The following is a 57671-nucleotide window of genomic DNA, read 5'->3' as shown; positions in this document are numbered from 1 at the left end:
CCGGTCCGCCTCGGTGATCTGGACGGTGTTCGCGTGCTGGTAGCTGTCGATGACGAACACCACGACGGTGCTCGTGTTCTCGAACACCTTCTGGGCCTGGGTGATGAGCTCCTTGGCGGGCACGCCCTCGTACCGGATGCCGAAGCCGGCGTTGCGGCCGGCGAACGTCGTCGCGGTGAATTCCGCGATCTCCTGCAGGTCGTATTCGTTCATGGGGTTGGCCGGGCCCCTTTCGCTCAGCGTGCTGAAATGCGTGCGCAGCGCGGGCGGGATGTCGATGCCGTTGGCGTTCATCTTGTTGCGCAACGAGAGCAGGGTGGAGCACAGCACCGCGTAGGCGTCGTGCGTCATGTCACCGCGTTCCGCGCGATGCGTCACGAAGGTGAAGCCGGGCGGCAGGAGCGATGCGGCGGCCTGCTGGTACAGGTACATCGCGTGATTGGCCAGCGACGTCCGCCCGCTGTTGCCCACCCCCGTGATCAGGAAGAAGGCCGGTCCCCCCTTGCTGATCGCCTCTTTCACGGCCGTCTCGATGACCGCGAGCCGGATGAAGCCGGCCAGTTCGAGGACGAGTTCGCGATCGGCCGGCAGCGCGAGGGGGTCCAGCGGGCGAGCGGCGTAGGGATTTCCGGCGGGCAGTCCGTACAAGTCGTAGCGCAGGTCGTCGGACATGTCTCACCCGCCGATCATCGTCAGGTAGACGGGCAGGTCGTCCGCGGCGGCCTCGAAGGCGGAGTCGGCGAAGATCGGCGCCAGGAAGTCGTGCCTGCCGCGAAAGGCCAGGGTCAGTTTCTGCAGCGCCTCCGCCCGCGTCTTGAACCGCGTCTGGAAGCCCTGGAGTACGTCGGCCGCCAGCTTGTCCTGGTGGACGAGCTCCAGCGCCACCAGCAACGCCGGCTGCCGGAGCACGTTCGCGAACAGCTCCGGGCTCTGCACCCGCAGCACCACCAGGCGGACGACCAGGTCGGTACGCAGAGCGGCCAGGCCGGGGGTGCCCTCGATGATGGCCTCCGTCACCCGCAGCAGGTTGAGCACGCGTTTGATCTTCCGGGGATTGGGCGTGAGGATCCGCTCCAGCGTGCCGACGTGCTTCCTGGCCAGCTCTCCCGGACGGGATTCGCGGATGAACCGGCCCACCTCCGCGGGGCCGAGCGGGTAGAGGTGCAGCGGGAGCTGGATCATCTTGTCCAGGTAGTCGTCGCCGATGGCCGCCTGATCGGGGAAGCCGAACGGCTGGTACTTCACCAGGACCCCGCGGTCGACCACGTCCTTGGCCAGGGCGATCAGCACGAAGACGTGCTTCAGGTCGAGGAAGAGCTTGATCGACTCCAGCAGGTCGATGATCTGGTCGGGCTCGCACCTGTCGAGGTCGTCGACGAAGAAGACGATCTTCTTGCCCTGCGCGGCCAGGCGGTCGGCCTCCTGCTGCAGCAGCCCGCGCAGGCGGCCGGCCTGGCTGTCGACCTGGCCGCGCAGCGCGGCGTACTGCTGGGCGAGCTTGTCGATCTTCTCCACGCTCATGGAGCTCAGGGTGAGCCTTTTCAGCATCTCGTCGGCGGCCAGCTTCGCCATGATCGTGCCCAGCCTGCGGACCGTGCCGGCGAAGCGGTGCTCGGGGTCCTGGTCGAGCTCGGCGTGGAGCGCGTTCAGCAGGGGGAGCAGCATCTCCGGCTCGCGGCGGTGCACCCAGGGGTTGAAACGCACGCGGACGATCTCCTCGCCATGCCGATCGAGTAAGCGCCTGTCGACCATTTGGAGCAGGGTCGATTTCCCACTTCCCCACGCGCCGTAAATGCCGATGGTGAAAGGCGTCTCGGTGTCGGGATTGGTGATGATCGAAACGAGGGGATCGACGTAGCGGCGAAACTGGAGTAGATCTCCGCGCCAATTGGCCGGGGCATCCGAGAGCATCGCGATATCGGGCATAGTCCCTCCAAGGAGAGGATGCATCCTTGGTGCTGCCTGATACTTCAGGTTATCGAACTGTGATGTGCGCCCCTCTGTCCCTTGTGTCGTGGTCTACCTGGCCTTCGACCGCCCGGGGTGGTTAGCTCAGACAGATTGGGGCAGGGCCTGCATTGTGTCCGGTAAGGGGTGGTTCTCCCGGTGGCCGGTGATCCGGCAGCTCAAGGGAGAGGACGGTCGGAGCGACGCCGTGCGCTCCGCCCGTACGGACGCGCTCACCCCGCGCACCGAGGAGGCCGACACGGTCGCGCGGTCGATCTGCCCCTACTGCGCGGTCGGCTGCGGCCAGCTCGTCTACGTCAAGGACGGCCGGGTCACGCAGATCGAGGGTGACCCGGACTCGCCCATCTCGCGTGGGCGGCTGTGCCCCAAGGGCTCGGCGAGCAAGCAGCTCGTCACCCATCCCGGCCGCCAGACCCAGGTGCTGTACCGGAGACCGCACGGCACCGAATGGGAGCGGCTCGACCTCGACACCGCGATGGAGATGATCGCCGACCGGGTGATACGGACCCGGCGGGAGACCTGGCAGCAGACCTATGAGGGCAAGGTCGTGCGCCGGACCATGGGCATCGCCGGACTGGGCGGGGCGACGCTCGACGACGAAGAGAACTACCTGATGAAGAAGCTCTACACCGCCCTCGGCGCGATCCAGGTGGAGAACCAGGCCCGTATTTGACACTCCTCCACCGTCCCCGGTCTGGGGACCAGCTTCGGACGCGGTGGCGCGACCACCTTCCAGCAGGACCTGGCGGGTGCGGACTGCATCGTCATCCAGGGCTCCAACATGGCCGAATGCCACCCGGTGGGCTTCCAGTGGGTGGTCGAGGCCAAGGCGCGGGGCGCGAAGGTGTTCCACGTGGATCCGCGCTTCACCCGGACCAGCGCGCTGGCAGACCGGCACCTGCCGATCCGCGCGGGCAGCGACATCGTGCTGCTCGGGGCGCTGATCAACCACGTGCTCGCCAACGAGCTGGACTTCCGTGAGTACGTGCTGGCCTACACCAACGCCGCCGTGATCGTTTCGGCGGACTTCCGGGACACCGAGGATCTTGACGGGCTGTTCTCCGGGTTCGATGCGGAGACGGGCTCGTACGATCCGGGGAGCTGGGCGTACGAGGCGACGGGCGAGGGGACGGACAAGGAGACGCCGAGCGCGCGGGCGCCGGGCGAGGCGGTGGAGGGCGGACGGGTCCACGCCGAGGCCGCGGGGGCGGATACCTACGGCTCCGGGGGCGCCGCCGCGCATCCCACCCCGGCGACGGATCCGACGCTGAGCCACCCGCGCTGCGTCTACCAGATCCTCCGGCGGCACTTCGCCCGCTACACCCCGGAGCTGGTCGAGCAGCTGTGCGGCATCTCGCGGGCGCACTTCGCCGAGCTCGCCGACGCGATCACCGCCAACTCCGGCCGGGAACGCACCACCGCCTGGGTGTACTCCGTCGGCTGGACCCAGCACACCGTCGGCGCGCAGTACATTCGCACCGCCTCGATCCTCCAGCTGCTGCTGGGCAACATGGGCCGCCCCGGTGGCGGCATCCTGGCGCTGCGCGGGCACGCGAGCATCCAGGGCTCCACCGACATCCCGACGCTGTTCAGCCTCCTGCCCGGCTACCTGACCATGCCCCACGCCCACCGGCACGAGGGGCTGGAGGACTATCTCGCCCGGGAGGGCGGCGACGTCGGCTTCTGGGGCCACCGGCGCGCCTACCTGGTGAGCCTGCTCAAGGCATGGTGGGGGAACGCGGCCACCGAGCAGAACGACTTCTGCTTCGACCACCTGCCGCGCCTGACCGGCGATCACGGCCACTACACCACCGTGATGGGCCAGATCGACGGGACGGTGAAGGGCTACTTCGTTGCGGGCGAGAACCCCGCGGTCGGCTCCTCCGGCGGCCGGGCGCAGCGCCTCGGCCTGGCCAACCTCGACTGGTTGGTGGTACGCGACCTGACGCTGGTGGAGACGGCCACGTTCTGGAAGGACGGCCCGGAGCTCGAGACCGGGGAGATGCGTACCGAGGACATCGCCACCGAGGTGTTCTTCCTGCCCGCCGCGAGCCACGTGGAGAAGGAGGGTACGTTCACCAACACCCAGCGGCTGCTCCAGTGGCGGGAGAAGGCGCTCGACCCGCCCGGCGACTGCCGCAGCGACCTGTGGTTCTACTACCACCTGGGCAAGCTGGTCAGGCGACGGCTGACCGACGACGAGATCGACCGGCCGCTGCGCGAGCTGACCTGGGACTACCCCGAGCTGGGAGAGCACCGGGACCCGTCGGCGTCGGCCGTGCTCCGCGAGATCAACGGGGTCGGCCCGGACGGACGGGCGTTGTCGGCCTACACCCAGCTCAAGCCGGACGGATCCACCAGTTGCGGCTGCTGGATCTACTGCGGCGTGTACGCCGACGAGGTCAACCAGGCGGCTCGGCGCAGGCCGGGGCAGGAGCAGTCGCCCGTGGCGCCCGAATGGGGCTGGGCCTGGCCCGCGAACAGGCGCATCCTCTACAACCGGGCCTCCGCCGACCCCGAGGGCCGTCCGTGGAGCGAGCGCAAGGCGTACGTCTGGTGGGACGCCGAGCAGGGGAAGTGGACCGGGCGGGACGTGCCCGACTTCGAGCCGAACAAGCCGCCGGACTACCTGCCGCCCGAAGGCGCCCGGGCCGAGGATGCGCTCTCCGGGACCGACGCGTTCATCATGCAGTCCGACGGGAAGGGCTGGCTGTACGTGCCCGCCGGCCTGGCCGACGGCCCGCTGCCCGCGCACTACGAGCCGCACGAGTCGCCGGTCGGCAACCCGTTGTACGCCCAGCAGGCCAACCCCGCCCGCAAGATCTACCCGCGACCGGAGAGCCCCTACAACCCGCCGGAGTCGCCGCGCTACCCGTACGTGCTGACCACGTACCGGCTCACCGAGCACCACACGGCGGGTGGCATGAGCCGGCCGCTGGCCTACCTCGCCGAGCTGCAGCCGGAGCTGTTCTGCGAGGTGTCGCCGCAGCTGGCCGCCGAGGTGGGGCTGGCCAATGGCGGTTGGGCCACGATCGTGACCAGTCGAACCGTGATCGAGGCTCGGGTGCTGGTCACCGGCCGGGTTCGGCCGCTGCGGATCCAGGGCAGGGTGATCCATCAGATCGGCCTGCCGTACCACTGGGGGTGGGGCGGCGGCGGCCTGGTGACCGGCGACGTCGCCAACGACCTGCTCCCGCTGGTGCTCGACCCGAATGTCTACATTCAGGAGAGCAAGGCCGTGACCTGCGACGTACGGCCCGGCAGACGGCCGAGGGGGCAGGCGATGCTCGACCTGCTGGAGGTGTACCGCGATGGCTGAGCGGATGGGCTTCTTCACCGACACTAGCATGGTGTACCCATAGGCTCCATATACTGAGGAGCATGAGCGACAGCGACCTGCTCCCCGAGGGTGCTCGCACCTTATCTGGCCTGCGCGTTGGCCTTTATATCCGTATCTCTGACGACCGCGAGGAATTGGGCCGAGGAGTGGCCCGTCAACTTGAAGACGCAACGGCCCACGCCCTGCGTCGGGGCGCATCCCATACGCAGGTGTACGAGGAGAACGACACCAGCGCCTACAAAAAGCGGCGGCGGGTGGTCCGAGGTGAGGACGGGGACCCGTACTTCGTCTGGCGGGTGATCCGCCCGGTATGGCAGCAGATGCTGGCCGATCTCCGCCGTGGCGCGATCGACGCGGTCGTGGTCTACGACATCGACCGACTGGCACGTGATCCGCGTGACCTCGAAGACGCGATCGAGATCGCCCAGTACTGGGGTAAGCGCTTCGAGGGCGTGACCGGCTCGCTCGACCTCAACACGGACTCCGGCGTAGCGATGGCGCGCGTCATGGTAGCCATGGCGTCCAAGTCGTCCGCCGACACGGCTCGACGGGTGAAGCGGATGCACCGGGAGTTGGCCGAAAAGGGGATCTCGAAGGGCCCGTGGCGTCCGTTCGGCTGGAACGAGGACAGGACGACCGTTCACCCCGTCGAGGCGGAGCTGGTCCGTGAGGCCGTGCGGAAGATCCTGGCGGGCGTCCGTGTCGGCGGCATCGTGGCGGACTGGAATGAGCGCGGGGTCAGGACGACTCGCGGCAACAAGTGGGTGTGGACCAACCTGCTCCTGATGCTGCGGAATCCACGCCTCTGCGGCTATCGGGGACGGGTGAATCAGTGGCTCAACGACAAGGGCACGTACGTCAGCGAGTTGGAGATCGTCACCAGGCCGGACGGCACGGAAGTGCTCGGGCAGTGGGAGCCGATCATTACCCGGGATGAGTGGGACAGGCTGATCAAGAGGATCGGCAAGCACGCGAAGCCGACCGGGCTCCCCGGAGGGGCCAGCGCCCGGAAGTACCTGCTGACCGGTTTCGCCCGGTGCGGTGCCTGCGAGGGCCATCTGAAGATGTCAGGCAACGCCATCCGCCCCTCGAAGCGGTACAAGGAGAACTTTTTCTACTACTGCCCCGGCGTGGAGCGTGGCGAGTGTCAGGGCAACAGCCGGACAGGGCCGCCCGTCGACGAGCTGATCCGTGACCTGATCTTCATGGTTCACGACCAGCAGATGAGCGGCGGCGTGGTCGAGGAACCGGGCGACACGCCGGAGGAGCTTGCCGTGCAAGCTCGGCTCGCCGAGATCGACGAGTTGATGAAGGACCTGTACGAGCGGTGGAAGGCGAAGAAGCTGCCGTCCGACCGGTACTTCGCCATGTCCGATGACCTGGAGGCCGAGAAGGGGGAGCTGATGGCGAACCGGGCCGCCACGACCCAGGTTGTTGCCGACGCCGACTTCGCCGACGCGGTCAGGAAGGGCTGGGACGACGCCACGCTGGACGAGAAGCAGGCGTTTTTCGGGAAGTACCTGAAGGCCGTGATCATCCACCCGATCCCGCTCATGAAGAGCAAGACCAGTGACAAGCTGGTGCCGTCCCCGAAGTTCAACCCTGACCTGATCGAGCCGGTGTGGATCCACGGCTCGCCGTTGCAATAGGAACCGGTCTCAGGCGGCCTGCTGCCTCGGGCGGGCGGACGCACGACTTCCGCTTACGCGGATGCCGAGGCAGGCATTGGCCGCCGCCCATTCCTCCGGGGAAAGCCGGGGGGCGAGTGCTGCGTGGCGCTCCAGCCACGCCTCACGCTTGCGTTCGTCATCGCTCACGGACGCCTGGTCATTCATCGCACGCACAGGGGTGTTATTCACCGCTTCCGCATTCGTCCGGTTGATCACGGGCACGAGGCTACGGAGGGGTTAGTTGGGATGGGCAAGCCCTGCGAGAGTCGGAAAATTCACAGCTCGACTAGTTAGGATGTTGTTTGCCAGCCCACGGCCGTATCTGATAACGGCTCCGAAAGCTCCGCACTCCCGAAGTCGCCAGAGTGTCACAGCGCTGCCTTGCAGCCGCTGACGAGTCATTCCCAGGGCGGCATTGATGGGGCCGGAGAATGGCGCTCAGGGCCGCACAAGGGGTAATGAGGCCGGAGGCGAAGGACGGGGCCGGTGGTTCCGGGTATCCCGCTCATAAATCGGCCGGAGGCCGTGCCATTGGCCGTGGGTATCCATCCCCCGATTTCCAGCTCTCCCACATCCCCGGCCTACGGCCTACGGCATCGGGTGTGTACCTCCCCGTCGAGCGCGGAGCGCGCGACGCCTTCTAGGTGCTTCTCCCTCTAACCCTTCTCCTTCTACGCGGCACTGTGTGAGCTAACCCAGCGGTGCTCTCTGAGCCATCCCAGCGGTGCTGTGTGAGCTATGTGGCACTGACCTGGGGTTTCTCGGCGGACAAACTTTCAGTCCTGGTGAGTTGGGATTTGTTGTGGGGGTCCTACAAATGCCCCAACTCGAAAGCCCTTTCAAGACCTTGGAGCCGGTCAACGTCTCCGGTGGCATTAACTCCGGTAATTCGATGCCTGCTACCGTGATCATGAGCGCGAAAAGTGTTCCCGCTGGAAATAAAAAAGGCCCGCAAGCTCTGGCAAGCTCCGGGCCGTGAGACGAAGGAATCGGCTTCATCTATGGATAGGGTAGCAGGTCAGAGCCCCGAAGCGTACTTCGGAATGCTCCCTGAAACGTTCATCTGGTCGGACTGGATTTCACATAATGGCATTCGAGTCCTGGCAGTTCTCTACGGTCGTTGGACTGGCAAATTCTGGCCGGTCCTGACGAATGACGAGCTGTCCGAGCTGACCACCCTGAGCGCTGCGACGATCAAGCGCGAGGTGTCGGCCCTCAAGAAGCTCGGCCTGATCAAGGTCACCAGGACCAAGGACGGGAACCGGTACGAGCTGATCAAGGTTGAATTCGCTGGCGACACCTACCGTGGCCGGATCAACCCGCGTCGGGACGGCTGGTCGAAGGTGTTCCTCTCCATGACGGCCAGCTCGATTTCGTCCGGCGCTCTCCGGCTCTGGCTGATGCTCGACCGGATCGGCGGGAATAACCCGTGGGCCTGGTCCTCTCAGAGCGCTCTGGCCAAGTACATGGGCGTGAAGGAGCGCCAGATCCGGGTCTACCTCGACGAGTTGAAGGAGGCCGGTCTCCTGGAGTCGCGTCGACCGGATCCCCTCGGGAAGAACGAGTACCGCCTGATCCGCACGCCGGTCATGGTCAAGGTCGCCGAGGAGACCGAGGCCGAGCAGGAGCAGGAGCAGCAAAAGGCTACGCGACGAGTTGCCCGTACCTGGCTGGGCGCCGTGCTGGACGACGCCGAGGCGTGGGTCAACGACAAGACCAACGCGGGCCTCTTCTGGGAGGTCTGGCACGCCCTGAACGATGCAATCCAGCTCACGGGCGAGGAGGCCACGGCCGAGATCGTGGACGAGACGCTGAAGACCTACGGCACCGACTATCCGGCCGATTTCATCGTCAAGATCCTGGACGAATGGCTGACCGATCTCGGCTTCGAGTACGCGGAGCCGGAGCAGGATGACGACGAGACGACTGCAGGGACATAGGAGCCAGATATGACCCGCGACATGCCAGCCTTCCCGGCCGCGCCGTACTCGGCGGTGACGTTCCCCGACGACGGCTACCTGATCGTGCCCATGAGCCTCGTGGAGGGCTACGTACCGCCCGCCGCCGTCTGCCTCTACCTGCTGCTGGCCAGGCTCGCCGAGGGGCGCCGGGAGGTAGAGGTCTCCACAGCGCAGCTTGAGCGGCACACCGGCTGGACCGGCGCCGAAATCGGGGAGTACGCGGAGGCCCTGGCCGATGACGGCTGGGTGACGATCAGTAAGGGCCGCATGCCCGGCTCGTATGCCTATCGGCTCCTGCGCATGCCGGACGTGGCCAGGATCAGGGAGTGGGCCGAGGACCTCAACGAGCCGAGCCGACCGCCGACCGCTCCCGGCCCCAGCGCACGACCCGCTGGCGCGCAGCACAACGCGGCGTTCTGGCTCGGGCGGGTGGCCGACCCGCAACCCCCGCAATAATCGGAGGAGCGACGAATCCCCGATGCCGGCTCCCCGCGTTGTACGACGTGACCAGCTCCGGCGTCGGTACCGGTGGAGTCATTGGCGCTAGGCAGGATCCCGCTCCCCCATGATGCCGGCTCGGCGATCACGCCTAGTTCATTTGTCGCCCACGGCCTCGCACGGTCGGGCCAGGCGGAGGGTCAGATTATGCAGTAGGCCGTAGTCGCTGAGGTTGAGCATGTCGATGAGCGGGGCCAGGCCCATGACCCGGGTGGACAGCTCTCTGTCGGGGAGCACGCCGTACCAGTCAGCCGCGATCATCGCGTTCACCTGTTCTGGGGTGGTGGCGAACAGCTTGGCAATGCCGATGACTGCTTCGGGGTCGGGTGGGCCAACGCGTCCGGCACCGGGTCCGTTCCATGCGCCGTACTCGACCATGTTCCGCCACCAACTGTGGGAGCGGACGCGGTCACATCCGACGGACATGGCGATGTAGTCCATGCGGTCGGCGATGGCTCGGGCCGTATCACGAAATGGCGTTCTGCTCATGACTCCTTGTCTACAGGATGTGACAGATCCGCACTCTAGGAATGTCAAAAGAATATGAGCGATTCGTCTTCTCAAGATGCGTGACCAAGAGCTGTACGGGGCGGCCGACAGTCGGATCCGCGTCGGATTTTCTGAGCTATTCCGCCGGCCTCACGCCGAAAATCGGCGAGGGTCCAGGCCCATCTCCTCCTCCACCCCCTACAGCGACACCGTCACGTCATGTGCCGCCTGGTGCCCACCGTGGCCGTCGACACCATGCCGCCAGCTCCGGGCCGGGGCCGAGCGCCAGCGACTTCCCATAGATCAGGCGTCGGAGCCAGGCGAGTCCTCGGCGAACAGGGCTCCTACTCGCTCGGGAAATCGGGTGGCCCGAAGGCGCCGGGCATGCGGCTTATGTACACCCTCCTCTTCAGCGATGCGGGTGATGGCCAGGATCAGGGCGCGCGCATAGAGACGGCGTGTACCGCGTGCATCGTGGCTGACGGTGCGGTCCTGGTTGGGAGGCAGGATGCCGTCCTCCTCCCACTGGCGGATGGTGTCAGGCTTGCGGCCCAGAGCTGCAGCTAGCGCCCCGATCGGGAAGAGGTCGAAGTCCCTGCCGCGCTCCGAGACGCAGGGCCTGTAGCCTCGCAGCGGATCCGCTGGAGGCTTCTGACCAGGCGGAACGGCGCCCGCGGAGTTGTCGTCAGTGTGCTCTTGCCGCTGAAAATCCGGCTGGCTGAGGGGGGCACGACTGTTACGCAGGGCAAAGCGGGTGACATCGCTCTGGCGCGCCCGGAGATAGCCCCCACCAATGTCGAAAAGATCGAGGCCCTGATCCCGGGCGAAGCCGAGGACCCAGTCGCTGTCGACGTCCAGGTGGTCAGCGATCTTTTTGACGCCCCACAGGGGATCTCCTTCAGACGGAAACACGTCCGCCACCTTGCCGCGCCAGTCAGAGACGGACGCCGCCTTTTATCAACAGCACAACCAACTGCACCGGACTCCCGGCCTTCTGCAGCCGACCAACTAGGCCAGGACCCCGCCACCTGGTTTCTCAGGCCTTCGGCGCAGATGAGCACCAGCGGGCCCGGCACAGTGGCCTCGTCCGGCCCGAATCGCCTGGTTCATGAGACGCGGTGGAACGTGAACTCGCTGCCCTTTTTGTCTGCGGGGATCAACTGGTACTCCGTCTCGCCGCAGGCATCGCATGGAGCCGGATCCCAGCCAACCAGGGCGGTGAGGGCCCCACATTCGGAGCATCGAACGGCTGGGGTGACGCATCGGCTACAAGTGCCGCCCGTTATGGGGGAGCCGTCACCTTCCACATCAGGCCACTCTGTTAGGTCGACTGAGCCGTAGTCGCAGTTGTCGGCTGGGCAGCTGTGCCACGGTGGTTCGTCTAGTTCCTCGTCCATGACTCATGGCTATCAGGCCTGAGCGGGTCGTGAAAGCCGGTTTCAAAATCGTCCCCCGTCGGCAACCCTGCGGCCGACGGGCTCGGCCGGGAAGTCGACGGCACCGCGTACGTCACCCGTACGTGAACCGGATGACTACAGCCTCGTGTGCGGTGTGGTCCCCGCCCTGGGAAATCGGCCCTCCGGGGCAGAGGCGGGGACCAACACCTACCCCGGTAGTGACGTACCGAGGATTCTGGCCCGGCTTCCGTCGGCGGTGAGTGGTGAGCTGCAGCAACGGAAGCCGGGGGATCATGGCACGGATCTCAGTCCGCGTAGCTCCACTACCTGAGACGTGGCGAGCGCATGGCGGTGGTATTGGGAGGCGTCCCAGGCCACGAACACGTTGTGCGCGGTCGGCATCAACGTGCCAGGCAGTAAGCCGGGCCGGTACATGTCGGCGAGTACTCCAGCGGGCTCGACTCCGACCGCCGTGACGAGGCCGAAGCTCTTGCCCAGCATGGGGCACTCCTCCATGGCTCTGGGGATGCAACTCCAGCACGTTGGCGGCGCGTTGGTACGTCCGCTCTCCGCGCCGGTGCGCTCGAACACGGTCGCCGTCAGCAGCCACGGGATGAGCCCCGTCTCAGAGTCGGTGGCGGGTTCACCGCACACCTGGCACAGCCGTTTGTCCATGCACCGCCATTGGCGGCGCACGTTGAGCTTGCGCATGCGTTCAAGGCCGCGCTCGTTGGGCTTGCCCCGGAGGTCGCGCACACGGGCGCGGAGTATGCCCGGATCCCACGACCGAGGTGACGGGCTCTTGACCCAGTCGCCAGGCCTGGACGAGGGCAGATAGCTCAGGCGCTGTCGGCCCGCGTACGGGACAAATCCGATCGGGTCTGACACCAGCTCGTTGGCGTACGCGATCACGAACGGGATGACCGTGTAACCAGCCGTGCGCTGACTGTGCGGAGCCATAGGCCCGACTGTACGGACTACTTGTTCATCCTGTACAGCCTCGGCAATCCGGACCGGCCGCAATGACCTGGGCAGACGTCCTTAACGTGTTATGCGTGACAGTTGACCAGCTCGACCCCACGCCGCTCTGGGAGCAGCTCGCCGCGATTGTGCGCGAGCGAATCAAGGCCGGTGACTACCAGCCGCGCCAGCCGTTGCCGAGCGAGGCTCAGCTACAGCAGGAACACGGCGTAGCGCGTGGCACGGTGCGGCGTGCGATGCGCGCTCTCGGCGAAGAGGGCTGGACCGTGACCGTGCAGGGGCGCGGCACGTTCGTAGCGCCTGAGGAGTCTTGGCCGACGACGTAGGCGTACGTCATCCCCGTACGTGAAACCGGTGACGTACGGCGCCCCCGGCCGCCGTCGGCGACTCACCTGTCCTGTCTCGTTCAACATGAGGCGTGCGCGCACTCCGACCTGAGATGCCTCAAGTTCGATGAGACAAGTCGAGACGGCACCGTCTCACTGATCATGAGGCAAATGCCTGTTTCGTTCGCCGACAAGCCGATCACCAGCCGACATATTCGCTGAACCACTGTTGCGCGTCCTTCACGCTGCCGACCCACCTCCATTGGCAACCGCCGGAGAAAACGTGGGCCGCGATGACGTCCTTCGCACTGCCGTCATTGAAGGTGAGGTACTTGGGGCCGCGTGGCTCCGGACCGGAACTGCGAGCCGTCAGCTTCAGCCCGTGCTTCATTGCCGCCTCCGTTGCCTCGCGTGTCAGCTCCGGCTTCATGCGGCAGCGGCCGGGCGGGGTGGTCATGGTCATGTACACGCCGGGTCGCAACTGGTTGGGCAAGTATCGGCCGTCGGTGACGGCGGGACCTTCGGCGCGCGCGGCAAGGTTTCGGGGAAGCCGGGGGAAAAGGTCATGCCACGTCGGTAGGACCACCTGCGCGGGGCCGAGGCCGATGAGTAGCGACGCCAGCACGCCGCCTGCGGCGGCGGATCTGAGCGATTTGGGCATCCCTGCGTGTGTCATCCGCACTTTAGCGATCATGCCTCAGGTTTGTCAGACGCATCTCCAGATACCTCAAATCGCTGGGGCTGCCTCACCTCCAACGAGACGGGACATCACCGGCCGGGAGATCGTCCAGTCGACACCTGATCGTGACTCAACATGATCAATATCCCTCTGGCTCCTGATAATGTTTCTTCTCAGGAGTTAGAAGCAAGCCAGAGGAGACCCCATGACCGAGCTCGTCCCCGTCGCCCCGGCCGCTCTCGCCGTGCCCGTTCACTCGGCCGCCGATATCGCGCTGAGCGACGATGCACGGGCGGCCATCCTGGCGGGTATCCCGGAGTCGACCCGCCGCGCGTACGCCTCGGACTGGAGCGCGTTCACCGCATGGTGCGCCGACCGTGGCCGCGTGGCGCTCCCGTCAACCACAGAGACCGTGACCGAGTACGTCACGCATCTCACGCTGACTCCCTCGGCGCGCACCGGCCGTCCGCTTTCGCCGTCGAGCATTGAGCGCGCGTTGGCCGCGATCCGGACGGCGCACAACTCGGCGAACGTCCAGCCCCCGCAGACCAAGGCATGCCGCAAGGTTCTGTCTGGCTACCGGGAGCGCCTGGCCCTGAGCAAGGATCCGGCCGCCCGGCCGCGTAAGGCTGACCCGGCCGTGCCTGACGCTCTGCGCGCGATGCTGGCCACGCTGGACCGCTCGACCCTGGCAGGCAAGCGTGACGCCGTCCTGCTGCTGCTCGGCTACGCCTGCGCCGCCCGTGTCTCGGAGCTCGTCGCGCTCGACGTGGCCGACGTTCGGGAGACTCCTGACGGCCTGCTGGTCAACGTCTACCGGCGCAAGATCAAGACGTTCACGGAAACGGCCATCCCGTACGGCCGCGTTCCGGCCACGTGCCCCGTGCGCGCCGTCAAGGACCTGCTCACCGCGATGGCCGAGGAGGGCCGTACGTCTGACCCGCTCCTGGTCAGGATTGACAGGCACGGCCGCGTGGCGCCGCCCATGATGCGCAAGGGCCAGCCGATCGGAGACCCGTCCGGCCGCATGACCTCGGACGCTGCTGCCGACGTGGTGACCAGGATCGCGGAGGCTGCTGGGCTGGAAGGTCGCTGGACCGGTCACAGCCTGCGGCGTGGCTTCGCCACCGCTGCCCGGCGCTCCGGTGCGGCCCTGGAGAGGATCGGCCGCCATGGTGGCTGGGCCGACGGCTCCAAGGCCCTGCTCGGCTACCTGGAGGAGGGCGACCGCTGGACCGATAACCCGGTCACCGGCCTGTAGCTTGGCCTCGTCGACCACCTGGAGCGTCTGAGGGGCACAGCCGGTGGTGGCTCTAAACGCGATAGCACGCCGCGCACACTGGGCACACAGGCTACCGTCGCAAGTGTGACGTTATTGGTCCTGGCGTCCGAGCCTGACATCCTCGCTCGCGGCCTAGCCGTCGCAGCTCTGCTGGTGTCCGCCATCGGCGTGCTGATCGCGTGGCGGACCTACGAGGTTGCACAGCAGACCTTCAACCGTGCAGCCCCGCGCCTCACCATGTCCGCCGAATTCAACGGGTACGCCTGCGACGTGACGATCCGTAACCACGGCGCAGCTTTAACACGGGTCACGTCGATCGATTGTTGGGCCTACCCCGCAGCCGGCGACGCGTGGTCGACATGTGTGAGGGAGATGACAGGAAGGTCGGAACCGGTACTCCCGCATCCCCTGGACGGCTTTCAGCAAGTCGAGTGGACTGTCAGCCGGTGGGCGCTCGACCGAGAGGCTATGCAGCGGACTGGTGCCAACTTCGTGGGACACCTGTCGCTGTCGGCTCGTGCGAGTAACGGGGACCAGCTCTATCAGGGTGTCGCGATCCCCTCTCCGACTGACGGCTGACGGGTTGTGTTTCGGGAAGCTGTACGGGCCCGGTGCGTCAGTCGACCGCCGATGAGGACCGACCCCCGGCACCCTTAAGCCGGCCTCTCCCAAGGTCCCCCGCCTGGTCTTCCGCGTGCGTGGCGGCATTACACGCGTGACAGTGGCCTTTTTCGAGAATGGCGCCGAGGGCGATTTTCGGCGCTAATACTTCATGCCATGAATGCTCTATCGTTGAACTATGCGACGCGTGAAAGTCTCACCAGAGCGTTTCAAAGAAATTCGTGACGAGAAGGGCATCACCGCGTATGCCTTGGCTCGGCTCATCGACAGTTCGCCGTCGCACATGTGGCGGCTTACGTCCGGCAGGTATACGACCAGCTACCGATTTCTGGACCGCATGGTGCCGGTGCTCGGCCTGTCTGGCGTGGCTGACATCATCGCTGATGAGGGGCAGCGCGAGGCCTTCGTCTTGTGGCACATCGCCACCCACGAGGCTATCCGCAAGACCGCCTAAATAATTGCTGAAAGGAATTTTTGAATGACCAGTACTGACAATTTCTGGAGTGCCGAGAACATCGCCCGCCGGGCTGGACGGGCGCAGCAGGAGTTTGTAACCGAGCAGGCGGCCCAGCAGCAGGCGCAGCGCCAGGATTTCATGGCGGTCGTCGGCCGAACCCTGGTCGATATCGTCAACGGCTACACGGCGAACGTGCGACCGGCCGAAACGGCGGACGTAATGCGCGACTTCCAGCGGGTATTTCCGCAGGCGGGCCCCGCCGACTTCCGGCAGAGCGTCGACGCGCTCAAGCAGGAGGGCGTCCTGTACGAGTCCCTCGGCGCCGAGGGGTTCATGGGGCAGCGATCGACTCGGCTGCACGTGCTGTGAGGAACGCCCAGAAAACGGCCTGCCCGGCTGGCCACCCGTACGACCGCGTGAACGCCCGAGGCTGGCGTTGGTGCTCGACATGTTCCAGCGCTCGTGGCCGTGAACGGTATTGGCGGTTCCAGGATGGACACCCTCGGATCGCCGTCCTGGGGCTTCGGGCTCAATACCAACCCACCAGGAGTAACTCGTGATCAACTGGGAAGCCGCTGGCCACCTGTCCCAGCAGCGCCTTGCACGTCAGCAGCGGTTCGCCGACGCTGTGGGAAGCGTTGCCAGCCACGACGATGAGGGGGAGGACGACTCCCACGACCTGCCCAGGGATGCCCTGGCGGGCCCTCGGCCGACGCTGGGCACTGCGCCGCCGGTGGCCACCCCTCGGCCGCCTGTGGGCCGAGTCCGCGCCTACTTCGCGGCCCAGGACATCCACCCGAGCGGGCCCACACCGCTGCCTGGACAGGCCTACGCTGCACCGCCGGTGGCCACGTTCCAGCATGGAGCCGTCGGCCACACTGCCCCGGCCGCCGTCAACGGTCGTGCCGCGCCGATCGGCGCTGTGACCGGGCCCATACGGTGACGAACCGGCCAGGCCTGGAACGGGTTGGGCTGCTGCTGACCCGCGCGGGTCACACCCTCGTCAGGCGCTCGTTCACAGTGCGGGCTCTCGAGGCCCTGGAACACGTCATCAACGGCGACGAGGACGCGGCTGACGCGATCGTGCGCTACCGATTGACCTTCGGCCAGGCCGAGGACCTCAAGCGGTTCATTGTCAACCTCGGCCGCCTCCTGGACGCCAGGATGCTGGACCAGATCCTCAAGGAATCGGAGCAGCTTCACGGGGAGCCGGGCAATCGTCCGACGTGACGCAGCCAGTTGACGGGCGCGACCACTCCAGCTTGCGCCCGTCCAACGCCGATCATGATTGGCCGACCAAGGCGTGTGGACTCGGTCTATTGGTCTAGGAGTCCAAGCACCAGCTCTTCCACCTCATCCGCCTCAGGGCCTGCGGCTAGCGCCTTCCGGACAGTACGACGAAGTGCTACAAAGTTGGCGCCCTCGTCGAGTTCTAGGCCAGCCACAAGGGCGGCCTGACGGTGCCCGAGTTCGGCAAGGCGCGAGTGGACCTGGTTCGATGATTCATAGAACGGAATTGGCAGCTTCCACACGTGTTTGTCGACGTGCCGCTCGTCCTTCCCGTACGACATGAGGGGCCGAACCAGCTGGGTGAGTGCGGGCGAGTTCAGGATGGCGCAGAGGAAGTAACCTTCTGCTCGGCTGGCAACAGCTCCCCAGTACAGAGCCTTGTCACATATGGTCGAGGGATCATCGACTAGTGCGGCGGAAACGTGCATCCCAGAGGCTCCGTAAACCACTCTCAACGGTGGTGTTGGAATCTGCGCGGTCAACTTGTTCCGGAAGTCGAGCTGCTCGATGAGGGTGAGGCGCTCGCTGGACCGGTGATCTTTCCAGATCTTCTCGGCCTTCCGCCACCAATCAGCAAGAGCCGGGTACATGTCGATCCGAGGGTTGTCCCCGTCGAGGATCTGGCCTCCAGTGAGCGGCAGCACTGCCCTTCTCGGCGGGAGTACCCGGAAGGGCAGGATGCTGTCCCCCAGCAGCACTGGCCAGACGAATTCGCTCTCCACGACTCGCTCAAACGCGGGCAGGTATTTCCACGGCTCCTTCTCGCTGCTGCTGCGCTCCGAGATCACAGCCGCATGGCCTGCCGGGAGTCCAAGCGGTCCAGAGGACTGCTCGGTCACCATGAAGATGACGCGAGGCACGAGCGTGGCTCCTTGGAGGAATCGCGGCTCGTACGGGGACTCCAGGAGGTCGTTGGTGTATCGGGCAAGAGTGGCTGGCTGCAGGGTCAGGGCCGAAGCCACGGTGTCCCACGTGTCGCTGCCCTTGGGCAGCTTTCCGGTCCATCGGATGGTCGCCACTGGTAGGGGCGTTGCACCGGTGTCCGGCCCGGTTCGACGCCCGAACACCACGCAGCCACCGCGCGGGAAGAAGTGTGGACGCAGCCGGCGCAGGTCCCATGAGCCGGTGAATTCGACGGTGGTCACCTCGGCCGGATCCGCGTATCGGCCGGACCGGAAGCCCGCGTAGTAGCCACGGTCAAGTGCGGCATTCGGCAGCACGAAGGCGAATTTTCCGCCAGCGCCCAAGAACAGTTGCACAGCACGTGCCACGAACAGGCCGGACAGGTCCTGGTGAGTGGCAACTTCCCCGCCCTGCCATAGGCCCCGAGCCTGGCAGAACTCGCGGAACCGCTCCTGCATCGCCTTCGTCATCCGGCGGTAGGCCAACCAGGGCGGGTTCCCCACCATCACATCCACCCGGTTCTGCGGCCTGCTGAGCCACATCGGCCGGGCCAGGTTGCGAACGTAATAGCTCCAGATGTGATTCCTGCCGATGTCGTGGAGGTAGCACAGGTGCCGGAAGCTGTCCTTGATCGCGTCCTGGTACTCGGGCTCGATCGCCATCCGGTTGAAGAGCGCGGTCAGTGACGGAACCGTCCCTACGGCCCTCGGCGAGCCTGCCAGCGCCGCCAATTCCAAGATCAGGGTGTCAAAGCGGACGGCGTTGTCGAGTAGACCTTCCGGGAACGTCAACTCGTTGCCGAAGAGCTGGTCGCCAGTGGTCGAAATGACCAGGTGTCCGCCCGTGAACAGGTCGACGTTCTCCTGCCGCCACTGCACGCTATCGCCCAAGTAGACGGGGACGTGTATACCGCGACGGTTGCCAGTTAATCGCTCAGGCCCGATGGCGAGCACGTAGGTAACCCTGGCGAGGGCGACGGCGACGGGGTGGAGGTCGAGTCCGTACACATGGCCTGTCAGGCCTTCGAGCGCGTCTGCGAGCGGTATGCCCTGTTGCTCCGCAGCGGTCAGGTAACGCCGGACGGCGTGGAACAAGAACGTTCCAGACCCGCACGAGGGGTCCAGAACTCGTTGGCTGAGCGGGTCGGTGACCGTATCGGAGACGATGCGCTCGGCGAGCCAGTCGGGGGTGTAGTACTCGCCGAGGCTGACCCTGGTTTCCGTCCCGATGATCGACTCGTACAGGACCTTGAGCACGTCGTGGTTCACCTGCCGCCAGTCGAATCGGGCGAGCCGGCGGGCAAGGCTGCGGACGAACGCGTCGCCGCCTGGAATTTCCAACACCCAGTCGAAGAAGTCCTGATCCACGACACCCGAGATGCGGGCGCGTTTGAAGTGCTCTCCGCTCAGCAGACTGGCAGGCTGGAGGCCGAGGACATCAAAGCCCAGCACTAGGTGCGCGATGATCTCGGCGCTGTTGACCAGGAGCGTGTGTTCAAGGAACAGCTCGGTGTCGTCGGTGAACTGTGTCCCCAAAGCGCTCCGAAGGAGCTGCGACCAGAGCTGTCGCTTGAGCTGAACGGTCGGGAGCTGTCCGTGCTCCTCATACAGGAGGTGCAAGCTCGCGAAGTCCAACATGTGGGAAGGGCTGTCGGCGCCAAGGCGGTCCCGAATTTCGGACGGCGTCGGCGGCACATTTTGCCGCGTCGCGAGAACGCCCTCCAGCCAGGCAAGCAGAGCGCCCAGATCCGGGCGTCCCGACTTCAGGACGTGTCGTGTCACTTCCTTCATGACACCGTTGTGGAGCTGGTAGGCGCGCCACTCCGCGCCGTCGGTCAGGATTCCGACGTACTGCTGCCCGGTCTCCTGGATGCGCATGGCGACGTAGTCGCCGAGCTGGACCTCGGCAGCTTGAACCACAGCAGCACTCGCCAGGCTCCTTTTGACCTCTATGACCGTATATCCGACCTCAATGTCAATTCTGCGCCGTTCGCCCACTTGTGCTTCGAGGTGGACTTCGAGATCGTGCGCAGCGAGGTCCAGACCGCCGGTCAGGAGAATTTGTCGCACATCGGACTGAATGGTCGCTTCGCTGCGTACTCGGGTGCGGTCAGCAAGACGACGCAGCAGGTCCTGGAGGTCTTCGCGCTCAACGTCAACGGACACCCACGAGAGCTATCACGTAACGGTAAAACTGACCATACGTTCCAGGGTCCCGAAATGATCTCGCTGCCCAGCTGTTACAGGAGTGGCAGTAGCAGGTGTGCCGCACGTTCAGGGCCCCTAGTTACTAGCTGACCTGGACGGCTCTCGGTCGTTTTGTGGAAGTCGACGGCTCAGTAGTTGGGATAGGCGGTTACAGAACGCGGAATGACCCACCAACTCGCGACCCCCTAGCGGGCGGACAATTACCCCGCCGACCTGCGGGATTTCCTCTAGCAGGAGCCCGCGGCGGCCAGGGTCCTAGTTACTGCGTCGACTTCGTCCGGCCTACTCGCCGCCCTCGGGCGCCCTTCTCGACGACGAAAGTTCCGTGGCGGGCAGGGTGGCGACGGGGTCACGGTCTCGTAGCTCCTCGATCCGCCGGCGGGGCTCGCCGTGCTTCTTGGAGAGGGCCTGTTTGCTGGGTGGGCAGGCACCTGGCCGCTGCGCCTCACTCCTCACGGTGGCCAGGTCCACCTCCGCCTAGGCGGCTCCGCAGCGTGATCGTCAGCCCTGGTCTACACGGCGTGGAGGAGAGGGGCGCCCGACCTGTTTGTCCAGGTGGGTCGCGTCTGGACCCCTCTCCGCCCGCGTGCCTCGTAATTGGCCGAGAATGGCCGTTCTTGCTGGTCACGGTGTGCACCGCAGGTGTACACGGAGGTCTGCACCAGGCCTACATCGGTAGACCAAGTGCAGACCCTCGTGCAGACCGTCAACGATCACGCTGCGTACGCCTACGCCGTGGCGTCCAGCTCCCGGCCAGCAGCCACCAGGAGCGCGGCGCGAGGCCGTACAACGCCCGTCGACCGGCGCCGCGACGGGATCCCCGCAGCGTCGAGCAGCGCGGCCGTGCGCATCTCGGTCGTCTTGCCCTGCTGCCAGCCCATCCGCGCGGCAGCCATGGCGGCCAGCTCGGCGGCGGGCACCCACTCCGTGCCCCACGCCTGGACATCAGCGGCGATGGCCTCCAGCAGCGTCAGGGCCTCGTCAGGAACCGGCTCAGGCTCGACCGGCGCCAGCGTGACCACAGGAGCCATGTCCGCGCCGTCGTCGTCAGTGCGCACGTACACGCCCGCCGCGTCCAGGCCTGCGGCCGTCAGCGTCTCGGCGTCGAGCAGCGGGCACCGGCCGAGGGCGGCGTACTGCTCGGCGCGGGCCTGCGCCACGGCGCCCGCCATGTACCCCACCTTCATCGGCAGGGCCATGTCTTCCCCGGCACCGGCCACGTAGAACGTCCCGGCGTCGTTCGGGGAGTCGGCCGACGTGGCGGGCTGGTACCGGCCGGGGTCCCAGCCGCGCGCCCGAGCACCGGCGCCGAACAGGAGGTCAGCCTGCCAGTCCTGCAGACCGGGACCGGCCGCGCGGAACGCCACCTGGCCCGCGATGGAGTCGCCGAGGGTGTCCTTCTTGGCGTCCTGGCTGGCGAAGATGAGGAACACGGCCGCCTTCCGGCCGATCCGCAGCAGGGAGACAGCCGCGTCACGACCGGCCGGAGTCAGGCGCGGGTACTCGTCGACGATCACGGCCAGCGCGGGCCGCTCCGGCGTTGCCTGCCACGAGTCGCCCATGCCCAGCTTGCGCAGCTGCCGCGTGCGCGCCACGGCGATAGCCACGGCGTCCGTCAGGGCGTTCTCGCAGTCTTGCGGGTCCAGGGCCACCCTGCCCATAACGGCGGCCTGCGGCGCCTGGCCGACGCCCGAGGGGTCCAGGTCCCACAGATGAACGTCGGAGGCCACGCCGAGGCCGTCAACGATCGCCCGCAGCAGGATCGACTTACCGCCACCGGACGCAGCCAGGATGAGGCTGTGCTTGCTGGCGAACGGGGTACTGACCTGGGCGCCGTCGAGTCGCTGGCCCAGCCAGATCGGGTCCAGCACGGTCCTGCTCTGGCCCGCGTAGTCCGCCGCCGACGGCATGTCCGCCCACGGGTCCGACTCGATCACCCGCAGCGTGACCCTGGCCCGCCGGTCACGGTGCGGGGTGACCAGGACCCCGGCCTCGCGCACATCGAGCAGCGTCTCCAGATCGGCCGCCGCGCGGGTGATGTCCCCGGGCTGGCCCTTGCGCATCTGTACGACGACTTCCCAGCCCCACGGCGTAGCGGTGGCTGTCAGCGGCCGGACGTTGACCCGCTCGATAGCCAGCGCCCGGCGAACCGCCTCCATGGCGGCGTTGGGGTGCGAGCAGTCCGCGATCGGCATGGACGGCAGCAGCTCCCCATCCTCGCGCAGGCCGACGTCGGCGCCGTCCCGGACGACCCGCAGCGCGCGGCGCCGGTCATGCTCGCGCCGGATGCTCCCGCCGACGGCAGCGAGGCCAGCGAGCCCAGCGGCAGGCAGAGCGGCCGGGCTGGCCAGGTGGACAACGGCGGTGACCGCGTCGGCGAGCAGGCCGTTGAACCCGCCGAGGATGGTAGCCAGGAGCGGATTCGCCGGCTGACTCGCGTACACCCCCTCACCTGCGGTAACGCCCCAGGTCACGAGGGCCACGGGCACCTTGCCGACCTTCGCGCGGGTCGTCCACGGCCAGGCGGCCACCTTGGCCACGGCACCGGCCCGCACGGTGCGTGTCTGCTGGAGCTGCGCATAGACGGCCGCGTGCTTCTCGGCCACAGGTCCCCGGTGGGTGCCGCCGTCGCGCAGGTGGGCCAGCTTGAGCCAGTCCCAAGCACGCTCCCAGGTGTTCAGCGGCGTCCGCACGGCACCGTGACCGACGACGCTCACGGCGTACCGCAGGGCCCCCGCGTCGCCCGGCGCCAGCGGCCGACCAGCACCGGTCCGGCCGCTGGGCTGAAAGGCGCTGTGATCGCCTGAGAGCCCCACAGATGCCGGGGTGATCTTCCTGGGCCTACGGGCCGCCGAAACCGGCTCAGAAGGCTCGTCAGGGCCGCCCGTGGTGATCTCAACGGCATCGGCGCTCATCGGGTGCCTCCCTCGACGTCGGCGGAGCAGAACGTGTGCAGCGGGTCACGGCCGCAGCGGGGGCAGGTGGTGCCGTCGGCGATATCGGCGTCCAGCTTCCGGACCACGTCGGCGAACCGGCGCACGTGCTCGTAGTCGCCGAAATTCGGGTCGGAGGCGAAGTTGTGCGCGTACTCGACGAGGGCCACGGGCTCGTGATCGGCGAGGGCCTCGGAGATCCGCTTGAGCATCCGGGAGCGCAGCCAGGCCGGTGCCTTCCGGTAGTGGTCCGGCATCTGGCCGAGCACGTCACCAGCCAGCCGAGAAAGATCTTCCTGATTCGCCGAAGGCGTCTGCGCGGCGCCTCGCGCGGTACGGACCGTGCGCTCGCCTACGGCGAGAAGATGATCATTGGTCTTCTTGTTGTTCTTCTGGTTGTTGTTCTTCTTAAAGAGGGTGGGAATCCCGTCCTTGGTGTCGACCTGCGGCGATGCCTCGTTCGCGCTGGTGGCAGCCTCCGCCGGGCTACCCGTCACAGGTACGACCTGGGCGTTGACCTCGTTTCCGCTGGTCGGGACCTGCGACGTGACAGCCGTCGTAGGTGCGGGCTGGCCGTGCTCACCAAGGACGGGATTCCCGTCGTTGGTCGCGACCTGCGGGTTCACCCAGGGGTCCATCAGGATGTAGTCGGTGCCGCCGAGCTTGCCGCTGGCCGCGCGCTGGCGCTCACGGATGAGGTAGCCGTGCGTCTCCAGCTCCTTCAGGGCGCCGCGTACGGCGTCACGCCCGTCCGGTGCGGCAGCGATGAGGGCCTTCTCCGAGATCCGGAAGCCGACCCTGTGGGAGGCCAGCCAGGCGAGGACGCCGCGCGCCTTCCAGGTCAGCCGCTTGTCACGGACCCAGCTATTGCTGATCGTCGTGAAGTGATCGGTGGGCAGTTCGGCCCGGCGAATGCCGGTACGGTGGTTCAAGGATCTCTCCTGGTTGAAGCAGGGGTGGATCTCAGACCCCGGGCCGGTGTTAGCGCACCGACCGGGGTCGTACTGTCTCTGTGGTTTCGTCAGGCCCGCCTGCGGGCCGGGGGCTCAGCGTTCGTCGCGGAGGAACTTGGCCGTGTCACGGCTGCAGCCGAGCGCCTTCCGGATGGCCTCCGCCGACGGCTTCGCCGGGAGAGCGCCGTTCGCGATCAGGAGCGTCAGCTCAGTCCGGTGATCGGCCAGCGAGCGGCCACGCGGAGGGGTCTCCGAACCCCTATCCGACTGCTGGTCAGCGGGGGCGGAGAGCGACGGCCGCCGAGTCGCGGGAGGGGTGGAGCCGGAGGCCTCCGCGCCGGTGCTCCGGCCGTGGTCCAGCTCCGTGAACGCGGCGAGGATGATCGGCAGGGCGGTCACGATGGCCACGGCCACGACCGGGCCGAGGATGTGGAGGACCAGAGCCGACAGGGAGAAGTCGGCGGCCACGCCGGGCAGGTGACGCCAGGCGTTCATGCCCAAGGTGAGGCCGAGGAACAGGTACTCGATGCGCGTGAGCGTCTTGCTCGCGATGGGCTGGCCGTGGGTGGCCATGTAGGCGCGGGCGCCGACGACGACGAGCAGGGCCATGCTCATAAACGGCTCAACCAGCCATGCGAAGACCCACGACGGCGACCAGGCCGGAGCGCCCTCGGAGGCGAACACCTGGACACCGGCCGTCGACCAAGCCAGCGCGAGCGTCAGCGACACCATGGCCACGGTGACCAGGAGCTTACGCATGCGGGAGGCCTGCCAGGCGCGCATCATCGGGTCCTGGGCCAGCTCGTGCAGGCGCGCGGCCTCGTGGGCGGCCCGGCGACGCTTGCGTACCTTGGGCGAGTCGAGCAGGAGCGGCGAGTCGTCGTCCTGGAGGTCTGCCAGAAGGTGAGCCTCGGCGACCTCGGCCCGGAGCTGGCGCACGCGCTTGGTCTCGCCGGAAACGGCCACTGACGGGGCGGGCTGCTCGACCGGCGTATGGGCGGCCAGGAAGGACTCAGTCTCGCTGATGAGCGCGGAGACGTCCTCAGGCTCGGGGATGCTACTAATGGTCATGGGTCCTCTCCTGGTTGATGCAGGTGGGGGATCAAGGCCCTGAGCAGGTGTTCCAGCACCGGCTTGGGGCCGTTCGCGTTGTCAGGGAAATTTGTGGCCGAGTCCGTTACGACGGCCATTGGAAAGGTTTGTCCCGCTCCGACCCGGGCAAGCCGGTCAGAGACGCCTCAGCGTTCTCCCAGGTCAGGGCAGAAACATGGACACTCATCATTCGAGGCTTCCCGTGACGGACGTAGCACCACATAGGTACGGCTTCTTCACCGACACGAGCGTCTGCATCGGCTGCAAGGCGTGCCAGGTGGCGTGCAAGGAGTGGAACCAGCTGCCCGACGACGGCTTCGTGTTCGAGGCGAACTCCTACGACAACACCGGGGCGCTCGGGGCGAACACCTGGCGGCACGTGGCCTTCATCGAGCAGTCCCGCCCGGTGCCTCTGGAAGGCTCTAGTGATGACGGCGTCGAGCGGTGGCTGATGTCGTCGGACGTGTGCAAGCACTGCACGCACGCCGCCTGCCTGGACGTCTGCCCGACCGGCGCGCTGTTCCGTACCGAGTTCGGCACGGTGGTGATCCAGGAGGACATCTGCAACGGTTGCGGCTACTGCGTGTCCGCCTGCCCGTACGGGGTGATCGAGCGGCGTGAGGACGACGGGCGGGCGTGGAAGTGCACGATGTGCTACGACCGGCAACGCGGTGGCCTCGAACCGGCGTGCGCCAAGGCGTGCCCGACCGACTCGATCCAGTTCGGCCCGCTGGATGAGCTGCGGGAGCGGGCCGAGGAGCGGGTGGAGCGGCTGCACGCCGACGGGCAGGCCGAGGCCCGCCTGTACGGCGAGAGCCCGGACGACGGTGTGGGCGGCGCGGGGGCGTTCTTCCTGCTGCTGGACGAGCCCGAGGTGTACGGGCTGCCGCCGGATCCCGTGGTGACCACTCGTGACCTGCCGTCGATGTGGCGCTGGGCGGGGGCGGCGGCGCTGTCCGTGGCCGGGGCGGTGGTGGCGGCATTCGCGGGCGCGGGCGCCTCTGCGGGCGCGGGCGTATTCGCGGGTTCGCGGAAGGGGGCGCGGCGGTGACGCGGGAGCGGTCGACGGTGCCGAAGGGGGAGCGGTCGATGGTGCCGGAGGCGGAGTTCCGGTCCTACTACGGGCGGCCAGTGATCAAGGCCCCCGTCTGGCACGAACCCCATATGCCGACATATCTCTACGCGGGGGGTCTGTCGGGGGCTTCGTCGGTGATAGCGGTCATGGCCGGGTTCACCGGGCACGACCGGCTGGAGCGTACCGCCCGGGTCGCGGCGGCGATCGGCGCCGCCGCCGGCACCGGGTTCCTCATCGCCGAACTGGGCAGGCCCGATCGCTTCCTCAACATGTTCCGCGTGTTCAAGCCCACATCGCCGATGAGCATGGGCTCCTGGCTCCTGGCCGCACAGGGCGGGCTGTCGGCGGTCGCCGCCTCGACCGAGCTGACCGGGATCCTGCCCGCCGTGGGAGACGCGGCGGCCCTCGCCACGGGCCTGACCGGCCCGCTGACCGCCACCTACACCGCCGTCGTGGTCGCCGACACCGCTGTGCCCGCCTGGCACGAGGCCTACCGGGAATTGCCGTTCCTGTTCGCCGGGAGCGCGCTGGCCAGCGCCGGGGCGGTGGGCATGCTGGCGACCCCACGGGCGCAGGCGGGGCCGGCCCGCGTCGTGGCGATGATGGGGGCCGCCGTGGAGATTGTCGCCGGCGTGGTGATGGAACGGCGGCTCGGCCTGGTGGGCGAGCCGTACCGGCTGGGGAGGGCGGGGCGCCTGATGCTCTCGGCCCGCGTACTGACGGCCGGTGGCGGGCTGCTCGCGTCGATCGCCGGGCGCAGCCGTACCCTCACCGCCCTGTCCGGTCTCGCTCTTACGGCGGGTGCTCTGTGCACCCGGTTCGGCGTCCTGGAGGCGGGCAGGGCCTCGGCCGCCGACCCGAAGTACACGATCGTCCCCCAGCGGCAGCGCCAGGCGTCAGCCTCTTGAGGCCTCTTGCAGGGCCGCGTCAAGAATCGTGTCCAGTACCTTCTGCGAACTCTGGAGCTGAGCGATCATCTCGGCGATGTGGGCACGTTCGCGCCGCAAGTCCTCGATGAAGGCCGGGCAGCCGGAAGACACCATCAGCTCGCCATCGTCGTGCACGCAGTGCAGGACCCGGGCGATGACTGTGGTGGAAAGCCCGGCGGCGAGCAGGGTGCGGATATGGCGGACCGTTGGAATGTCCGCCTCGGTGTACTCGCGGTAGCCGTTCCCCAGGCGGACCGGCTTAAGGAGCCCCTGTTCCTCGTAGTAGCGCAACAGCCGCTTGTTCACCCCGGTCTCGTGGGCCAGGTCACCGATCCGCATCTTGACCTTCACATAGATGAGAAGCCTTAGCGTCCCAATTATTGCCGATCAAGAAGAGCGAGGAGATGTCCATGTCAGGCGCAGTGATCGTTGGTGCGGGTCCGGGGATCGGACAGGCGGTGGCTCGTCGGTTCGCCAGGGAGGGGCTGCCTATCACGTTGATCGCCCGGAGCGAGCAGACGCTGCGCGCCGCGGCCGTACGTAGGGCGCGGAAACGCTGACCCAGCCCGCGTCTTCCATGCGCTCCTCCTTCGGTTGGTTACGAACTGCTGATCGACTTCGGGCAAGTACTGTCAGCGGAGCCGCAGGTGAGGGCCGGCCAGGGGGACCAGTTCGCCGATGACCGGCGCGCCGGGGATCTCGCCGGCCACCAGCAGGCCGCCGGAGGTCTGGGCGTCGGCGAGTAGTAGCAGGTCGTCCTCGCCGTAGCCGCCGGGATCGAGCCAGGGGCGGACCCAGTCGAGGTTGCGGCGGGTGCCGCCGCTGACGTAGCCGTCGCGTACCGCCTCCCGGGCCCCTTCCAGGTACGGTACGGCCGCCACGTCCACCACGGCCGTGACGCCGCTCGCCCGGGCCAGCTTGTAGAGGTGGCCCACCAGGCCGAACCCGGTCACGTCCGTCGCGCACCTCGCTCCGGCGGCCAGCGCGGTCCGGGAGGCGTCACGGTTCAGGGCGGTCATCGCCGCGACCGCCTGCGGGAACACCTCGCCGGTTGCCTTGTGCCGGGTGTTGAGCGCCCCGATGCCGAGCGGCTTGGTGAGGGAGATCGGCAGTCCGGGTCGGCCGCCGTCGATGCGCAGCAGCCGGGCGGGGTCTGCCAGGCCGGTGACGGCCATGCCGTACTTCGGCTCCGGGTCGTCGACGCTGTGGCCGCCCGCGACGTGGCAGGCCGCCGCCGTGGCCACGTCCAGGCCGCCGCGCAGAACCTCCTTGGCCAGCTCCATGGGCAGCTTGTCCCTTGGCCAGCCGAGCAGGTTGACCGCCACCAGCGGCTCCCCGCCGACCGCGTAGACGTCCGACAGGGCGTTGGCCGCCGCGATACGGCCCCAGTCGTAGGGGTCGTCGACCACCGGGGTGAAGAAGTCGGCGGTGGCCACGATCGCCCGGCCGCCGTCGATACGGACCACGGCCGCGTCGTCCCCGTCGTCCAGCCCGATGATCAGCTCCCCTGTGGCGCCGGGGCCATGCGCGCGGAGTTCCGCCACCACGGCTTCCAGCTCGCCTGGTGGGATCTTGCAGGCGCAGCCGCCTCCGTGCGCGTACTGCGTCAGCCGGACCGTCTCGGTGGTGCGTGTCATGGCGCCCTCGGGTGGCTCGCGACGGGTGTGGCGTTTGAGGTCATACCCGCTGTGACGGGTAGGTTCTGCGTTGGAGGCGTCTGGGCGCCTGGTGGCCCCCGCGGTCTTCAAAACCGACGAGGCCGAGGTCCTCGGCCTGGCGGGTTCGATTCCCGTCCGCCTCCGTTCTATTTTCGAAGGGTGGACCCACGCAGGCACGTACCCCGTACGGATGCCGTACTCGCCGATCCGCGGCTGGTGGCGGCGGGCGGGCGGCTGGGCCGGTCGGTCGTCAAGGACGCGGTGGCGTGGGCGCAGCAGCGGGTGCGGAGCGGCGAGATCGGTCCCGAGGAGGTCGCCGACGCGGCGGTGGCGGCGCTCCCGCCGCGGGCCGCGAGTCTGCGCGCGGTGATCAACGCGACCGGCGTGCTGGTCCACACCAACCTGGGCCGGGCGCCCCTGTCGCCCGCCGCGATTGAGGCGATGGTCGCCGCGGCCGGTGTCGCCGACGTGGAGTTCGACCTGAAGACCGGCACTCGGGCCCGGCGCGGGCGGGGTGCGCTGGACGCGCTCGCCCGTGCTGTGCCGGCCGCCGAGGACGTACACGTCGTCAACAACAACGCCGCCGCGCTCGTCCTCGTGGCGACCGTGCTCGCCGCCGGCCGGGAGATCGTGATCAGCCGGGGCGAGCTCGTGGAGATCGGCGACGGGTTCCGCATCCCCGACCTGCTCGTCTCCACCGGGGCGCGACTGCGCGAGGTCGGTACGACCAACCGCACCTCCTACCGCGACTACGCGGCGGCCGTGGGGCCGGAGACCGGATGCGTGCTCAAGGTGCACCCGTCGAACTTCCGGATCGACGGCTTCACCGGCTCCGTCGAGGTACGCGAGCTGACCGGGCTCGGTGTGCCCGTCGTCGCCGACATCGGCTCGGGGCTGCTGGCGCGCGAGCCACTGTTGCCCGAGGAGCCGGACGCGGCGACCGTACTGGCGGCCGGGGCGGACCTGGTGACGGCCAGCGGCGACAAGCTGCTCGGCGGACCACAGGCGGGTCTCCTTCTCGGCCGCCGTGACCTGGTCGAACGCTGCAGGCGGCACCCGCTCGCCCGCGCATTGCGAGTCGACAAGCTGACGCTGGCCGCGCTGGAGGCCACGCTCCGCGGTCCTGTCACGCCCGTCCGGCTGGCGCTGCATGCCGATCCGGCGGCGCTCGACGACCGTGCCGCGGCCCTCGCCGGGCTGCTCGCCGAGGCGGGAGTCGACGCGCGGGCGGTGCCGAGCCAGGCCGCCGTCGGGGGCGGTGGGGCGCCCGGGGTGACGCTGCCGAGCGCCGCCGTCAGCCTGCCCGAACGGCTCGCCGCACCGCTGCGCGCTGGTGATCCCCCGGTGGTCGGCCGGATCGAGGGCGGGCGGCTGCTGCTGGACCTGCGCACCGTTCCCGGCGACCGCGACGATGATGTGGCCCGCGCGATCCTCGGGGCGAGTGGCCTCGGGGTGAGTGGCTTCGAGGCGGGCGGCTGATGTACGTCGTGGCCACGGCGGGTCACGTCGATCACGGTAAGTCCACGCTGGTGCGGGCTCTCACCGGGATGGAGCCCGATCGGCTGGAGGAGGAGCGGCGGCGGGGGCTGACGATCGAGCTGGGGTACGCGTGGACCACGCTGCCTTCGGGGCGGTGCCTCGCCTTCGTGGACGTACCGGGGCATGAGCGGTTTCTCAGCACGATGCTGGCGGGGGTCGGTCCGGTGCCGGCGGTGCTGTTCGTGGTGGCGGCGGACGAGGGCTGGATGCCGCAGTCCGAGGAGCATGTGGTGGCGCTGGAGGCGCTCGGCGTACGGCACTGCCTGCTCGCGGTGACCCGAGCCGACCTCGCCGACCCCGACCCCGCCCTCGACCAGGCGCGCACTCGCCTGACCGCAGGTCTTGGCGTGGTCGAGGCGGTGGTGGTGAGCGGGCTGACCGGGCAGGGACTTGATGAGTTGCGGGCGGCGCTGGACCGGCTGGTCGCCGCGCTGCCCGCGCCCGATCCGGCGGCGCCGGTCCGGTTGTGGATCGACCGGGCGTTCAGTGTGACCGGCAGCGGCACGGTCGTGACCGGGACCCTGCCCGCGGGCACCATCTCGGTGGGCGACGAGCTGGCGCTGGACGGCGAGCCGATACGAGTGCGGGCGCTGGAGTCCCTGAAGGAGCCGGTGTCCTCGGTGACCGGCGTCGCCAGAGTGGCGGTCAACCTGCGCGGCCACGGCTTCCCCGAGCGAGGCCGGGCCCTGGTCACACCCGGCCGGTGGACGTGGACGGACCTGGTCGACGTCCGGATCTCCCCTGTGGGGCCGGAAAGGGGGGTCGTTTCGGCGGGCGGGGAGGAGCGGCGGCTGCCCCGGCGGTTGACCGCGCACATCGGGTCGGCGGCGGTGGGGTGTGAGGTGCGGCCGCTCGGCGGGATCGTCGTACGGCTGCGCTTGGCCCGCCCGCTCCCGCTCCACCTCGGAGACGTGCTGCTGCTGCGTGACCCTGGCCGCGACCGGGCCGAGGTGCGGGTGCTGGCGGGGGCGAGCGTGCTCGACGTGCGCCCGCCCGCGCTCGGCCGCCGGGGCGCGGCGCGGGCGCACGCCGCCCGGCTGGAGCCGGCCGCACCGGACGCCGCCTCCGCTCTGCGCGTCCACCGGCTGCTGCGCGCGGCCGACCTGACCGCCATGATCGGCACATCCGGCCCGGACTCGGACGTCGAGGCCGGTGACCTGGGCGGGGGGCCGGTCTGCGGGGACTGGTACGCCGATCCCGAGTACTGGGCCGAGTTGGGTGAGCGGCTGGTCGACACGGCGCGGCGGTACGCCATCGAGCACCCCCTGGAGCCTGGCATGCCGATCGAGGCGGCTCGCCATGCGCTCGGGCTGCCCGACCGGCAGTTGGTCGCCGCGCTGGTGCGGGTGCCGTTCACGCTTGCCGAAGGGCGGATCGTGACCCGGCCTGCTGGGCTGCCCGAGCCGGTGGCGCGGGCGGTCGAGCGGCTGAGGGGAGAGTTGGCGGCACACCCCTTCCAGGCGCCGGAGGCTGGGCGGTTGGCTGAGCTGGGGCTGGGGTCGCGGGAGGTGGCGGCGGCAGTACGGGCCGGGCGTCTGTTGCGCGTGGCCGAGGGGATCGTGCTCCTGCCTGGCGCGGACGTACGGGCGGCAGAGTTGCTGCGCCGCCTGCCGCAGCCCTTCACGGTCAGTCAGGCCAGGCGGGCCCTCGACACCAGTCGGCGGGTCGCGGTGCCGCTGCTCGAACACCTCGACCGGAGCGGGCTGACGCAACGCGTGGATGAGGTTCATCGCCGCTGCCTCTGATCACCCCGACAACCCCACGACAAGCCCGACAACCCACCGCAAACACCGTGGCAATCACTCGGACAATCACCCCCCACAATCGCCCTGACCTGGGTTTCTTCCGGAGGGCGGGTATATATTCGAGTTTGGGGATAAACCATCGTCATCGGGGGGTTGCGATGGTTGGAGACCTGCCGCGACGTCTTGTCGCGGAAGCCATCGGAACGATGTTGCTGGTTCTCTTCGGTGCTGGGTCCGTGGTGGCCGCGCTGGTCATGCAGAACGGCCGGCTGGACTACGCCGCCCTGGGCATCATCTCGTTCTCGTTCGCCGTGGTGGTCGCGCTCGTCATCTACGCCTTCGGCAGTACCTCGGGCGCGCACATCAACCCGGCGGTCACGATCGCCCTGGCCGCGGGACGCAGGTTTCCGTGGTCGGAGGTGCCGTTCTACATCGTCGCCCAGCTCGTCGGCGCGTTCGCCGGCGGGCTGTTGATCGTGGGCGGGTTCGGCCGGCGGGCGGTGGACAATGGCGTCGGGCTCACCGCGCTCGGCCAGGGCGTGAGCTATGGGCAGGGCATCCTGTTGGAGGCATTGGGGACGTTCCTGCTGCTGCTCACGATCATGGCGCTGGCGGTCGACCGGCGGGCGCCGAGCGGCTGGGCCGGTTGGATGATCGGATTGGCCGTGGCGTGCGAGATCTTCGTGCTCGGCCCGCTGACGGGTGGCTCCGTCAACCCGGCCCGTACGTTCGGGCCGTACCTGACGACCACGGTGTTCGGCGGTAGCGCGCCATGGTGGCAGTACGGCGTCTACATTGCCGGCCCGATCATCGGCGCGGTGCTGGCCGTCGTGGTGTACGACCTGGTGGCCCGCCCGATGCGCGAGCTGCCCGTGACGGCCGAGCAGGGCACCGCCGGAGAGATCATCGGCGCGCGGGGACAGGATCTGCCCGAGGCTGCTCAGGATGCCGCGGGTGACATCCCGACGGCCCGGCGCCCGCACGACGACCGGATCCGTGACCGAGTGGGGCACATCGGCCGCCGCCGCTGGCGCCCCGGCCATGGGGGGTGATCCGTGACCACGTGAGCGAACGAACATCCGCCACCTATCGGGCAAGGGGGAGTCATGCCCGGCAATAGGGGAGTTTCGTACGAGGGGCCAGGCAACGTCCAGGTACGCGAGACCGACTATCCCGAATTCGAGCTCAAGGACGGCCCGGGGGTAAACCCGGCCAACGTAGGGCGCAAACTACCGCACGCCGCCATCCTCAGAACGGTGGCGACGAACATCTGCGGCAGCGACCAGCACATGGTCCGCGGCCGCACCACGGCCCCGCCGGGCCTCATCCTCGGCCACGAGATCACCGGTGAGGTGATCGAAACCGGTTCCGACGTGGAGTACACCAAGGTCGGCGACCTCGTGTCCGTACCGTTCAACATCGCCTGCGGCCGCTGCCGCAACTGCAAGGAGGGTAAGACAGGCGTCTGCGAGAACGTCAACCCCGACCGGCCCGGCTCGGCGTACGGCTACGTCGACATGGGCGGCTGGGTAGGCGGGCAGGCCGAGTACGTCCTGGTGCCGTACGCGGACTGGAACCTGCTCAAGTTCCCCGACAAGGAACGGGCCATGGAGAAGATCCTCGACCTGGCCATGCTCTCGGACATCTTCCCGACCGGGTTCCACGGCTGCGTGAGCGCGGGGGTGAAGCCAGGATCGACCGTCTACATCGCCGGTGCCGGCCCGGTCGGCCTGGCCGCGGCGACCTCGGCGTTCCTGCTCGGAGCCGCCGTGGTCATCGTCGCCGACCTGAACAAGGAACGGCTGGACCAGGCCCACACCTTCGGCTGCGAGACGATCAACGTGGCCCTGGGCGAGCCGAAGGACCAGATCGAGCACATCCTGGGCGAGCCGGTCGTGGACTGCGCCGTCGACGCCGTCGGCTTCGAGGCCCGCGGCCACGGCGGGGAGTCGGACGTGGAGCGTCCCGCCACCGTGCTCAACACGCTGATGGACATCACCCGGGCGGGTGGCGCGCTCGGCATTCCCGGCCTGTACGTCACCGGTGACCCCGGTGCGCAGGACGAGGCGGCCAAGCATGGTTCGCTGTCCATCCGGATCGGCCTCGGCTGGGCCAAGTCGCACTCCTTCGTCACCGGCCAGTGCCCGGTCATGAGGTACAACCGCCAGCTCATGATGGCGATCCTCAACGACCGGGTGCAGATCGCGAAGAACGTCAACGCGACGCCGATCTCGCTGGACGACGCGCCGCGGGGCTACCACGAGTTCGACGAGGGGGCCGCGCGCAAGTACGTGCTCGACCCGCACGGCATGCTCGCCAAGACGGCGTCCTGACGACGCGGTCTCCACTGCGAGCGGCGCGACGCGCGACGCGCCGCTCGCAGCACGTCCAACGAGCGTCCCATCCGATCGATCACGATGAGGTCGTGGCCCGGCCGAACAGCCGGCCGGCGAGGTCGACACCCACGACCGTGCCGCGGTCGTCGCGGCTGAAGTAGCCGCGCTGCCCCTTCAGCCCGCCCTCGGTGATGATGTACTCGTCACCGTCGCCGGGCAGGAACCCGAAGGCGGCCGGCGCGTAGTCCGGGGGCATGTCGGCATCCGATGCCTGGCGGATCTCCGGCTTGATCCCGACCTCAAGGGTGAGCTGAAGCCCGTCGGTGGCGATGTCGAGGTTCATGGCGTCGATCTCGTAGCGGCCGACGACCTCCCGCGCCCGAGCCTCGTCGTAGGGAATCGGCTCGGGGTCCCGGTCGACCACGCCGAGGTAGTTCTCCAGTGCCCAGCGGACCACAGCCTGGTTGAAGGGGTAGCCGTCAGGGCCGCCGTTGGCCAGGGAGACGACGGCGAAGTCGTGTTCGGGCACGATGATCAGCTCGGCGAACTGACCGTTGCCCGATCCGCCGTGCCCGAAGGTACGGACTCCGTCCACCTCACGCAGGAACCAGCAGATGCCGAAGGCGTCGCCGAGCGTGCTGGCCCGCAGCTCGACCGTCGGCTCCTGCATGCGGTGCAGCGCCTCGGCGGGCAGCACACCGTCACCGGTGCCGAGGTGGAACCGGGCCCAGCGCAGCAGGTCGCTCACCGATGACACGCTGCCGCCGCCGGGGTAGTTGGCCTGCGAGCCGGCCCGCCATGACGTCCACGGCCGCGCGGCACGCATCGTGCCGTCCTCGCCCCGGTTGTAGCCCACGGCGAACCGCCGGATCATGACGTCATCGTGATCGAAGAAGGTGTTCGACAGCCCCACCGGCTCCAGGACCAGCGCGGCCACGGCCTTCTCGAAAGGCAGGCCGGTGACCTTCTCGATGACCCGCCCGGCCAGGTTGTAGCCGGCCTGGCTGTAGGAGGCCCGGGCGCCGGGTGGCGCGATCAACGTCAGCTCGTCCAGCTTCGCCACGAACGCGGCCAGGGAACCGGCGCCCTCATCGGTGTCGATCAGATTCCAGTCGAGCCCGGCGGTGTGGTTGAGCAGGTTCAGCACGGTGATCTGCGCGGCGGCGGCCTCGTCGGCGAGCCTGAGCTCGGGTACATAGCGGCGCACCGGCGCGTCCAACTCCACCTTGCCTTCGGCGACCAGGCGCATCAGCGCGGTCGCGGTGAAGGACTTGGTCACCGAGGCCAAGGGGAACAGCGTCTTGTCATCAACCGGCAGCGGGTTCTCAAGGCTCGTCACCCCGTGAGAGGCGACGAGCTCCTGGCCGCCGGTCAGCACCCCCACGGCAACACCGGGAATGCCGAACTCCTTGGCCGTCGCCTCGACGAACTCGGTCAGCTTCTCCTGCGACATCGTGTGTCCCTTCTTCTCCCGACCGTTCCCGGCGAGATCTCGTACGTTCTGGCGTGCAGGTAGGACGATGGCCGCCGTCGCTGATACGGGCCTGACAGCGCCGTGATACGCGCTCTCAATCCTGAGATAGTTGACACGACATATATGTCGTGTAATGTAATTCCCATGAGACACGAGATGATCAACCCGATCAAGCGGGTATCCGTGGTCAGCACCGGGACTGTGTCGATCCACCCGGAGCACGTGGCCGCCACCCGCAAACCGATGTACTGGTGGCTGTTCACCTCGCGCCAGTGGACGCCTCCGCTGCCGATCAACGTCTATGTGATCGAGCACGAGCGTGGGCTGGTGCTGTTCGACGCGGGCCAGGATCGGGCGTCGGTGACCGACGTCGGCTACTTCCCAGGCGGCATCACGGGAGTGATGTACGACCGGCTGGCCCGTTTCGACATCGGCCCCGGCGACACCCTCACCGCCCAGCTGGCCGCCGCCGGCTACGACATCGCGGACGTGCACACGGTGGTGATCTCCCACCTGCATCAGGACCACATCGGGGGACTGCGGGAGCTCACCGGCGCCGAGATCGTGGTCAGCGGCACGGAATGGCGGACGCTCGATGGAACCCTGCCCGAGCTGCGAGGGCTCCTGCGGTCCCACATCGACATCCCCGGGCTGCGCTGGCGGCACATCGAGTTCGGCGACATCCAGGATCCCGGGCTCGCGCCCTTCGCGACCGGCCACGACCTGTTCGGCGACGGCAGCCTTGTGCTGCTGCCCACCCCCGGCCACACCCCCGGATCACTGTCACTGCTGGTCCGTGGCTCCGGGCACCCGCCGCTGCTCATGGTCGGCGACCTGACCTACGACGCCCATCTGCTGCAGGAGGGCCATGTGCCCGGGGTCGGGGACAAGCGGCAACTGGACGACACCACCAAGGCGATCAACACGCTGCGGGAGAAGAACCCGGGCCTGGTGATCCTGCCGGCCCACGATCCGGGAGCGGCCGCCCGACTGGCGTCCGTGACGGCAGCACTTGCCAAGAGGCGACAGGCTTACTCACATGCGACCCGCTGAAGAACTCCGCTACCTGATCCTGGCCGCGCAGCGCGAAGGCAACCGGCTGCTCGGCCAGGCACTCAAGCCGCTCGGAGTCACGCCCTCCCAGGCCGAGGTGCTCCGCATCCTCGCCGATCGTCAGCCCCTCACGCTCAACGGGCTCGGCGAACTGCTGGTCTGCGAGAGCGGCAACAGCCCCAGCCGCCTGGTCGACCGGCTTACCACGATGGACCTCATCAACCGGCAGGTGTCCGCGCACGATCGCCGCCACATCGAGCTGTCCCTCACCGAAGAGGGCAGGCGCCTCGCCCGGCAGATCCTTACGATCGAAGATGATCTCTACCGATCCATCGACGCCGCCGCCGAGGGGCGCGACCTCGATCAGATCGCCGCTTTCCTCCGAGCGTTCGTCGCCGATCTGCCGGCAGGCCGGGCCCTGGCTCGCCGAATCGCCGAATCGGCGTCGTGAACTCGCTCGGATCGCCGAATCGCCGTCGTGGAGCTCGCCGAATCGCCAGCTCACCGGTTAAATCGAGCGGCATCTAACCTTTTGCCCGCTTTGGTGGTCAATGCGATGATCGGAGGCGTCGACTGCCGAGCGGATGGGTGAAAGCATGTCGGGTGATCATCGTCGGAAGGCTCTGGTGGTACGGGGCGGCTGGGAAGGGCACGCTCCGGTCGCGGCCACCGAGCTCTTTATCCCCTACCTGGAGAAGCAGGGGTTCGAGGTGAGCCGGGCGGACTCCCCGGCGCCGTACGCGGACTCCGCGTTCATGGCCGGGATCGATCTCATCGTGCAGTGCTACACGATGGGCACGATCGAGCCGGCCGAGCTCAACGGCCTGCGGGCCGCGATCGAGTCGGGCACGGGGATGGCGGGCTGGCACGGTGGCATCGCCGACTCCTACCGCAACTCCTCCGACTATCTGCACCTGATCGGCGGCCAGTTCGCCTGCCATCCGGGTAAGGAGCCGGCCGAGCGGCAGGGCTCGGCGGCGGACAACTTCGTCCCGTACACCGTGAACATGCTGCCCGAGGCGGCCGATCACCCCATCACGGAGGGCATCGCGGACTTCGGCCTCGTGACCGAGCAGTACTGGGTCCTGACGGACGACTACATCGACGTGCTCGCCACGACGACGCAGCAGGTCCGCCCATGGGACCCCTGGCATCGGGAGGTCACCTCGCCGGCGATCTGGACCAGGCAATGGGGGAGTGGGCGGATCTTCGTCGCGACCCCGGGGCACAGCCTCGACGTCCTGGAGGACGAGAACGTACGCACCATCATTGAGAGGGGCATGCTGTGGGCCAGCCGGTGAACGTGGGCGTCGTCGGATGCGGCGCCATCTCGGCGCAGTATTTCCAGACCATCGACCGGCTGCCGGAGCTGCGGCTCGTCGCGGTGGCCGATCTGGACCTTGACCGGGCGCGGGAGGCGGTGCGGCCCTATGCGGGCGTCGACGTGCTGAGCGTGGCGGAGCTGCTGGCCGACTCGCGGATCGACATCGTGCTCAACCTCACCATTCCGGCCGCCCACGCCGAGATCGCGCTCCAGGCCATAGCGGCCGGCAAGGACGTCTATTGCGAGAAGCCCCTTGCCGCGACCGCCGAGCAGGCCGCCGGGATGCTGCGGGCGGCCGACGCCGCTCAGGTGCGCGTGGGGTGCGCGCCGGACACCGTGTTGGGCACGGGTACGCAGACGGCGCGCAAGGCGATCGACGACGGCCTGATCGGCAGGCCCATCGCGGCGACCGCGACGATGATGACGCCCGGTCACGAACGCTGGCACCCTAACCCAGACTTCTACTACGTCTCCGGCGGCGGCCCGCTCCTGGACATGGGGCCCTACTACGTGACCAGCCTGGTGACGCTGCTCGGCCCAGTGGCGTCGGTCGTCGGCGCGGCCAGCCGTACGCGGGCCAAGCGCACGATCGGCTCCGGACCCCGCCAGGGCGAGGAGATCCCGGTGACGGTGGACACACACGTCACCGGAGTGCTCGTCCACACCTCGGGAGTGCTGTCCACGCTGGTGATGAGCTTCGACGGGGCGGCGACCAAGGCGCCCAACATCGAAGTGCACGGCGAGACGGGCTCGCTCGTCGTGCCCGACCCGAACTACTTCGACGGATCCGTCCTGGTCTCAGGGGTCGGTGAGGGCGACTGGCGGACTCTCCCCGTGGGGGCCGGCTACGTCGAGGGCGGGCGCGGGGTGGGTCTGGCCGACTTCGCCGCGACCCCGGCGGGCGAGGAGCCTCGTACGAGTGGCTCGCTGGCCTTCCACGTGCTCGACGTCATGGAGTCGCTGCTGGCCTCGGCGCACTCCGGCGCGGCGGTGACCATCACGAGCACCTGCGAACGCCCTTCGCCGGTGAATCTGACTCAGCCCATCGACTAGAGGTAAATGTCCGTTTTGCTCGAACTTCTTGGCGGAAATTAAGCAAGATCTGCTTCTGCATTGCCCGGGATTTCGCTTCATCGTTAGACCGTCAGGTGAACCTTGCCATGACCATTCACCTCCCCGGGCAAGAGAAGCAGGTCCTCATGGTCAGACGATCCCTCGCCACGTTAGCCGCCGTCGTCACCTCCCTGATCGCCGTCCTCGCGTTCGCCCTACCGGCCCACGCTGTGACTCTGGAGCAGAAACTCGCCGCGCTCTCCGGATTCAGCCAGCCCACCGCCGCCAGCGCGGCCTCCTGGCGGGCCGCCTGGCAGAACCAGGCGGCGTGGGCCGACTACGCCTTCGACTGGTCCACCGACCTGTGCTCCAGCAGCCCCGACCAGCCCCTTGGTTTCGATTTCCGGATGCCGTGCCGGCGACACGATTTCGGCTACCGAAACTACAAGGCCGTAAGCCAATTCCCGGCCAACAAGGACCGTATCGACAGCGCCTTCTATTTCGATATGAAGCAGGTGTGCGCCGGATACTCGGGAGTCTCCAAGGCCACCTGTGACGGCCTCGCCTGGACGTATTACCAGGCGGTCCGGCAGCTGGGTGACCTCGTCGTCACCGACGACCAGATCCAGCGGGTCAAGCGGGACGCCGAACGGAACGCCCAGAACGCCGACGCCTAAAACCGGTGGAGACGGAGGATGCCGTCGGCTCAGTCGCCGAACGTCACATCCTTCGTCTCCACCACCGCGGCAGTGCGGCCGGGCGCCGTGTGGTAGCGCCAATAGAGGTTGGTGTGCGCGATGACCTTGTCCGGCGGCGGAGCGCCCCACGCGCTCTGGTCCTCCGTCGTGTGCGCGTCACCGACGAGCGTCACGTCGTAGCCACGGACGAAGGCGCCGTGAATCGTGGACCGGATGCATTCGTCCGTCTGCGCCCCGGTCACGATCAGACGTCCGATTCCGGCCCCGGCCAGCACCTCCTCCAGGTCGGTGTCCTCGAAGGAGTCGGCGAACGTCTTGTGCACCAGCGGCTCCGCCTCCCGGCGGACCAGCTCCGGGACGTATTGCCAGGCGTCGCTCCCTTTCACCAGCTGCTCGCTCGAGTGCTGGACCCAGACGATCGGGACACCCTCTTCGCGAGCCCGGTCGACGAGCGTGCCGATGTTGGCGACGACCACGTCACGCTGGTGCGTATCCGCCACGATGCCGTTCTGGACGTCGATCACCAGCAAGGCGGTGTTGGGTCGATCTGACAGCGTGGTCACGATGATCTCCTCACGATGATCTCCTCACGATGATCTCCTCTGTCCGCCGGACATGCCACGTGGGCCACACTAGGCCGCGCCACCGACAATCCACCGACCCTCAGCGTGGCGAGGCTTCCCGGATGGTCAGGAGCCAGGTCTCGAAGTCCGAGACCGCGTCGTCCATCGTCCGCTGAACCACCTCTTTGACCGCGGTCCTGGCCAGCCTGTGACGCAGCGCGGCGTCGTCGAGCAGCCGGACGATGCCCTCGGCCAGCGCCTCCGGATCTCGCGGCGGGCAGAGCAGCGCCGTGCGATCGTGCTCCGCGTAGCTCTCCATGCCGTGGTTCCGCGTCGTGACCAGCGCGGCCCCACAGGCCATGGCCTCGGCGCCGGGAAAACCGAATCCCTCGTACTCCGACGGCACCGCGAACACGGCCGACCGGTTGTACAGGCCGCGCAACCGGGCGTCGCTCGGCCCCGGATGGTGCTCGATCCAGAAGGGCAGCCGGTCGGCGTCATACGCGCCGAAGCACCACGCCCGCACCACCCCGGGGCGCGCCTCCCGCGCCAGCTCCAACGCGGTGATCGCGTCGCCGGTCCGTTTCGACCATTCGCGGCGCGCCGGAAACCCGACCAGGACCCGCTCCGCCGAGTCGATCGGGGTCCGCAGGAAGAAGGTCGAGCTGTCGACGGCACATTCCACCAGAGCGCACGGCGCGCCGGAAACGCTCTCGACGATGGACCGCAGCCGCCGCGCGCCCACGGCGATGGGCCAGCCGGTACGCATGGCCGCTTCCATCGCCTCCCGCGCCGCTCCGTCGGGACGCAAATAGCTTTCGTAGTCCTGCAAGAACAATGCCTTAAGGCCCAGATACGCGGGAAGGGCGGCCACAAGCGGCACGACCTGCCAGGTCGTCGCCAGTACGACGTCGAAGGGATCGTGCCGTCCGGAAAGCGTATGGAGAAAATCGGCCGGGTCGGATACCAAAACGCTGCGGGTCCGAGGCCCGGCGGAGAACCACGGGTGCGGATGGGCGTCCGCCGGCATTATCGGCGCGACCGCCCTGGTCGGCGGCCCGAGAGGGTGGCGTACGGGCCGCCGCGGGTGGACGAGCAGAATGTCATGACCCCTTTCCCCCAGGCGGGAGGCATAGGAGTAGACCGTCTTGAGCGCACCGATAGGCGCGGATGAGGCCCTGGCCATGATGAATGCCACGCGCACGGTCATCGCCTCCCAGTAAGCGATTCCATAGACGAGCTTCTTGCGCGGGCGGGTATTCGGAAACCTCGACTGCAGCCCTGCCCCTGTCGCTAGAGCGCCTTCTTCACTAGATACGAAGCCAGACGGGAAATCAACGTCGCCAGTTGGCCTTTTCTGGTGAAATATCCCGATGGAACGGACGCGGCACCTGGTGGGCGAGATGCTCATCTACTGCCACCTGGAGATCACCCTCGCCTGGCAGTGCGATCATGCGGCAACTGGCGCCACGATCCTCGGTCCTGCTCGCCCTGGGCATCGCCGTCTGGGTCCTCCTCGGCCGCCCTGCCCGGCAGCCGCGAGCGAACGGAACGGAAGGTAACCTTCACGTTACTGCTTGCTGACTTCGGTTGTTTGGAGATCGCCCGGCATATGTGATGAGATCACTGCGCACTTAACGATCTCCTCACCCAAGGGGTCAAATGGCAACGAACCTCCCCTCCTTCCCTGTCGTGGACGAGAACCCGCTCGACACCTGCATCCGGTTCCGGGAGATCGCTCCCGTGGTGGAGGTGGAATTCCCAGGAGGCGTGCCCGCCTACCTGGCCCTGACCCACAAGGCCGTACGGGAGATCCTCGCCGGGGACAACAAGACCTTCCTCAGGGACCCCAAGCACTGGCCGGCCCTGCACGACGGATCGATTCCCGAGGACTGGCCGCTGCGCGCCATCATCCAGGGCGGTCACCTGTCCACCATGGACGGCGGCGACCACCGGCGGCTGCGCGGGCTGATCATGAGCGCCTTCACGCCGGCCCGGGTGCAGGCCATGGAGGGGCGGATCCAGCAGATGGTCGATGAGTTACTCGATGAGGTGGTGGCCGCCGGCGACGGCGTGGACCTGGTCCCCGCCTTCACCGAGGCGCTGCCTATGTGGGTGATCTGCGAGCTGTTCGGCGTGGCGCCCGAGGACCGGCTGCGGCTGCGGAACTGGACCTCCACGCTGCTGGCGCACACCACTCCGCCGGAGGTGGCGTTCGCGACCCAGAATGACCTTTGGGCGTTCCTGCACGCCCTGGTGGAGCGCAAGCGGCGCGAGCCGGGTGACGACCTCACCTCCGGCCTGGTCCAGACCCACGACGAGGATGACAAGCTCACCACCGACGAACTGGTCGGCGTGCTGTGGATCATGCTCGTCGCCGGCCACGAGACCACCGTGCACCTGCTCGGGTACGCCATCGTGGCGCTGGCCCAGAACCCCGACCAGCTCGCCTTGGCCAAGGCCGAGGACCGGTGGGCCGACGTGGTCGAGGAGACCGTGCGCTACCGCCACTCGGTGATGATGACCAGCTTCCGCTTCACGGCGGAGGATGTGGTCATCGCGGGGGTGCCCATCGCCAAGGGCAACGCGGTGGGCGTGGTCTTCCAGGCCACCGGCATCGACCCGTCGGAGCACGGCCCGAGCGCGAACCAGTTCGACATCACCCGCGAGCCGACCGGGCACCTCGGCTTCGGCCACGGCCCGCGCTACTGCATCGGGGCGGGGCTGGCCCGGCTGGAGAGCCGCGTGGCGCTGGAGACGCTGTACCGGCGGTTCCCGGACCTCAGTCTCGCGATCGACCCCGACGACATCCCCTACTCCCCGTCGTTCTTCACGATCGGCCCGCTGTTCCTGCCGGCCAACCTCGGTGTGGCCCAGCCCTGACGTACCGGTGTCCGGCCCGGCAGCCCACGGTTGCCGGGCCGCTCATCACGGGCCTGGGCGGACAAACGTAGATCATGTAGGGTGAGCCCGGCGTATCCTCCGACGGCCTGGAGCCCGCTGTGCCGCACATGTCTCGTCGCCAGGTTCTCTCCCTGCTCCCCGCCGCCAGCCTGCTCCCCGCCACCAGGCTGCTCGCCGTTGCCTCCCCCTCGTACGCCGCCGCAGGAGTCGATCACGCGCGGCTGCTCGCCAACACGGTGGCGATGTTCGCGGGGACCCCGGAGGTCAACGCCCGGCCCGAGGTGGCCGCCAAGCTCGCGTCGATCCTCAACACCGCCAAGCAGCGGCTGACGGCCATGGACAAGGCGGCCGACGGCGAGTTGTTCGCCGGGCTGAGCCTCGGCACCGACGACGCCAACCTGCGGCTGGCCTTCCAGTACCTGTACGAGATCGCGCTGGCGACCCGCACCCCCGGCGGCGGGCTCAACGAGGACGCCGCCGCCCAGCGGCGGGTCATCGACGGTCTGCGGTGGCTGCACGAGCGCTACTACGGCGACCAGTCGAAGGGCTACTACGGCAACTGGTTCAACTGGGAGATCGGGATCTCCATCCAGGTGAGCCGGACGCTGGTCCTGCTGGCCGACCGGGTGCGGGAGGAACGGCCCGACCTGACGGCGACCTACATCGCCTCGATGGACGCCTACCTGCGCAACGGCAAGAACGGCGACGTCGACCTCGACTCCCGCTTCCACACCGGGGCGAACCTGGCCGACATCACCGCCAACCGCATTCTGCAGGGCGCGCTCACCGGCGACGACGCCCGTGTCGGCAAGGCCATCTCCGACCTGGCCACCGTCTTCGCCACGGTCGACCCCTACAACCTTCAGCATGGGGTCACCGACGGCTACTACCGCGACGGCTCCTTCATCCAGCACGACTCGGTCGCCTACACCGGCTCCTACGGGCGCAGTCTGCTGACCCGGGTCGTACAGACCCTCAAGACGCTCGAAGGCGCGGCGAGCGCCGGCGTCCCCGACCTGCCCGGCGTGGTGTACCGCTGGGTCAATGACGGCTTCGCCCCGCTGATCTTCGAGGGGTGGCTGATGGAGATCGTCAAGGGGCGGGCGGTCTCGCGCACCGGCACCGGCTACGCCGACGTCGGGGTCATCGTGGAGGCCATCGCCGACCTGGCCGACCACGTCACCGCCGCCGACGCGCTCGCGCTGAAGAAGTACGTCAAGTTCCTGCCGGCCGCCGACACTGCCGCCTTCGCCTCCCCGGTCAGCATCGCCCGCTACGCGGCCATCCGCGCCGACGCCGCCATCCCGGCCGCCGACCTGAACGCGCCCGAGCGCTGCGTGGCGTTCAACGCCATGGACAGGACCGTCCACCGGCGCCCCGGCTACGCCTTCGCCCTGGCGCGCAGCTCCGACCGGATCAGCAAATATGAGTACATGAGCGGCGAGAACCTCATGCCCTGGTTCCAGGGCGACGGCGCGCACTACCTCTACCTCGCGGGCGAGGACCAGCGCGAGGCCTTCGGCGTCGACTACTACACGGCACTCTCGCCGTACCGGCTTGCCGGGGTCACCGCGCCGGTGGAGGACCGGCGGACGGTGCCCGAGCTGTACGGCCGGCTCTGGTACGAGAACCCGGGCCACCCGCTGAACTTCACCTCCTCCTCGGAGTCCCAGAACACCTACGTGTACTTCCCGCGCGCCGAGAACGCCTTCTCCGGCGGCGCGACACTCGGCGCGTACGGCGTGTCCGGCATGGTCCAGTCCGACGACGCCGCGTACACCGCCAAGCAGGCGGGCATCCTGCCCGACGACTTCGTCGCCTACCAGAACGCCCGCGCCACCAAGTCCTGGTTCCTGCTCGACGACGAGATCGTGGTGCTGGCCGCGGGCATCTCCGGCCAGGGCGGCCGCGCGGCGGTGACCACCGTGGACAGCCGCATCGCCGCTCCCGGCGACGCGGTCGCGCTCACCGGCGAGGGCTGGACCGGCCGGCCCTGGCAGACGGGCGACACCACGCCGCCGCGCTGGCTGCGCTACGCCAACGGCACCCGTCGTACGGCGATCGGCTACGCCTTCCTCACCCGGCAGCCCGTCGCGGCCGGGCTGGAGACGGTGGCCCGCAGCCGCAGGGTCGTGCGGACGTCCAACCCCGACACCAACGTGACCAAGAACGTCTTCACCGCCTCGGTCACCCACCCCGCCACCGGCGGCGTCACCGCCCTCGCCTACGCCCTGGTCCCGAACGCGACGGAGGCCCGCCTGCACGGCTACGCGAACGGCCCGCTGACCGTCCTGGCCAACGACCGGCACGTGCAGGCGATCAAGCACAAGACCCTCGGCCTCGTCGCCGCCAACGTCTTCGCCGACGGGCCACGGCACGCCGAGCGCCTGCTCATCGACGGCCCCGCCTCGGTCATCGTCCGGTCCGGCAAGCGCACGGTCGTCGCCCTGTCCGACCCGACGATGAAACGCGACCGCGTCACGGTCGTCCTGGCCGGCGCGCCCCTCAGGCTGGACACGGCCGACGAAGGGGTGACGGTACGGCGGGTGCCGGGCGGCACCCTGATCCAGGCGTCGACCCGCCACGCCCACGGCCGCTCCTTCACCGCCACCCTGCGCTGAGCCCGACCTCACTTAGGTGCGGAGCCGCGCGATGAACCAGCCCCCGCAGCCGATTCCCCGAGCTCACTTGAGCAACGGTTCCAGCCGGTCGGCGCAGGGTGTGTGGCCGATCGTGCGGCAAAGCCGGAGAGCCTGCTCGGCCGCCCGCCCGGCCTCGGCGCGGTCGCCCCGGTCGCTGTAGAGAGTGGCGAGTTCGGTCAGGGCCGCGAGCTCGGGCAGGCGGTAGGAGTTGAGGTGCGCGGTGTCGCGAGCGAGCAGGGCGACCCGGATGGCGCCCGCCAAGTCGCCGCGGGCGGCGAGGAGACGAGCGCGGGCGACCGCGGCGTAGCTCTGGTGCCACCGCAGATTCGCGGCGCCGCTGAACTTGTCGGCCAGGTCGAGGTGGTCGCCCGCCTCGTCGAGCAGTCCGAGGGGGATCTCGGTATCGGCCAGCGCGATCAGGGCCGCCGCCTCGATGAGCCGGTCTCCCTGGTCGCGGGCGAGGCCGAGGGCGCGAAGCGCCGCTGTGCGGCCGGCCGACCACCGCCCGGTTTCCCAGTACAGCCGGCTGAGCCAGGTCTGTATGTAGGCCACGCTGCCCGCGCCCAAGGCGCCGGACAGGGTCGCTGCCTCCGTCAGGGCGGATTCGGCTTCGTCGTAGCGGCCCTGGTCTACCAGGGTGGAGCCTAGATCGCGCAGGTCATTCGCCTCCGCGTAGGCCAGTCCGTGCCTGCGGCTCAGGCTGAGCGCCTCTTGTCGGCAGCGCTCCGCGCTCTTCAGCTGACCCAGGTGGTGGTACTGCATGCCGAGCCTGTTGAGGGTGCGGTTGCGTCCGACGACCGAGCCGAGTTCCGTGAAGAGGTCAGCCGCACGGCGGTTGTAGACGATCGCCTGCTCAAGGTGGCCCGTCCATTCCAGGGCCCAGCTCAGGCTCGCCCAGGACTCGGCCATACCTTCCCGCCAGCCGCACGCGGTGGCGATATTGGCGGCCTGTTCGAGATGGTGGACGGCCTCCTCGCTGCGAACCGCACGGAACAGGCTCTTGCCTATCGCGTAATGCAACATGGCTCGCATAGCGGGCATATCTGGCTGCGTGCCCCGCTCGGCGGCGGCGAGCAGGGTCGGTGCGATCTCCAGCCATTCGCCGTGGCGGCCGGTGCTGTTGCAGATGATCGACACCTGCTCCGCCAGCCGCCAGGTCCCGGGATCGGGATCGCGGCGGGCCGCCTGCGCGAGCGCGGCCACCAGGTTGGAGATCTCTTCGGCGCTGGGCGGTACCGGCGAACCGGCCACCGGTGAGGCGTGCCCCGGCAGCCGGATCTCGTCAGGGGCGCACCAGGCGGCGATGGCGTCGCCAAGGCGCAGATAGTGGTCGAACAACCGGCTCCAGGCGGCGTCGCGACCCGGGTCGCCGCCGACTTCCACGCCCGCGTAGAGCCGTACCAGGTCATGGAGCCTGAACCGGTCGGCGCGATGGTGCTCGACGAGGTGGGCCGCGGCCAGGACCTTGACCGCCGCACGCGCCTCGGCGAGCGGCACGCCGGCGGCCGAGGCCACCGCCTCGACGGTGAAGTCCGGCCCCGGTACGAGCCCCAGCACGCGGAAGACCCGCTGGTCGGCCGCCGAGAGCGCGCGGTAGGACACGGAGAAGGCGAGGGTGACCGGGTTGTGGTCTGTTCCGTCGACGGTGAGGCCGGTCAGCGGGTCTCCCGCGGTCAGCTCGTTCACCACGGCCGCGGTCCCGCTCCATGGGGTGGCGGCGTTGGCCGCGGCGATGCGCAGCGCGAGCGGAAGGCCGCCGCAGAGCCGGACGAGGTCGGCGCGGGCCGCCGCTTCCGACGGGCTGTCAGCGGGGCCCAGCATGCCGCCGACCAGGGCGAGGGCGTCCCGTTCCGGTAGAGCGCCGAGCGAGCGCTGTTCGGCTCCCGCCTGCGCCACCAACTCGCCCAGGTGCTGACGGCTGGTCACCAGCGCCGCTCCCGACGGCGGCAGCAACGGGTCGATCTGCTCAGCCGAGCGGGCGTTGTCCAGGACCAGCAGGACCGTACGCTCGGCGAGCAGCGAACGGTAGAGGCCGAGCTGGGCGTCGAAGCCGCCGGGCGCCTGCGAGGGATCGACACCGAGGGAGAGCAGGAGCCGGGCCAGGGCCGCGGCCGTGGTCAGGGGTTCGTGTTCGGCGTCGTAGCCGCGCAGGTCGACATAGAGCTGGCCGGAGGGGAAACGGCTCTTCGCGCGGTGGGCCCAGTGCAGGGCGAGCGCGGTCTTGCCCGTACCGGCCGTTCCCGTGAGCACGCACACCGCGCCGCTGGCGTCCAACGCGTCGTCCAGCCACGCCAGCTCGCGCTCGCGTCCGGCGAAGCCACGGATGTCGCGGGGCAGCTCGGCGGGACGCGCGGGACGTACAGCCTGGATCGTCTGCCCTGCTTCGTCCTGTCCTGCCTGGTCGGTCAGGAGCTGCTGGTGCAGCTCCCGCAGCGTCTGACCCGGCTCGATGCCCAGCTCGTCGACCAGCCGATCCCGGGTGTCCCTGAAGACCGCCAGCGCCTCGGATCGGCGTTCGCACCGGTGCAGCGCCAGCATGAGCTGGCCCTGCAGGCGTTCGCGCAGGGGGTGCTCGGCCGCCGCCGTACGGAGTTCGGCCACGATCTCGCTGTGGCGGCCCAGCACCAGCTCGGCCTCGAACAGCTCCTCCAGCGCGCCGACCCGGCGATCTTCCAGCCCGGGGCGTTCCTGCTCGACCAGCAGCTCGCCGGCGCCGCCGAGCGCGGACCCGCGCCACAGCGCCACCGCCGCACGCAACCGCCGCGCCGCGGCCTCGGGGCGGCCGCCGGCCAGATCCTCCCAGGCGGCAGCCCTGAGCTGCTCGAACACCTCGAGGTCGACCTCGCCGCCGCCGGTGTGGATGCGGTAACCGGTGCCGACACGGCTGATCAGCCCTCTGCCCAGCAGCGCCCGCAACTCATGGACATAGACCTGTAATCGGCCGAGGGCGGTGCGCGGGGCCTGTTCGCCCCACACCAGGAACATCAGCCGGTCGTCCGACACCGTGCGGTTCGCGTTCAACAACAGCGCGGCCAGCACGGTGCGCTGCTTCGGCGAGCCCAACTCGATCGGACCGCCGGGCCCGTCTACCGAGACCGGCCCCAGTATCCGATAGTGCTGCACTCCTGCCCCCTGTGCACCCCATGTTACGCCTAGCGATCTCCACAGTCCGTCAGCTTCGGAATCAGAACGGAAGAAAAGCGGAAGAGCGGCCTCGTATGGTCCTCCGACTGAACAACGTGCATTGCGGTTGAGCGTCTCGGCGCAGGCCCTGGACCGTCCGGCGGGGGCGCCGGTCAGGGAGCGCCGTGCCGAGACGCTCGGATGGCTTTTTCAGAGAGAACGGCTGTCACCGAAGTGGCAGGTCGGCACGGAACGGGGGCGGAGCGGGTGACGGAAGCGGAGCGGCCCAGCGCGATCGGGCAGGCGCTGCTGGCGATCAGCGATCAGTGGAACCTGCTGATCCTTCAGCGGGCCTTCCTCCTGCGCATCCGGCGCTTCGCCGACTGGCGGGACGAACTGGGGATGTCCGAGTCGGTGCTGGCGAGCCGGCTGAAGGAGCTGGTCGCGGGGGAGTTGCTGCGTCCGGCCCCTTACCGGGAGCAAGGGCGTACCCGCACCGAATACCGGCTGACCGAGCGCGCGATCGAGCTGTGGCCGATGCTGGTGGAGATCTGGTCATGGGAGCGCAGGTGGGTGCCGGACCGCCAGGGGGTGTCGGAGCTGACGCACGACGTCTGCGGCAACCGTATCGACGTGGAGCTGGGCTGCGTGGGCTGCGGCCGGGCGCCGGTCGCCGCTCATGACACCGAGATCGTGCGGGGCGCGGCCACCTTCGCCCAGGTGGCGGTGCCGCGCCATCACCGCAGGACCCTGCGCGGCAAGGCCGCCGCCGACCCGCTGTCGTACTTCCCCGAGACCTTCGACCTGCTGGGCGACCGCTGGAGCACCGTGATACTCGCGTCCGCCTTCCTCGGCACCCGGCGCTTCGCCGACTTCCGGTCGGAGCTCGACGTGGCCCCGTCGGTGCTGTCCAACCGGCTGCGTCAGTTCAGAGAGCTGGGCGTGTTCGCGGTGGAAGAGCCCGGGTATCAGCTGACCGACAAGGGCCTGGACTTCTTCGGCATCTTCGCCTACGTCGTCGACTGGGCGCAGCGGTGGTACACCGGCCCGCCGGACACCGACCTGCGCGTCACCCATCGCGCGTGCGGTCAGCCGTTCAGCCCGTGTCCGCGGTGCCGGTCGTGCGGTGAGGAGCTCAGCCGTACCGAGGTGCACTTCGCCGTCCCTGAGGGGCGGTGGCCGTCGCCCAGGACGCGGATCACAGTTTCAGCTCCCGCTTGAGGATCTTGCCGACGGGGTTGCGCGGCAGCGCCTCGACGATCTCCAGCCGCTCGGGGAGCTTGTAGGAGGCGATGCCCTGGTCCCTGAGGAAACTGACGACCGACTTGAGGTCGATCTCGCCCTTGGGCACCACGACCGCGCAGACCTTCTCGCCGAGCACGTCGTCGGGGTAGCCGGCGACCGCCGCCTCGGCGACCGAAGAGTGTCCGGCGAGCAGGGCTTCCAGCTCGGCGGGGGCGATGTTCATGCCTCCCCGGATGATGATGTCCTTCGCGCGGTCGACATAGCGCAGGTATTGACCCCGGTCGCCGGCGATCTCGAAGAGGTCTCCCGTCTTGAGGTAGCCGTCCTCGTCGAACGGGTCCACCGAGGCCGTGCCCGGCAGGTAGCCCGCGAAGACCGTGGGACCGCTCAGGTACAGCTCGCCGAGGACTCCCGGCTCGGTGATCTCCTTCCCGTCCGGCGCGACCAGCTTGGTACGCACGCGATCGAGCAGCTCATGAGCCCCCGCCGCTCCCGGGCGCGGGAAGTAACGGGCGCGGACCTCTGGGTCAGGCATGTGGGCGGGGTCCGACAGCAGGGCGATGCCCTCGTTCGAGCCGAAGAAGTTGATGATCGCGATGCCGTGCTCGTCCTGCCAGCCGCGCACCATCGGCGGCGGCAACGGGGCGGCGCCCGAGCCGATCCGGGTTAGCGAGGAGATGTCGGCCCTGGCCAGGATCGCCTTCTCGCGCAGCAGGAGGGTGAGCAGCGCGGGCGGAGCCAGGGTGTAGGTGACCCGCTCGGCCGCGATCTGGGCCAGGTAAGTGGGCAGATCGAAGGGGTGGTGCTGGACGAGCAGCGCGCCGACCCGCAGCCATGGCAGGAAGACGCCGCCGATACCGGCCATGTTCACCATCGGGAATGGGTTGAGGATCACGTCCTGGCCGGTGAGCGCGGGCGCGGCCGTACAGATCGCCTCGACCGCGAGCCAGTCGTAGTGGCACCTCGGCACGCCCTTGGGAGTGGCCTCGGTGCCGGAGGTCCAGCAGATCGTCACCCGCTCGGCGGGGTCGGCCGCCCGCTGCGGCACCTCGTCGCCGGTCACGCCCTCCAGGTCGTCCGGCCACGACAGTGTCGGGGTGCCCGCCGGCGCCCTGGACTCCCGGCCCGTGACCAGTAGCCCGGCGCCGGACAGGGGCAGCAGCTGAGCCAGCTCGTACGCGCGGTACTGCACCGGGAACGGCGTGACAGTGGCGCCGAGCCGGACCGTCGCGAGGAAGCTCACTGCCAGCTCGACGCTGTTGGGCAGCTGAACGGCCACCACGTCGCCGGGACCGACCCCCTGCGCGCGCAGTACGCCGGCCACCCGGTCGACCTCCGCGCCGAGCTGTCCCCAGGTGAGTCGTTTCACCGGACCCTCAAGCATCTTGTTAAGCGGGTCCACGATCGCCGTGTCGTCGGGCCGGGCCGCCACCTGCGTCCTGAGGAGCTGGTCGATCGTGTCACCGGTCCACCAGCCCTTGGCGGTGTAGCGGGCGATCTGTTCGGCGGAATGCGTCATCACGACTCCCGTCCGTGGGGTGGTGGCCGCAACACTAGAAAGCGGAAATGCGGCCGTCAACGCCCAGATATTGACGCCTGAATTCGCTTTTCATAGCTTCCAGGGCATGGCCGACATTGTCGTGATGACGGATGAATCGGGCGAGCCAAACCCGTACCTGCTGGGCGTCTACGCCCCGGTCCAGGACGAGATCACCACTGACGAGCTCACGGTGATCGGGCGGATTCCCGCGGACCTCAACGGCGTCTACCTCCGCAACGGCCCCAACGCCCGCTTTCCGGTGACGGGCCGATACCACTGGTTCGACGGCGACGGCATGGTGCACGCCGTGCACTTCGAGAACGGCCGGGCCCGCTACCGCAACCGCTGGGTGCGTACCAGGGCCTTCGAGGCGGAGTCGGCCGCCGGCCGCTCGCTCTGGACCGGCGTGATGGAGAACCCGAAGGGCAACCCGTTCGGCAACGCGCGCGGCCTGCCCTTCAAGGACACGGCCAACACCGATGTGATCTTCCATCGGGGCAGGGTGCTGGCCTCGTGGTATCTGTGCGGCGCGCCGTACAGTCTGGACCCGCTCTCGCTGGAGACCCTCGGCGTCGACACCTTCCTCGACACGCTCAACGGTGACTTCATGGCGCATCCCAAGGTGGACGAGCGCACCGGAGAGCTGTTCTGGTTCGACTACGGGCCGCGCCCGCCGTACCTGCGCTACGGCGTGGTCGGACCCGGCGGCGGCGTCGAGCATTGCGTGGAGCTGGACCTGCCGGGGGCGCGGCTGCCGCACGACATGGCGATCACACGGAACCACGCGATCCTCATGGATCTGCCGCTCTACCAGGACCTCGACGCCGCCCGGCAGGGCCGCCACAAGCTGACCTTCGACCGGGAGCTGCCCGCCCGCTTCGGCGTGCTCCCGCGACGCGGTCAGGCGGACGAGATCCGCTGGTTCGAAGCGAGCCCGTGCTACATCTACCACGTCGTCAACGCCTGGGAAGAAGGCGACGAGATCGTCCTGGACGTCTGCCGGGTCTCACGCCCGACGCCGTCCAGCACCGGCTCGCCGCTGGCGCGGATGATCTCCTATCTGAAGCTCGACGCGCGGATGTACCGCTACCGCTTCGACCTGCGGACCGGCCGCACCTCGGAGGAGTACGTGGACGCCGACCACAACACCGAGTTCCCCTCGATCGACACGCGCTCCACCGGCCACCCCACGCGCTACGCCTACAACGTCACCGTGGCCGATGCCGAGACCAACCTCTTCGACGGCCTGGTCCGCTACGACAACGTCACCGGCGCCAAGGAGACCTACTCCTACGGCCCCGGCCGGTACGGCAGCGAGGCGCCCTTCGCCCCCCGCGACGGCTCGACCGGCGAGGACGACGGGTACCTGGTCAGCTTCGTCACCGACGAGCGGGAGGGCCGCTCCGAGGTGCAGATCCTGCACGCCGCCCAGATCTCCGAGGGCCCGATCGCCCGCGTGCTGCTGCCGCAGCGGGTCCCGCTCGGCTTCCACGCCACCTGGGTACGGGCAGAGCAGCTGGCGTGAATCCTTCGCTGACGGTCTCCCTCGGGCTGTGGCAGGATCGGCCCGCGCAAGAGGCACTGCTGACGGCCCGCGCCGCCGACGAGCTCGGCTATCCGTCGCTGTGGATCGGCGAGATGGCCACGTATGACGCCTTCGCCCTGGCCACCGCTATCGGGCTGGCCACCACGCGGATCGGTCTCACCATCGGCCCGCTGGCGGTGTCCGTACGCGATCCGATGATGATCGCCATGGGGGCGGCCTCGGTCGCCGCGCTGACCGGGCGGCAGGTGGACGTCGCCGTGGGCACCTCCAGCCCGCTCGTCGTGGAGGGCTGGCACGGGCGTTCGCGCGTCCGCTCCGCGACCGCGCTGCGGGAATCCGTCGAGGCCCTCCGGCCGCTGCTGGCCGGAGAGCGCTCCGACTTCACCGGAACGTGCGTGTCGAGCAGCGGCTATCGCCTGCGATTGCCCGCCCCGCGCTCGCGGCTGTCGGTCGCGGCCTTCGGGCCGTCGGCCGTCCGGACCGCCGCCCTGGCCGACCGCATGGTGCTCAACCTGATCACGCCTGCCTCGGCCGGACGGCTGGTCGCCCAGTTGCGCGCCGTCAATCCGGCCACGTCCGTGGTCGCCTGGGTCACCGCCGCCGTGGACCCCGACCGCGAGGCCATCGATCGCATCCGGCGGGCGGTGGTCGGGTACTTACCCGCTCCCGGGTACGGCGAGATGTTCGCCGAGGCGGGCTTCGCCGACGTCGTCGCCTTCGCACGTACCCGGCCTCACCCCCGGGAGTTGTTCGCCGCGGTGCCCGACGAGCTGGTCGCCTCGGTCTCGCTGCTCGGCGACGTGGACGTGGTCGGTGCGCGGTTGTCGGCCTATGCGGCGGCCGGGGTGGAGGAGGTCGCCCTGGTGCCGGTGAGCACGGACCGCGACCCCGGCGGCGCGGCCACACTCAAGGCTCTGATGACTGCCTAATGAGGGCAAGGAGGTCGGCCGTCCGGCCGAGCCGTCGAGAGGCTAAGGCCCCACGCGGTGTACAGCCTGGACGGCACCGGGGCTATGCAGCCAGCCTTTTCGAAATCGCCCCGATAACGCCATGCCTCGCCGCCATGTTTGCTCCAGAAGTGGATCCTGTCGGTCATGGCGATCGCATAGTAATCGTCCTCGGCTTCGCTCTGCCCGTAAACGGCGCCGAAATATACGCTCCCACTCAGTGCTGCCCGCGCACCTGCGGTTGGAGTGACGTCGACGAGACTCTGGCGGGTCTCCCCGTCGAGCTGCAGTGACCATGCGGTCCCGGGAGCCACCCGTTCCCCGTCTTCCGGGTCTTCATCGGTGACTTGCTGGGAGGCGGCGGGTGCCGAGGGAACGGCCCTGCCAGCTGGCGCCGACAGGACGAGCACGACAGCGGAAATCGCGACCGCGACCGCGACGATCACCATTCCCGCGACTGCCATGGCCGAGGTCCGCATGATCATTCACTGTATGCGAGAAAGAATTGTCAGTACATCTTCGTGGTGCTGCGCTGGACGGCGGCGGGGGACAGGCGGACGCCGTTGGCCGTGACCCGGTGGCCGCGGGTGTCGGTGACCCGCACGGAGAAGGGGCCCTGGCCCGCGCCGGACTCGGCGATCCAGTAGTTGAAGTCGGCGCGGGCGAGCTTGCGCCAGGTGCCGCCGGCGGACTTCACCTCGACCGAGGTGAGCGGGTTGCCGTGGTCGATGACCAGCAGGGCCAGCCACCACTGCGACGAGCCCTCCTTGACGCGGAAGGAGAGCGGCCGGCCGACCTTCGGGTTGGCGACCGGGCGGTAGGTGACGCCCACCAGGCCCTTGGCGGGGTCCGCGACGCGGGCGAAGGCCGTACGGCTCAGGTCGATGTGCCCCGCCTGGCACTCCGGGCACTGGTCGACGACCTTGACCCGGACGGTCCCCTTCGGCCCGGTGACGTCCAGGTAGCCGCCACAGGCAGCGGCGGCGGCGTACTCGCCGGGGGAGAGCGCGACATAGAGGTCGCCGGCGGGACGGGACGGATACGAGCAGTTGCCGCCTCCCGATTGGAGCTCATATAAGGTCGCCTGCCCCTTGGTCCCCCGCGCTGGTTGCGCCAGTGCGGGGGCGGAAAGGAGCGAGGTCGCGGCGAGCGCGGCGGTGACAACGGCGGGTAAGCGTCGCATCCGTGGAGTTCCTCTCGTAAGGGGCGGATGTGACAGTAGCGAAAAGAGTGGATCTCAGTACGATAAAGCGCCATTTATCATCGGAGGCTGTCACGTGAACAGCTGGCCGCCGTTGACGTCGATGGTCGCGCCCGTGACGGCCTTGGCGTGGTCGGAGGCGAGGTAGATGACGGCGCGGGCCACGTCCTCCTCCGTGGCGATGCGGCGCAGCGCCATCGCCGAGACATCGCGCGCGAGGATCTCCTCGAACGTGACACCTTCCGCCGCCGCCCGAGTGCGTATCCAGTCGTCAAGCAGCTCGCCGGCGATCCAACCGGGGGCGACGCAGTTCACCCGTACGCCCTGCGGCCCGAGCTCGTCGGCCAGGCAGTGTGACAGCAGGTGCGCGGCGGCCTTGCCCGCGGCGTAGTCGCTGCGCCCCGCGTAGCCCGTACGGGACGACATGGAGGTGATGTTCACGATCGAGCCGGAGCCCTGGGCCACCATGTGCGGCGCGATGAACCGGCAGGCCAGCAGCGTCCCGTAACCGCCCGTCTCGACAGCGCCGCGCCAGGTCTCCAGGTCGTCGACGGACATGTCCAGCACGTTCCTGCGGTGCGAGCCGGGGAAGGCGGCGTTGACCAGCACGTCCACTCGGCCGAACCGCTCGATCACCGTGTCGGCCAGCCGCCGTACGTCGTCGATCCGGGTCACGTCGGCGGGTACGGCCAGCGCGCCCGGCACCTCGTCGGCCGTCTTCGCCACGGTCGCGGCGGTACGGGCGGCCACCACGACCCTGGCGCCCTCCTCGCTCAACAGCCCCGCCAGCGTCCGCCCCAGCCCGGGACCCGCCCCAGTGACGACCGCGACCTTGCCCTCCAGCAGCACGGGTTGACTCTACCAAGCGTTTGCTCGCTAGACTTCGCGCGCACCTACACCATGGACAACATTTCGTCAGCCGGTTACGTTCGCTGCGAGATGACTCTTCCATCGGCGGGGACGCCAACCGTTTTTCCGACGGCGGCGGCTACTTCATCTGAATGGTGGTGCGGAGACCCGGCCTTCAGGGCCGGGAGGAAGCGTCACCCCTCCTTTCGAAAACAGTATGGAAAGTCTCGGTCACGTTCGGTAATGTGTGCGGTGGGTGAGGACGCTGTGACAGGAGGTGCCCGATGGCGATCCGCCGCTCCGCCACCAAACGCAACGGCCTGCCCACGATCGTGCAACTGCGGCTCACGCCCACCCCGGCCCAGGCCGACGCGCTGGCCGCAGCGGTGCAGGTGTGCAATCAGGCGGCCACCGTCGTCTCCCGCCTTGCCTGGCAGCACCGCACTTTCGCTGTGGTGGAGCTGCACCGGCTGGCCTACTACGAGGTGCGCGGGCAGGTGGCCGGGCTGGGCGCGCAAGCGGCCGTGCGGGCGATCGCCCGGGTCGCCGGCGCCTACGCCAACCGGCGCGCTTCCAAGAAACGCGCGCACATCTTCCGCCCGCACGGCGCCGTCCCCTATGACGCCCGGCTGATGAGCTTCAACCGGGACGCCCGGACTGTGTCGTTGTGGACTCCCACCGGCCGCGTCACCGTCCCCTATACCGGCCGACCGGAAGACCTCAAAGCCGTGGACGCGTTGCCACGCGGGGAGGGCGATCTGATCTGCCGGCGCGGGGTGTGGCTGCTGCAGGTCGCCCTCACCCTGCCCGCACTGGTGGTGCGTGAGCCGGTCGGCGGCTTCGTCGGGGTGGATCAAGGGGTGGCGAACCTGGCGGTCACCTCCGATGGCGTGGTGCTGCCCGGACCGGCCCTGCCAGGGCCGGTCGGCGGCAACGGGCACGTCCGCACCCTGCGGGAGCGGCGGCACCGGCAACGCCGACGCCTGCAGAAGAAGGGGACGTCTGCGGCGCGGCGGGTGCTGCGCCGTCTGTCCGGGCGTGAGAGCCGGATGATGACCGACCTCAACCACCAAATCTCGAGGTTTGTGGTGCGTGAAGCCGAACGCACCGGCTGCGGTGTCGCCCTGGAGGATCTGCAGGGCATCCGCGGCCGGGTAAGGGCTCATCGGTTCCAGCGGCG

Annotated in this window: 50 protein-coding genes and 1 tRNA gene (1 of these 51 running past the window's edge); 30 read left to right on the top strand and 21 right to left on the bottom strand. The window is 68.6% G+C overall.

All coding sequences use genetic code 11. The annotated features are described in order from the left end of the window. Positions 1-672: the 5' portion of a hypothetical protein gene (locus AB0L53_RS34310; RefSeq protein WP_364002904.1), read on the bottom strand. 324 nt of this gene lie to the left of the window's left edge; the window shows 672 of its 996 coding nt (coding positions 1-672); the start codon lies at positions 670-672; its stop codon lies beyond the left edge, outside the window. A gap of 3 nt (positions 673-675) precedes the next feature. Beyond that, the gene (locus tag AB0L53_RS34305; RefSeq protein ID WP_364003282.1) at positions 676-1911 is read right to left on the bottom strand and encodes a P-loop NTPase fold protein; all 1236 of its coding nucleotides are present in this window, start codon (positions 1909-1911) and stop codon (positions 676-678) included. Between the two features lie 169 nt (positions 1912-2080). Here AB0L53_RS34305 and fdh point away from each other — a divergent pair, with 169 nt between their 5' ends. Next, the gene (gene fdh / locus AB0L53_RS34300; protein WP_364002902.1) at positions 2081-5287 is read left to right on the top strand and encodes a formate dehydrogenase; all 3207 of its coding nucleotides are present in this window, start codon (positions 2081-2083) and stop codon (positions 5285-5287) included. A 230-nt stretch (positions 5288-5517) separates the two neighbouring features. After that, complete coding sequence (locus AB0L53_RS34295; protein ID WP_364002899.1) at positions 5518-6957, top strand: recombinase family protein; 1440 nt, start codon at positions 5518-5520, stop codon at positions 6955-6957. A gap of 9 nt (positions 6958-6966) precedes the next feature. Here AB0L53_RS34295 and AB0L53_RS34290 read toward each other — a convergent pair whose 3' ends face one another. Next, positions 6967-7194, bottom strand: a complete 228-nt coding sequence (locus tag AB0L53_RS34290) for a hypothetical protein (RefSeq protein WP_364002896.1) — start codon at positions 7192-7194, stop codon at positions 6967-6969. A gap of 707 nt (positions 7195-7901) precedes the next feature. Between AB0L53_RS34290 and AB0L53_RS34285 the strand changes: the two genes are divergently transcribed. After that, positions 7902-8918 carry a helix-turn-helix domain-containing protein gene (locus AB0L53_RS34285; protein WP_364002893.1) on the top strand — a complete coding sequence of 339 codons (1017 nt, stop codon included), beginning with the start codon at positions 7902-7904 and terminating at the stop codon, positions 8916-8918. A gap of 9 nt (positions 8919-8927) precedes the next feature. Continuing rightward, positions 8928-9395: a hypothetical protein gene (locus AB0L53_RS34280; RefSeq protein WP_364002890.1), complete on the top strand. Its 468-nt coding sequence runs from the start codon at positions 8928-8930 to the stop codon at positions 9393-9395. Between the two features lie 138 nt (positions 9396-9533). Here AB0L53_RS34280 and AB0L53_RS34275 read toward each other — a convergent pair whose 3' ends face one another. From AB0L53_RS34275 to AB0L53_RS34265, 3 genes are all read right to left on the bottom strand, one after another. Then, the gene (locus AB0L53_RS34275; RefSeq protein ID WP_364002887.1) at positions 9534-9926 is read right to left on the bottom strand and encodes a hypothetical protein; all 393 of its coding nucleotides are present in this window, start codon (positions 9924-9926) and stop codon (positions 9534-9536) included. Between the two features lie 303 nt (positions 9927-10229). Beyond that, positions 10230-10838, bottom strand: coding sequence for a MerR family transcriptional regulator (locus tag AB0L53_RS34270; protein ID WP_364002884.1), 609 nt, complete (start codon positions 10836-10838; stop codon positions 10230-10232). A gap of 776 nt (positions 10839-11614) precedes the next feature. Next, positions 11615-12283: a hypothetical protein gene (locus AB0L53_RS34265; protein WP_364002881.1), complete on the bottom strand. Its 669-nt coding sequence runs from the start codon at positions 12281-12283 to the stop codon at positions 11615-11617. A 95-nt stretch (positions 12284-12378) separates the two neighbouring features. Here AB0L53_RS34265 and AB0L53_RS34260 point away from each other — a divergent pair, with 95 nt between their 5' ends. After that, positions 12379-12630, top strand: a complete 252-nt coding sequence (locus tag AB0L53_RS34260) for a GntR family transcriptional regulator (RefSeq protein WP_364002878.1) — start codon at positions 12379-12381, stop codon at positions 12628-12630. Between the two features lie 199 nt (positions 12631-12829). On the opposite strand, the gene AB0L53_RS34255 is transcribed toward AB0L53_RS34260, so the two are convergent. Continuing rightward, positions 12830-13324, bottom strand: coding sequence for a hypothetical protein (locus AB0L53_RS34255; RefSeq protein ID WP_364002875.1), 495 nt, complete (start codon positions 13322-13324; stop codon positions 12830-12832). Positions 13325-13514: 190 nt separating this feature from the next. Between AB0L53_RS34255 and AB0L53_RS34250 the strand changes: the two genes are divergently transcribed. The 6 genes from AB0L53_RS34250 (at position 13515) to AB0L53_RS34225 (ending at position 16899) form a co-directional block, all read left to right on the top strand. Beyond that, positions 13515-14570, top strand: a complete 1056-nt coding sequence (locus AB0L53_RS34250; protein ID WP_364002872.1) for a site-specific integrase — start codon at positions 13515-13517, stop codon at positions 14568-14570. Between the two features lie 105 nt (positions 14571-14675). Further along, positions 14676-15170, top strand: coding sequence for a hypothetical protein (locus tag AB0L53_RS34245; RefSeq protein WP_364002869.1), 495 nt, complete (start codon positions 14676-14678; stop codon positions 15168-15170). Positions 15171-15390: 220 nt separating this feature from the next. Then, positions 15391-15666, top strand: a complete 276-nt coding sequence (locus AB0L53_RS34240) for a helix-turn-helix transcriptional regulator (RefSeq protein WP_364002866.1) — start codon at positions 15391-15393, stop codon at positions 15664-15666. A 24-nt stretch (positions 15667-15690) separates the two neighbouring features. Beyond that, entirely contained in the window at positions 15691-16038 is a 348-nt protein-coding gene (locus AB0L53_RS34235) for a hypothetical protein (RefSeq protein WP_364002863.1), read from the top strand. Between the two features lie 187 nt (positions 16039-16225). After that, positions 16226-16612 (top strand): hypothetical protein, encoded by a 387-nt coding sequence (locus tag AB0L53_RS34230; protein ID WP_364002860.1) that lies wholly within the window; start codon positions 16226-16228, stop codon positions 16610-16612. Then, positions 16609-16899: a hypothetical protein gene (locus AB0L53_RS34225; RefSeq protein WP_364002857.1), complete on the top strand. Its 291-nt coding sequence runs from the start codon at positions 16609-16611 to the stop codon at positions 16897-16899. Before AB0L53_RS34230 ends, AB0L53_RS34225 begins: the two co-directional genes overlap by 4 nt. 86 nt (positions 16900-16985) lie before the next feature. Here the strand turns inward: AB0L53_RS34225 and AB0L53_RS34220 are convergent, their stop codons facing one another. The 4 genes from AB0L53_RS34220 to AB0L53_RS34205 form a co-directional block, all read right to left on the bottom strand. After that, the gene (locus AB0L53_RS34220) at positions 16986-20027 is read right to left on the bottom strand and encodes an N-6 DNA methylase (protein ID WP_364002854.1); all 3042 of its coding nucleotides are present in this window, start codon (positions 20025-20027) and stop codon (positions 16986-16988) included. A gap of 770 nt (positions 20028-20797) precedes the next feature. Beyond that, positions 20798-22984 carry a hypothetical protein gene (locus AB0L53_RS34215; RefSeq protein ID WP_364002851.1) on the bottom strand — a complete coding sequence of 729 codons (2187 nt, stop codon included), beginning with the start codon at positions 22982-22984 and terminating at the stop codon, positions 20798-20800. Further along, positions 22981-23934 carry a hypothetical protein gene (locus AB0L53_RS34210; protein ID WP_364002848.1) on the bottom strand — a complete coding sequence of 318 codons (954 nt, stop codon included), beginning with the start codon at positions 23932-23934 and terminating at the stop codon, positions 22981-22983. Before AB0L53_RS34210 ends, AB0L53_RS34215 begins: the two co-directional genes overlap by 4 nt. 114 nt (positions 23935-24048) lie before the next feature. Further along, on the bottom strand, positions 24049-25026 hold the full coding sequence (locus tag AB0L53_RS34205) for a hypothetical protein (RefSeq protein ID WP_364002845.1): 978 nt from the start codon (positions 25024-25026) through the stop codon (positions 24049-24051). Between the two features lie 196 nt (positions 25027-25222). Between AB0L53_RS34205 and AB0L53_RS34200 the strand changes: the two genes are divergently transcribed. Continuing rightward, a complete protein-coding gene (locus AB0L53_RS34200) occupies positions 25223-26098 on the top strand; it encodes a 4Fe-4S dicluster domain-containing protein (protein WP_364002842.1) in 876 nt (291 codons plus the stop codon). Continuing rightward, positions 26095-27030, top strand: coding sequence for an NrfD/PsrC family molybdoenzyme membrane anchor subunit (gene nrfD / locus AB0L53_RS34195; protein WP_364002839.1), 936 nt, complete (start codon positions 26095-26097; stop codon positions 27028-27030). Before AB0L53_RS34200 ends, nrfD begins: the two co-directional genes overlap by 4 nt. Here nrfD and AB0L53_RS34190 read toward each other — a convergent pair. Then, on the bottom strand, positions 27019-27402 hold the full coding sequence (locus tag AB0L53_RS34190) for a MerR family transcriptional regulator (protein ID WP_364002836.1): 384 nt from the start codon (positions 27400-27402) through the stop codon (positions 27019-27021). The two genes, nrfD and AB0L53_RS34190, sit on opposite strands and share 12 nt — an antisense overlap. Before the next feature lie 59 nt (positions 27403-27461). Between AB0L53_RS34190 and AB0L53_RS34185 the strand changes: the two genes are divergently transcribed. After that, complete coding sequence (locus AB0L53_RS34185; protein ID WP_364002833.1) at positions 27462-27611, top strand: SDR family NAD(P)-dependent oxidoreductase; 150 nt, start codon at positions 27462-27464, stop codon at positions 27609-27611. A 72-nt stretch (positions 27612-27683) separates the two neighbouring features. Here AB0L53_RS34185 and selD read toward each other — a convergent pair whose 3' ends face one another. Then, positions 27684-28688 carry a selenide, water dikinase SelD gene (selD, locus tag AB0L53_RS34180; protein WP_364002830.1) on the bottom strand — a complete coding sequence of 335 codons (1005 nt, stop codon included), beginning with the start codon at positions 28686-28688 and terminating at the stop codon, positions 27684-27686. A gap of 72 nt (positions 28689-28760) precedes the next feature. On the opposite strand from selD, the gene AB0L53_RS34175 reads away from it, so the two are divergent. The 5 genes from AB0L53_RS34175 to fdhA all read left to right on the top strand — a co-directional run bounded on the left by AB0L53_RS34175 (position 28761) and on the right by fdhA (position 34326). Then, a tRNA-Sec gene (locus AB0L53_RS34175) sits at positions 28761-28853 on the top strand. 15 nt (positions 28854-28868) lie between these two features. Beyond that, positions 28869-30188: an L-seryl-tRNA(Sec) selenium transferase gene (selA, locus tag AB0L53_RS34170; RefSeq protein ID WP_364002827.1), complete on the top strand. Its 1320-nt coding sequence runs from the start codon at positions 28869-28871 to the stop codon at positions 30186-30188. Continuing rightward, positions 30188-31993 carry a SelB C-terminal domain-containing protein gene (locus tag AB0L53_RS34165; protein ID WP_364002825.1) on the top strand — a complete coding sequence of 602 codons (1806 nt, stop codon included), beginning with the start codon at positions 30188-30190 and terminating at the stop codon, positions 31991-31993. Before selA ends, AB0L53_RS34165 begins: the two co-directional genes overlap by 1 nt. 158 nt (positions 31994-32151) lie before the next feature. Then, a complete protein-coding gene (locus AB0L53_RS34160) occupies positions 32152-33045 on the top strand; it encodes an MIP/aquaporin family protein (RefSeq protein ID WP_364002822.1) in 894 nt (297 codons plus the stop codon). A gap of 54 nt (positions 33046-33099) precedes the next feature. After that, entirely contained in the window at positions 33100-34326 is a 1227-nt protein-coding gene (gene fdhA, locus AB0L53_RS34155; protein ID WP_364002819.1) for a formaldehyde dehydrogenase, glutathione-independent, read from the top strand. Positions 34327-34405: 79 nt separating this feature from the next. On the opposite strand, the gene AB0L53_RS34150 is transcribed toward fdhA, so the two are convergent. Next, positions 34406-35782 carry a serine hydrolase domain-containing protein gene (locus tag AB0L53_RS34150; RefSeq protein ID WP_364002816.1) on the bottom strand — a complete coding sequence of 459 codons (1377 nt, stop codon included), beginning with the start codon at positions 35780-35782 and terminating at the stop codon, positions 34406-34408. A 165-nt stretch (positions 35783-35947) separates the two neighbouring features. Here AB0L53_RS34150 and AB0L53_RS34145 point away from each other — a divergent pair, with 165 nt between their 5' ends. From AB0L53_RS34145 to AB0L53_RS34125, 5 genes are all read left to right on the top strand, one after another. Beyond that, on the top strand, positions 35948-36856 hold the full coding sequence (locus AB0L53_RS34145; RefSeq protein WP_364002814.1) for an N-acyl homoserine lactonase family protein: 909 nt from the start codon (positions 35948-35950) through the stop codon (positions 36854-36856). Then, positions 36843-37307, top strand: a complete 465-nt coding sequence (locus AB0L53_RS34140) for a winged helix DNA-binding protein (protein ID WP_364002811.1) — start codon at positions 36843-36845, stop codon at positions 37305-37307. The genes AB0L53_RS34145 and AB0L53_RS34140 overlap by 14 nt, the downstream gene beginning before the upstream one ends. A gap of 145 nt (positions 37308-37452) precedes the next feature. Beyond that, positions 37453-38157, top strand: a complete 705-nt coding sequence (locus AB0L53_RS34135) for a ThuA domain-containing protein (protein WP_364002808.1) — start codon at positions 37453-37455, stop codon at positions 38155-38157. Next, positions 38142-39233, top strand: coding sequence for a Gfo/Idh/MocA family oxidoreductase (locus tag AB0L53_RS34130; protein WP_364002806.1), 1092 nt, complete (start codon positions 38142-38144; stop codon positions 39231-39233). The genes AB0L53_RS34135 and AB0L53_RS34130 overlap by 16 nt, the downstream gene beginning before the upstream one ends. Positions 39234-39379: 146 nt before the next feature. Next, a complete protein-coding gene (locus tag AB0L53_RS34125; protein WP_357943333.1) occupies positions 39380-39910 on the top strand; it encodes a phospholipase in 531 nt (176 codons plus the stop codon). Positions 39911-39939: 29 nt separating this feature from the next. Here the strand turns inward: AB0L53_RS34125 and AB0L53_RS34120 are convergent, their stop codons facing one another. Both AB0L53_RS34120 and AB0L53_RS34115 read right to left on the bottom strand, forming a co-directional pair. Further along, on the bottom strand, positions 39940-40494 hold the full coding sequence (locus tag AB0L53_RS34120; protein WP_364002803.1) for a cysteine hydrolase family protein: 555 nt from the start codon (positions 40492-40494) through the stop codon (positions 39940-39942). Between the two features lie 100 nt (positions 40495-40594). Continuing rightward, positions 40595-41905 carry a glycosyltransferase family 4 protein gene (locus AB0L53_RS34115; protein WP_364002800.1) on the bottom strand — a complete coding sequence of 437 codons (1311 nt, stop codon included), beginning with the start codon at positions 41903-41905 and terminating at the stop codon, positions 40595-40597. Between the two features lie 251 nt (positions 41906-42156). Here AB0L53_RS34115 and AB0L53_RS34110 point away from each other — a divergent pair, with 251 nt between their 5' ends. After that, positions 42157-43377, top strand: a complete 1221-nt coding sequence (locus AB0L53_RS34110) for a cytochrome P450 (protein WP_364002797.1) — start codon at positions 42157-42159, stop codon at positions 43375-43377. Between the two features lie 128 nt (positions 43378-43505). After that, entirely contained in the window at positions 43506-46019 is a 2514-nt protein-coding gene (locus tag AB0L53_RS34105) for a polysaccharide lyase family 8 super-sandwich domain-containing protein (protein ID WP_364002794.1), read from the top strand. Positions 46020-46082: 63 nt separating this feature from the next. Here AB0L53_RS34105 and AB0L53_RS34100 read toward each other — a convergent pair whose 3' ends face one another. Further along, positions 46083-49163, bottom strand: a complete 3081-nt coding sequence (locus tag AB0L53_RS34100) for a BTAD domain-containing putative transcriptional regulator (RefSeq protein ID WP_364002791.1) — start codon at positions 49161-49163, stop codon at positions 46083-46085. 267 nt (positions 49164-49430) lie between these two features. Here AB0L53_RS34100 and AB0L53_RS34095 point away from each other — a divergent pair, with 267 nt between their 5' ends. Next, positions 49431-50384, top strand: a complete 954-nt coding sequence (locus AB0L53_RS34095) for a helix-turn-helix domain-containing protein (protein ID WP_364002788.1) — start codon at positions 49431-49433, stop codon at positions 50382-50384. Here AB0L53_RS34095 and AB0L53_RS34090 read toward each other — a convergent pair. Beyond that, a complete protein-coding gene (locus tag AB0L53_RS34090; RefSeq protein WP_364002786.1) occupies positions 50362-51927 on the bottom strand; it encodes a class I adenylate-forming enzyme family protein in 1566 nt (521 codons plus the stop codon). The two genes, AB0L53_RS34095 and AB0L53_RS34090, sit on opposite strands and share 23 nt — an antisense overlap. Positions 51928-52033: 106 nt before the next feature. Between AB0L53_RS34090 and AB0L53_RS34085 the strand changes: the two genes are divergently transcribed. Both AB0L53_RS34085 and AB0L53_RS34080 read left to right on the top strand, forming a co-directional pair. Continuing rightward, on the top strand, positions 52034-53473 hold the full coding sequence (locus tag AB0L53_RS34085) for a carotenoid oxygenase family protein (protein ID WP_364002783.1): 1440 nt from the start codon (positions 52034-52036) through the stop codon (positions 53471-53473). Continuing rightward, entirely contained in the window at positions 53470-54423 is a 954-nt protein-coding gene (locus tag AB0L53_RS34080) for an LLM class F420-dependent oxidoreductase (RefSeq protein ID WP_364002780.1), read from the top strand. The genes AB0L53_RS34085 and AB0L53_RS34080 overlap by 4 nt, the downstream gene beginning before the upstream one ends. On the opposite strand, the gene AB0L53_RS34075 is transcribed toward AB0L53_RS34080, so the two are convergent. The 3 genes from AB0L53_RS34075 to AB0L53_RS34065 form a co-directional block, all read right to left on the bottom strand. Further along, entirely contained in the window at positions 54420-54926 is a 507-nt protein-coding gene (locus tag AB0L53_RS34075) for a hypothetical protein (protein ID WP_364002777.1), read from the bottom strand. The two genes, AB0L53_RS34080 and AB0L53_RS34075, sit on opposite strands and share 4 nt — an antisense overlap. A gap of 23 nt (positions 54927-54949) precedes the next feature. Continuing rightward, positions 54950-55624 (bottom strand): expansin EXLX1 family cellulose-binding protein, encoded by a 675-nt coding sequence (locus tag AB0L53_RS34070; protein ID WP_364002774.1) that lies wholly within the window; start codon positions 55622-55624, stop codon positions 54950-54952. 90 nt (positions 55625-55714) lie between these two features. Next, complete coding sequence (locus AB0L53_RS34065; RefSeq protein ID WP_364002771.1) at positions 55715-56491, bottom strand: SDR family oxidoreductase; 777 nt, start codon at positions 56489-56491, stop codon at positions 55715-55717. A gap of 284 nt (positions 56492-56775) precedes the next feature. Here AB0L53_RS34065 and AB0L53_RS34060 point away from each other — a divergent pair. Continuing rightward, on the top strand, positions 56776-57671 hold an 896-nt coding region (locus AB0L53_RS34060; RefSeq protein WP_364002768.1), incomplete at its 3' end, for an RNA-guided endonuclease TnpB family protein.

The organism is Nonomuraea sp. NPDC052129 (genome assembly GCF_040680095.1).
Classification (GTDB): Bacteria; Actinomycetota; Actinomycetes; order Streptosporangiales; family Streptosporangiaceae; genus Nonomuraea.
This window is presented reverse-complemented; position numbering and strand designations above follow the sequence as displayed.

Bases quoted from the DNA above. Each gene is read 5' to 3' on its own strand.
- AB0L53_RS34135 (WP_364002808.1), top strand. From the start codon at position 37,453: ATGTCGGGTGATCATCGTCGGAAGGCTCTGGTGGTACGGGGCGGCTGG.
- AB0L53_RS34185 (WP_364002833.1), top strand. From the start codon at position 27,462: ATGTCAGGCGCAGTGATCGTTGGTGCGGGTCCGGGGATCGGACAGGCG.
- AB0L53_RS34240 (WP_364002866.1), top strand. From the start codon at position 15,391: ATGCGACGCGTGAAAGTCTCACCAGAGCGTTTCAAAGAAATTCGTGAC.
- AB0L53_RS34070 (WP_364002774.1), bottom strand. From the start codon at position 55,624: ATGCGACGCTTACCCGCCGTTGTCACCGCCGCGCTCGCCGCGACCTCG.
- AB0L53_RS34305 (WP_364003282.1), bottom strand. From the start codon at position 1,911: ATGCTCTCGGATGCCCCGGCCAATTGGCGCGGAGATCTACTCCAGTTT.
- AB0L53_RS34110 (WP_364002797.1), top strand. From the start codon at position 42,157: ATGGCAACGAACCTCCCCTCCTTCCCTGTCGTGGACGAGAACCCGCTC.
- AB0L53_RS34280 (WP_364002890.1), top strand. From the start codon at position 8,928: ATGACCCGCGACATGCCAGCCTTCCCGGCCGCGCCGTACTCGGCGGTG.
- fdhA (WP_364002819.1), top strand. From the start codon at position 33,100: ATGCCCGGCAATAGGGGAGTTTCGTACGAGGGGCCAGGCAACGTCCAG.
- AB0L53_RS34160 (WP_364002822.1), top strand. From the start codon at position 32,152: ATGGTTGGAGACCTGCCGCGACGTCTTGTCGCGGAAGCCATCGGAACG.
- AB0L53_RS34145 (WP_364002814.1), top strand. From the start codon at position 35,948: ATGAGACACGAGATGATCAACCCGATCAAGCGGGTATCCGTGGTCAGC.
- AB0L53_RS34150 (WP_364002816.1), bottom strand. From the start codon at position 35,782: ATGTCGCAGGAGAAGCTGACCGAGTTCGTCGAGGCGACGGCCAAGGAG.
- AB0L53_RS34250 (WP_364002872.1), top strand. From the start codon at position 13,515: ATGACCGAGCTCGTCCCCGTCGCCCCGGCCGCTCTCGCCGTGCCCGTT.
- AB0L53_RS34235 (WP_364002863.1), top strand. From the start codon at position 15,691: ATGACCAGTACTGACAATTTCTGGAGTGCCGAGAACATCGCCCGCCGG.
- AB0L53_RS34125 (WP_357943333.1), top strand. From the start codon at position 39,380: ATGGTCAGACGATCCCTCGCCACGTTAGCCGCCGTCGTCACCTCCCTG.
- AB0L53_RS34200 (WP_364002842.1), top strand. From the start codon at position 25,223: ATGGACACTCATCATTCGAGGCTTCCCGTGACGGACGTAGCACCACAT.
- AB0L53_RS34275 (WP_364002887.1), bottom strand. From the start codon at position 9,926: ATGAGCAGAACGCCATTTCGTGATACGGCCCGAGCCATCGCCGACCGC.
- AB0L53_RS34140 (WP_364002811.1), top strand. From the start codon at position 36,843: ATGCGACCCGCTGAAGAACTCCGCTACCTGATCCTGGCCGCGCAGCGC.
- AB0L53_RS34265 (WP_364002881.1), bottom strand. From the start codon at position 12,283: ATGGCTCCGCACAGTCAGCGCACGGCTGGTTACACGGTCATCCCGTTC.
- AB0L53_RS34105 (WP_364002794.1), top strand. From the start codon at position 43,506: ATGTCTCGTCGCCAGGTTCTCTCCCTGCTCCCCGCCGCCAGCCTGCTC.
- AB0L53_RS34255 (WP_364002875.1), bottom strand. From the start codon at position 13,324: ATGATCGCTAAAGTGCGGATGACACACGCAGGGATGCCCAAATCGCTC.
- AB0L53_RS34115 (WP_364002800.1), bottom strand. From the start codon at position 41,905: ATGAGCATCTCGCCCACCAGGTGCCGCGTCCGTTCCATCGGGATATTT.
- AB0L53_RS34165 (WP_364002825.1), top strand. From the start codon at position 30,188: ATGTACGTCGTGGCCACGGCGGGTCACGTCGATCACGGTAAGTCCACG.
- AB0L53_RS34215 (WP_364002851.1), bottom strand. From the start codon at position 22,984: ATGAGCGCCGATGCCGTTGAGATCACCACGGGCGGCCCTGACGAGCCT.
- AB0L53_RS34075 (WP_364002777.1), bottom strand. From the start codon at position 54,926: ATGATCATGCGGACCTCGGCCATGGCAGTCGCGGGAATGGTGATCGTC.
- selD (WP_364002830.1), bottom strand. From the start codon at position 28,688: ATGACACGCACCACCGAGACGGTCCGGCTGACGCAGTACGCGCACGGA.
- AB0L53_RS34205 (WP_364002845.1), bottom strand. From the start codon at position 25,026: ATGACCATTAGTAGCATCCCCGAGCCTGAGGACGTCTCCGCGCTCATC.
- AB0L53_RS34090 (WP_364002786.1), bottom strand. From the start codon at position 51,927: ATGACGCATTCCGCCGAACAGATCGCCCGCTACACCGCCAAGGGCTGG.
- AB0L53_RS34085 (WP_364002783.1), top strand. From the start codon at position 52,034: ATGGCCGACATTGTCGTGATGACGGATGAATCGGGCGAGCCAAACCCG.